The 41,151-nt window shown below is 71.8% G+C and carries 38 protein-coding genes and 1 riboswitch (1 of these 39 only partly in view); of the genes, 19 read left to right on the forward strand and 19 right to left on the reverse strand.

What is annotated here, in order from left to right; translation table 11 throughout:
* Positions 1-758 carry the 5' portion of a phosphomannomutase/phosphoglucomutase gene (locus tag IE290_RS35530; RefSeq protein WP_191249117.1) on the reverse strand. It extends 598 nt beyond the left edge of the window, so the window shows 758 of its 1,356 coding nt (coding positions 1-758); the start codon lies at positions 756-758; its stop codon lies beyond the left edge, outside the window.
* 79 nt (positions 759-837) lie between these two features.
* A complete protein-coding gene (locus IE290_RS35535) occupies positions 838-1,194 on the reverse strand; it encodes a DUF3499 domain-containing protein (protein WP_084022740.1) in 357 nt (118 codons plus the stop codon).
* 96 nt (positions 1,195-1,290) lie between these two features.
* Between IE290_RS35535 and IE290_RS35540 the strand changes: the two genes are divergently transcribed.
* The gene (locus tag IE290_RS35540) at positions 1,291-1,749 is read left to right on the forward strand and encodes a metallopeptidase family protein (RefSeq protein WP_191249118.1); all 459 of its coding nucleotides are present in this window, start codon (positions 1,291-1,293) and stop codon (positions 1,747-1,749) included.
* 452 nt (positions 1,750-2,201) lie between these two features.
* Here IE290_RS35540 and IE290_RS35545 read toward each other — a convergent pair whose 3' ends face one another.
* Both IE290_RS35545 and IE290_RS35550 read right to left on the reverse strand, forming a co-directional pair.
* Entirely contained in the window at positions 2,202-4,136 is a 1,935-nt protein-coding gene (locus IE290_RS35545; protein ID WP_191249119.1) for a hypothetical protein, read from the reverse strand.
* Between the two features lie 136 nt (positions 4,137-4,272).
* Positions 4,273-4,527, reverse strand: coding sequence for a WhiB family transcriptional regulator (locus IE290_RS35550; RefSeq protein WP_208400690.1), 255 nt, complete (start codon positions 4,525-4,527; stop codon positions 4,273-4,275).
* A gap of 282 nt (positions 4,528-4,809) precedes the next feature.
* Here IE290_RS35550 and IE290_RS35555 point away from each other — a divergent pair, with 282 nt between their 5' ends.
* Positions 4,810-5,589 (forward strand): site-2 protease family protein, encoded by a 780-nt coding sequence (locus tag IE290_RS35555; protein WP_191249120.1) that lies wholly within the window; start codon positions 4,810-4,812, stop codon positions 5,587-5,589.
* A 3-nt stretch (positions 5,590-5,592) separates the two neighbouring features.
* Here the strand turns inward: IE290_RS35555 and IE290_RS35560 are convergent, their stop codons facing one another.
* The 3 genes from IE290_RS35560 to mshB are packed head-to-tail and all read right to left on the reverse strand — an operon-like array spanning position 5,593 to position 7,501.
* Positions 5,593-6,303, reverse strand: coding sequence for a hypothetical protein (locus tag IE290_RS35560; protein ID WP_191249121.1), 711 nt, complete (start codon positions 6,301-6,303; stop codon positions 5,593-5,595).
* Positions 6,296-6,670, reverse strand: a complete 375-nt coding sequence (locus IE290_RS35565; protein WP_191249122.1) for a hypothetical protein — start codon at positions 6,668-6,670, stop codon at positions 6,296-6,298. Before IE290_RS35565 ends, IE290_RS35560 begins: the two co-directional genes overlap by 8 nt.
* Positions 6,671-7,501, reverse strand: coding sequence for an N-acetyl-1-D-myo-inositol-2-amino-2-deoxy-alpha-D-glucopyranoside deacetylase (gene mshB / locus IE290_RS35570; RefSeq protein WP_191249123.1), 831 nt, complete (start codon positions 7,499-7,501; stop codon positions 6,671-6,673).
* A gap of 384 nt (positions 7,502-7,885) precedes the next feature.
* On the opposite strand from mshB, the gene IE290_RS35575 reads away from it, so the two are divergent.
* From IE290_RS35575 to IE290_RS35595, 5 genes are all read left to right on the forward strand, one after another.
* The gene (locus tag IE290_RS35575) at positions 7,886-9,637 is read left to right on the forward strand and encodes an ABC transporter family substrate-binding protein (RefSeq protein WP_191249124.1); all 1,752 of its coding nucleotides are present in this window, start codon (positions 7,886-7,888) and stop codon (positions 9,635-9,637) included.
* A 168-nt stretch (positions 9,638-9,805) separates the two neighbouring features.
* Entirely contained in the window at positions 9,806-10,786 is a 981-nt protein-coding gene (locus tag IE290_RS35580; RefSeq protein ID WP_191249125.1) for an ABC transporter permease, read from the forward strand.
* Entirely contained in the window at positions 10,779-11,717 is a 939-nt protein-coding gene (locus IE290_RS35585; protein WP_191249126.1) for an ABC transporter permease, read from the forward strand. The genes IE290_RS35580 and IE290_RS35585 overlap by 8 nt, the downstream gene beginning before the upstream one ends.
* Entirely contained in the window at positions 11,714-12,799 is a 1,086-nt protein-coding gene (locus IE290_RS35590) for an ABC transporter ATP-binding protein (RefSeq protein ID WP_191249127.1), read from the forward strand. The genes IE290_RS35585 and IE290_RS35590 overlap by 4 nt, the downstream gene beginning before the upstream one ends.
* A complete protein-coding gene (locus IE290_RS35595) occupies positions 12,796-13,848 on the forward strand; it encodes an ABC transporter ATP-binding protein (RefSeq protein WP_191249128.1) in 1,053 nt (350 codons plus the stop codon). The genes IE290_RS35590 and IE290_RS35595 overlap by 4 nt, the downstream gene beginning before the upstream one ends.
* 138 nt (positions 13,849-13,986) lie before the next feature.
* Here the strand turns inward: IE290_RS35595 and IE290_RS35600 are convergent, their stop codons facing one another.
* Together IE290_RS35600 and typA are read right to left on the reverse strand one after the other, a co-directional pair.
* Positions 13,987-15,714, reverse strand: coding sequence for an ABC transporter family substrate-binding protein (locus tag IE290_RS35600; RefSeq protein ID WP_373300631.1), 1,728 nt, complete (start codon positions 15,712-15,714; stop codon positions 13,987-13,989).
* Positions 15,715-15,907: 193 nt separating this feature from the next.
* Complete coding sequence (gene typA / locus IE290_RS35605) at positions 15,908-17,821, reverse strand: translational GTPase TypA (RefSeq protein ID WP_373300632.1); 1,914 nt, start codon at positions 17,819-17,821, stop codon at positions 15,908-15,910.
* 143 nt (positions 17,822-17,964) lie between these two features.
* Between typA and IE290_RS35610 the strand changes: the two genes are divergently transcribed.
* Positions 17,965-18,120, forward strand: coding sequence for a hypothetical protein (locus IE290_RS35610; RefSeq protein ID WP_191249130.1), 156 nt, complete (start codon positions 17,965-17,967; stop codon positions 18,118-18,120).
* A gap of 312 nt (positions 18,121-18,432) precedes the next feature.
* Here IE290_RS35610 and IE290_RS35615 read toward each other — a convergent pair whose 3' ends face one another.
* Positions 18,433-18,732, reverse strand: a complete 300-nt coding sequence (locus tag IE290_RS35615) for a YciI family protein (protein WP_191249131.1) — start codon at positions 18,730-18,732, stop codon at positions 18,433-18,435.
* Between the two features lie 299 nt (positions 18,733-19,031).
* Between IE290_RS35615 and trpS the strand changes: the two genes are divergently transcribed.
* On the forward strand, positions 19,032-19,997 hold the full coding sequence (gene trpS, locus IE290_RS35620) for a tryptophan--tRNA ligase (RefSeq protein ID WP_191249132.1): 966 nt from the start codon (positions 19,032-19,034) through the stop codon (positions 19,995-19,997).
* A gap of 116 nt (positions 19,998-20,113) precedes the next feature.
* On the opposite strand, the gene IE290_RS35625 is transcribed toward trpS, so the two are convergent.
* Genes IE290_RS35625 through IE290_RS35635 form a run of 3 tightly spaced genes read right to left on the reverse strand, consistent with a single transcriptional unit; the run spans position 20,114 to position 22,529 of the window.
* Complete coding sequence (locus tag IE290_RS35625; protein WP_191249133.1) at positions 20,114-20,500, reverse strand: (deoxy)nucleoside triphosphate pyrophosphohydrolase; 387 nt, start codon at positions 20,498-20,500, stop codon at positions 20,114-20,116.
* Positions 20,497-21,828 (reverse strand): sensor histidine kinase, encoded by a 1,332-nt coding sequence (locus IE290_RS35630; RefSeq protein ID WP_229874908.1) that lies wholly within the window; start codon positions 21,826-21,828, stop codon positions 20,497-20,499. The genes IE290_RS35625 and IE290_RS35630 overlap by 4 nt, the downstream gene beginning before the upstream one ends.
* Positions 21,825-22,529 carry a response regulator transcription factor gene (locus IE290_RS35635; protein ID WP_191249134.1) on the reverse strand — a complete coding sequence of 235 codons (705 nt, stop codon included), beginning with the start codon at positions 22,527-22,529 and terminating at the stop codon, positions 21,825-21,827. The genes IE290_RS35630 and IE290_RS35635 overlap by 4 nt, the downstream gene beginning before the upstream one ends.
* 144 nt (positions 22,530-22,673) lie before the next feature.
* Here IE290_RS35635 and IE290_RS35640 point away from each other — a divergent pair, with 144 nt between their 5' ends.
* The 3 genes from IE290_RS35640 to IE290_RS35650 are packed head-to-tail and all read left to right on the forward strand — an operon-like array spanning position 22,674 to position 25,599.
* Entirely contained in the window at positions 22,674-23,732 is a 1,059-nt protein-coding gene (locus IE290_RS35640; RefSeq protein ID WP_191249135.1) for a LolA family protein, read from the forward strand.
* Positions 23,729-24,733 carry an ABC transporter ATP-binding protein gene (locus tag IE290_RS35645; RefSeq protein ID WP_191249136.1) on the forward strand — a complete coding sequence of 335 codons (1,005 nt, stop codon included), beginning with the start codon at positions 23,729-23,731 and terminating at the stop codon, positions 24,731-24,733. Before IE290_RS35640 ends, IE290_RS35645 begins: the two co-directional genes overlap by 4 nt.
* Positions 24,730-25,599 (forward strand): ABC transporter permease subunit, encoded by an 870-nt coding sequence (locus IE290_RS35650; protein WP_191249137.1) that lies wholly within the window; start codon positions 24,730-24,732, stop codon positions 25,597-25,599. Before IE290_RS35645 ends, IE290_RS35650 begins: the two co-directional genes overlap by 4 nt.
* On the opposite strand, the gene IE290_RS35655 is transcribed toward IE290_RS35650, so the two are convergent.
* The 3 genes from IE290_RS35655 to IE290_RS35665 are packed head-to-tail and all read right to left on the reverse strand — an operon-like array spanning position 25,596 to position 29,243.
* Positions 25,596-26,603 carry an ABC transporter ATP-binding protein gene (locus IE290_RS35655; RefSeq protein ID WP_191249138.1) on the reverse strand — a complete coding sequence of 336 codons (1,008 nt, stop codon included), beginning with the start codon at positions 26,601-26,603 and terminating at the stop codon, positions 25,596-25,598. The two genes, IE290_RS35650 and IE290_RS35655, sit on opposite strands and share 4 nt — an antisense overlap.
* A gap of 1 nt (position 26,604) precedes the next feature.
* Positions 26,605-28,206, reverse strand: a complete 1,602-nt coding sequence (locus IE290_RS35660) for an ABC transporter permease (protein WP_191249139.1) — start codon at positions 28,204-28,206, stop codon at positions 26,605-26,607.
* On the reverse strand, positions 28,203-29,243 hold the full coding sequence (locus tag IE290_RS35665) for a thiamine ABC transporter substrate-binding protein (protein WP_191249140.1): 1,041 nt from the start codon (positions 29,241-29,243) through the stop codon (positions 28,203-28,205). The genes IE290_RS35660 and IE290_RS35665 overlap by 4 nt, the downstream gene beginning before the upstream one ends.
* Positions 29,244-29,265: 22 nt before the next feature.
* A riboswitch (TPP riboswitch) is annotated at positions 29,266-29,375 on the reverse strand.
* A 33-nt stretch (positions 29,376-29,408) separates the two neighbouring features.
* Here IE290_RS35665 and IE290_RS35670 point away from each other — a divergent pair.
* From IE290_RS35670 to IE290_RS35680, 3 genes are all read left to right on the forward strand, one after another.
* A complete protein-coding gene (locus tag IE290_RS35670) occupies positions 29,409-29,699 on the forward strand; it encodes a 4a-hydroxytetrahydrobiopterin dehydratase (protein ID WP_191249141.1) in 291 nt (96 codons plus the stop codon).
* A gap of 62 nt (positions 29,700-29,761) precedes the next feature.
* Entirely contained in the window at positions 29,762-29,986 is a 225-nt protein-coding gene (locus tag IE290_RS35675) for a hypothetical protein (RefSeq protein WP_191249142.1), read from the forward strand.
* Positions 29,987-30,402: 416 nt separating this feature from the next.
* A complete protein-coding gene (locus IE290_RS35680; protein ID WP_308431414.1) occupies positions 30,403-31,029 on the forward strand; it encodes a VldE C-terminal domain-containing protein in 627 nt (208 codons plus the stop codon).
* A 241-nt stretch (positions 31,030-31,270) separates the two neighbouring features.
* Here the strand turns inward: IE290_RS35680 and ychF are convergent, their stop codons facing one another.
* Complete coding sequence (ychF, locus tag IE290_RS35685; protein WP_191249143.1) at positions 31,271-32,353, reverse strand: redox-regulated ATPase YchF; 1,083 nt, start codon at positions 32,351-32,353, stop codon at positions 31,271-31,273.
* 248 nt (positions 32,354-32,601) lie between these two features.
* Here ychF and IE290_RS35690 point away from each other — a divergent pair, with 248 nt between their 5' ends.
* Both IE290_RS35690 and IE290_RS35695 read left to right on the forward strand, forming a co-directional pair.
* Positions 32,602-34,104: an AlkA N-terminal domain-containing protein gene (locus IE290_RS35690; protein ID WP_191249144.1), complete on the forward strand. Its 1,503-nt coding sequence runs from the start codon at positions 32,602-32,604 to the stop codon at positions 34,102-34,104.
* Between the two features lie 20 nt (positions 34,105-34,124).
* On the forward strand, positions 34,125-34,634 hold the full coding sequence (locus IE290_RS35695) for a methylated-DNA--[protein]-cysteine S-methyltransferase (protein WP_191249145.1): 510 nt from the start codon (positions 34,125-34,127) through the stop codon (positions 34,632-34,634).
* A gap of 4 nt (positions 34,635-34,638) precedes the next feature.
* Here IE290_RS35695 and IE290_RS35700 read toward each other — a convergent pair whose 3' ends face one another.
* Positions 34,639-37,602, reverse strand: a complete 2,964-nt coding sequence (locus tag IE290_RS35700) for an AAA family ATPase (protein ID WP_191249146.1) — start codon at positions 37,600-37,602, stop codon at positions 34,639-34,641.
* Entirely contained in the window at positions 37,599-38,750 is a 1,152-nt protein-coding gene (locus IE290_RS35705) for an exonuclease SbcCD subunit D (RefSeq protein WP_191249147.1), read from the reverse strand. The genes IE290_RS35700 and IE290_RS35705 overlap by 4 nt, the downstream gene beginning before the upstream one ends.
* A gap of 164 nt (positions 38,751-38,914) precedes the next feature.
* Here IE290_RS35705 and rmuC point away from each other — a divergent pair, with 164 nt between their 5' ends.
* Positions 38,915-39,832: a DNA recombination protein RmuC gene (gene rmuC, locus IE290_RS35710; protein WP_191249148.1), complete on the forward strand. Its 918-nt coding sequence runs from the start codon at positions 38,915-38,917 to the stop codon at positions 39,830-39,832.
* 156 nt (positions 39,833-39,988) lie between these two features.
* The gene (locus IE290_RS35715; RefSeq protein ID WP_191249149.1) at positions 39,989-41,053 is read left to right on the forward strand and encodes a DUF6542 domain-containing protein; all 1,065 of its coding nucleotides are present in this window, start codon (positions 39,989-39,991) and stop codon (positions 41,051-41,053) included.
* Positions 41,054-41,151: the final 98 nt, after the last annotated feature.

The following is a 41,151-nucleotide window of genomic DNA, read 5'->3' on the forward strand; positions in this document are numbered from 1 at the left end:
CCGTTTTCGTCGACCACGAAGCAGCGGTCGGCGTCGCCGTCGAAGGCCAGGCCCGCGTCGGCGCCGACCTCGCGGACCTTGGCCTGCAGGTCGACCAGGTTCTTCGGGTCCAGCGGGTTGGCCTCGTGGTTGGGGAAGCTGCCGTCCAGCTCGAAGTACATCGGCACGATCTCGATCGGCAGGCCCTCGAAGACGGTCGGGACGGTGTGGCCGCCCATTCCGTTGCCGGCGTCGACGGCGATCTTCAGCGGCCGGCTGCCGGACAGGTCGACCAGCTCGCGCAGGTAGCCGGCGTAGTCGCGGAGGACGTCCCGCTCGGTGACGCTGCCCGGCTGGCCGGCGAACTCCGGAACGCCCTGCTCGACGGTGTCGCGGATCTCGGCGAGCCCGGACTCCTGCCCCACCGGGGCGGCGCCCGCGCGGCAGAGCTTGATGCCGTTGTACTTGGCCGGGTTGTGGCTCGCGGTGAACATCGCCCCGGGCAGGTTGAGCGAACCGGAGGCGAAGTAGAGCTGGTCGGTGCTGCACAGGCCGATCGACACGACGTCCAGGCCCTGCGAGGTGACACCCTCGGCGAACGCGGCGGCCAGTCCCGGCGACGACTCGCGCATGTCGTGGCCGATCACCACCGACGGCGACTCCGGCTTGATCAGCAGCGCGAAGGCGGCGCCGAAGTCCCGGACGAGGCCGGCGTCCAGCTGCTCGCCGACGACACCCCGGATGTCGTAGGCCTTGACGATGGCCGACAGGTCTGACACGCGCTCTCCCCGAGAGTTGTCCATGGGCTGCGGATACCCGAGAGCCTACCGGGGGAACGCTCGGTGGATGTGGCGTGACCTACGAGATCGGGTCGGGCAGCACGCGCAGGTGGCCGCGGCGCCCGGACGGGCCCTCCGGTTCCGGCGGCGGGGCGGGCCGGTCGGACCGGCCGGCTTCGCGGACGGCCTCGGCGAGCGCCGTGAGCTCGTCGTCGGACCGGTCGGGGGCGGCGAACTCGCCCTCGTGCCGGACGACCTCCCAGCCCCGGGGTGCGGTGAGCCGCAGCGCGTGCGCCTCGCACAGGTCGTAGGAATGCGGCTCGGACGCCGTCGCGAGGGGACCGACCACCGCGGTCGAATCGCTGTAGGCGTAGGTAAGCGTGGCGACGGCCGGGTTCAGGCACCCCGTTCGCGAACACTTTCGTACGCTCGACACGATCGCAGACGATAGCGCTTCCCCCGGGCAAGTGCGCGCAGGCGCACCGGTGGGGGCCACCGACCGAGGCCAACGCGTAACCTTCCGGATGTGTCTATGGCTCGAAGTTCCCGGCATCGGCGGCGTGTCCGCCGGGACCGGCATGGCCGCGGGCTGCGTGGGCCGCTGTACCCGGCGACCCTGCCCGCCGCGGCCAGCCGCGCGGAGAAGTTCGACCAGCTCGTGCTCGACGCGCTCGAGCCGATCGAGGCCCGGTGGCGGGACCAGCTGACGAAGCTCGACGTGGCGGTCGACGACGTGCCCGAGATCCGCGCCGCGGGCGGCCCGGCGGACGACGGGGTGCTCCACGACGGGGCGGTGCCGCTGTCCAGGCTGGTGCCGGCGGGCGTGGACCGGGCCGGCCTGCCGACGCGCGCGCGGATCGTGCTGTACCGGCGGCCGCTCGAGGCGCGGGCCAAGGACCCCGGCGAACTGGCCGAACTCGTGCACGACGTGCTGGTGGAGCAGGTGGCGGGCTACCTGGGCGTCGAACCGGACATCATCGAGGGCGAGTAGCGCTCGGGACCGGCCCCACCGCGGGCGGTGGCCTGCTGCGCGGCCTGGCGCCGGGGCTGAGGGCCGTGGCGCCGGGGGGACTGCTTCCGCAAGCGCGGCGCCGACGGATGCGGCGGCTCCGGGGCCGAAGTCGCCAGCGCGGGCAGCAGCCCGCCCCGCCGGGCAGGCCCGGCACCAGCCGCCCAGCTCCAACGGACACGCGCCAACAGGTGCGACCCGCCGCCAAGTCACCAGCGCAGGCACCAGCCGCCCCGCCGGGCAGGCCCGGCACCAGCCGCCCAGCTCCAACGGACACGCACCAACACGTGTGCGGCCCGCCGCCAAGTCACCAGCGCAGGCACCAGCCGCCCCGCGGGGCGGCCCGCCGCCGGCAGCGCCGAACCGTGGCTCAGGGCGCACCGGCTCCCCAGTCGCCGCGCCAGCAGCAACCCCGCCCACGGGGGCGCCGGCGCCTAGGAGCGCACCGCCTCCGCCGGCTCCGTCGGGTGCGGCTCGCGCAGGCGGGTGGGCACCGCCGTCAGCAGCGTGAACAGCGCCGCCGCGATCTGGACCAGCAACAGCACGTCCCGCAGGGTGGAGGGGTGCTCCAGCCGCACCTCGGCCTGCGTGGTCGGCACCGCGACCGCCACCTGGTGCCCCCACGCCGGCACGATCGGCACCGGCTTGCCGTCCACCTGCGCGCGCCACCCGTCCTCGTGCTCGGCGGCCAGCACCAGCAGCCGCCCGGGCACGCCCTCGGACACCCGCACCCGCACGTCCGGCAGCTGCGCGTCCACCGGCGTCACCCCGAGCGTGCTCGCCGGCGCCTGCGACGTCACCGCCTGGCGCGCCACCCCGGGCGGGATAAGCACGACCTGCCCGCCGGGCTCCAGCAGCCGCAGCACCGGCCGCCCGTCGGACGTCGGCGCGACCGACGACGCCAGATCACCGGCCATCGTGACGATCGGCCGCGGATCCGCGCCAGCCGGGAGCACCACGAACAACGCCCCGGACGCCGCCGCGCCGGACAGCGCCGCCCGCGTCCGCTGCGTCTCCGGGTCGGTCAGCGCGTCCTGCCACCCGGCCAGCCGCGCGGGCGTCGCCGCGCTCACCGCCAGCTGCTCGTCCCCGAACCGCGGCATCCGGCCGCCCGTCTGCAGCGCGGGCGCGTGCCCGGTGTCCAGCACCAGCACCGACCGGCCGGTGCGGGACAGCTCGTCGGCCTGGTCCCGCGCCAGCGCCGGCCCGCCACCGGAGTGCAACGGCCCACCGCTGCCCGCCACCACGACCCCGACGGCCAGGGCCACCACCAGTGCCGCCCCACCGGCGAGAAAGGGCTTTCCGACCGCGCCACGGCACACCGACAGCACGATCCACAGCAACCCCGCCCCGACGACCAGCAGCGGCACCCCGGCGAATCCCGGCGACACCGGCCCGCCCTGCAGCGGCTCCACCGCCACCAGCCGCACGACCAGCAACCCGGCCACCCCGAGTACCACCACGGCGAGCCCGGCCCCGGCCGCACGATTCGGCCGCACCGCGAACGCGATCACGGCGGCCAGCAACACCGCGAGCCCGACCGGCCACGACCCGGCCCCACCCGGATCCAGCCCGGCCAGGTCGACCGCGGTCACCGGATCGCCAGGGCCGCTCAGCCCGTGCAGCACCAGCGCCGGGTGGTTGACCAGCACGGTCGGCCACGGCATCAGCAACGCCAGCGGCACCAGCACGACGATGACCACCGACGCGGCACGCTTGACCAGCGGGGCGGGCGAGGGCAGCACGACGAACCCGGCGACCAGCCCGGCCAGCGCGAGCAGGTGCGCCAGCGGCGAGAACGCGCCCAGCAGCGCCAGGCCCAGCGCGCACAACGACGAGGAGTGCAGCCACCGCTGCCCCGGATCGGCGAGCACGCCGGCGATCCCGGCGGCCACCGGCGGCAGGAGGATGTGGACGGCCACGACGTCGAGCCGGCCCTGCGCCACCCCGGCGGTCGCGGCGGGCAGCAACCCGTAGGCGGCGGCGACCACCGCACGCACCCACGGCTGCACCGGAAGCCGTCGCGTGGCGAAGAAGGCCGACACCCCGGCGAGCGGAGCGTCGGCGATCAACAGCAACGACACGAACCCGTGCGGGGTGAACACCGCACCGAAGATCCCGAGCACGGCCAGCGCGGCCGGCGCCGCACTCGCGGTGCCGCCGTCCACGGCGTGCCAGCCGGCCAGGTAAGCCGACCAGACCTCGCTCAGCGAACCGGCTTCGAGGAGCCGTCCGCCGGCGAGGTCGAACCCCAGTCGTCCCGCGTTCACCGACAGCCCCAGCACGGCGAGCACCACGAAAACGCCCGCCACCGGGGCGATCCTGGCCACCGTCGAGGTCTTGTCCGGGACGTTCACGTTGTCGGGCAAGGCTTCTCCACTGGGCGGCGGCGATCGGTGAGGATCTTCTGCCGCGCCAGCCTAGCCGAGCCGGCCGTGACTCCACGCACCCGCACGAGCACGCGAAAGACCTGCCACCTCGTTGTGAAGCAGGTGTTAAATTTCCTTACACAGCCCGCTTTTTGAGCTTCCGACGCTCCCGTTCGGACAGACCGCCCCAGATGCCGAAGCGCTCGTCGTGGGCCAGCGCGTACTCCAGGCATTCGCCCTTCACTTCGCAGCCCTGACAGATCCGCTTCGCCTCACGGGTCGAGCCGCCCTTCTCCGGGAAGAACGCCTCGGGATCGGTCTGCGCGCACAGTGCGCGGTCCTGCCACTCGGGGGGCTCGTCGTTGTCGAAGAGGTCGACGAGCTCGCCCAGCTCCACCTCCGGGCCTTCTCGCCACTCCACGACGTTCCCCCAATCCCTTCCGTCGGATTCCAACCGCACGTCCGCCTCCTCTGCTTCCACGCACTCCCCAGGCTGGCGGTCTTGCATCGCCGTACCCGTCGCCCCCTTGCAGCAACGAATAACAGCACTGTGATTACACCCGTGTAATGAGGCTAGGTCAAGCGGAGTAGCGAGGTTGGGGGATGCTTCCGCCCCGCCGCGCAAGCGGACACGCCGAACATCAACTCGCCAGGATGCGACAGACTGGACCCCGTGCAACGATCCGCGGTCCGACCCAGTCCTGTCTTCTTCGGCATTCTCGCACTCACCGTAGTGGGTGGCCTACTGGCCGCGTTCGGTGACGCGAGCACACTGCTGACCTCCGACCAAGACCCGATGGTGGTAGCCGGTGTCTTCATCCTCGTGATCGCCGGCTGGGTGCTCTCACTCACGCTGCACGAGTTCGGGCACGCCTTCGTCGCCTTCAAGGGCGGCGACTACGAGGTGGCCTCCAAGGGCTACCTGTCGATGGACGTCCGGCACTACACCGATCCGGTGTTGTCGATCGTGCTGCCGCTCGTCTTCCTGCTCATCGGCGGCATCCCGCTGCCCGGTGGCGCGGTGTGGATCAACCGCTGGGCGCTGCGCACCCGCACCGTCGCGTCCTGGGTGTCGCTGGCCGGGCCGCTGTCCAACCTGCTGATCGGCATCGTGCTGACCGTGGTCGTGATGCTGGTGCCGATGCCGGTCGGCCTGCTGGCCGGGCTGTCGTTCCTGGCGCTGCTGCAGATCGCCACGTTCGTGTTGAACATCCTGCCGGTGCCCGGCCTGGACGGTTACGGCGCGATCGAGCCGTACCTGTCACCGGAGGCGCGTGAGTTCGGGGCCAAGGCTCGGCCGTGGGCGCCGCTCGTGCTGTTCGCCCTGCTGTTCGCGGTGCCCGCGGTCGGCAGCGCCTTCTGGGACCTGGTCTCGTTCATCTACGGCGCGGTGGGCGGCAACGACATCGCGGCCGCGGTCGGCCAGTACACGTTCTTGTTCTGGCGGCACTAGGTGTCACGCCGCGCGGGTGAGCCACTCGTCCGCGCGGCGCACCACCCGCTTGAGCCCGCTGCGCTCGCCGAGGTAGTCGCCGACCAGGCCGACCACCGGCAGCATCCCGACGGCCCGGTGGTAGAACCGGCCGTGCGGCCGCTTCTCCAGCTCGTCGGTGATGGCCATGAGCGAGCGGCCCATCCGCCACAGCGTCTTGCCCGCCGACTTCAGCGTGATGCGCCGGGGCCGGTGCTCCACCTGGGAGAACTCGCCGGCTAGCTTCGCGGTCTCGGCGTCCTCGTCGGCCGTCGAGTAGTCCTCGTGCTTGCCCGCGGCGAGCGAGGCGTCGATGTCGCGCTGGAACAGCACCCACGCGACCAGCCGGACCTTCTCGCCGATGTCGGAGATGCCGTGTTCCCCGGCGATGGCGGTCAGCAGCAGCGCCTGCGCGGCCGTGCCCAGCGCGTCCTGCACCGGCAGCCGGTCGGCGAGCGCGCCGCCCAGTCCGGGGATCGACGTGACCAGCGACGTGAGCCGGCCCAGCCGGTTGACCCACCAGTCGATGCGGCCGTCCCGGTCCATCGCCTCCCACGCGGCCGAACCCGGCACGCGCACCGACGCCAGCCCTTCCAGGCGGCCGGGCGTGCGCAGCGCGTGCAGCACCGGGCCGGACGCGCGCACGATCGGACGCAGCACGGCGACGACCTGGCGGTCGGAAATCGCTTCACCCACGGCTCGTTGCACTCCCCTTCGGCGGCACGGCGAGCACGCCACCGAGGCTCATCGCGGCCGGCAGCGCACCGCCGGCGATGAGCAGCAACGCTCGCCAGTCCTGCAGCAGCACGAGGTCCCCGCCGGGCCCGAACAACCCGACGATCACCACCACCAGTACCCACGCCACGAGCGGGACAAACGCGGCCCGCGGCGCGACCAGCCGCCCGGCCAGCCGAACGAGCAGCGGGGTGGTCAGCGCCGCGACGAGCACGGTGACCGGGAACGGGATCGTCCCGCCGACGTAGAGCGGCAGGAAGAACAGCTCGAGCACGGCCAGCAACGCCGCGTCGAGCACCAGCAGCACCAGCAGCAGCAGCCTGGACACCTACAGCCCTCCGAACAGGTCCCGCTCCGCGCCCTCGGCCGGGCCGCGCACGAGTACATAGTGCTCGACCTCGTCGATGGGCTGCGCGATGCCGTTGGACAACGCGAACGCCGGCGGCCGGACGCTGATCTGCGTCTCGTGCGCGGCCAGCGCCGCGATCTTGGCGTCCAGGTGGTCCCGCACGTCGATCGCGGTGGTGATCTCCTCGTCCGGCGTGGTGGGCAGCTCGCCGTCGGCGGGCAACCGCCACGGCAGGCCGGGCTCCGCGCGCAGGCGGGCCACCCCGCGGGCGAGGGCGTCGCGGGAGGCGGCGATGTGGAAGACCCGTCGCACGTAGGGGGCGTCCTGGACGGCGATCATGGTTACTGCGTGTGCCCGGATGTGGTCCGGGTGCCCATACCCCCCGAACGCGTTGTAGGTCACGACCACATGCGGGCGCACGTCGTCCAGAACGGCCCGCAACTGGGCGGCCTGCTCATGTGGATCTCCTCCGGAAAACGCGCGCGGGTGGTCGGCCGACGGCGTGCCCGCCATGCCGGAATCACGCCAGCGCCCGATTCCGCCCAGATAACACTGGCGGGTCAACCCCAGCGCCCGGACGGCCGAAGCCAGTTCCCCCGCGCGGTACCCGCCGAGCTGGTCCCCGGCCCACGCCCCGAGCTGGTCCAGACCCTTGGGGATGATCTCCCCCTCCTCGCCGAGTGTGCAGGTCACCAGGGTTGTGTCGACCCCTTCGGCGGCGTAGCGGGCGATGGTCCCGCCGGTGGTGATGCTCTCGTCGTCGGGATGGGCGTGCACGAGCAGGAGACGGCGTGCGGAGGTAGCGGTCACGAGTTCAGGTTAATTAGAAGATTGTGTGGCGTTCCTGTCACAGGCGTATGACTAGTCCTTTCGTGGGGTCCACAAAGTGGGACGCGTCGGTTATTCTCCCCCGAGCTACGCACCGCGCCGTAGCAGGGGATATCCAAGAAGGGGTGCCCGTGCACCGAGTTCCGGGGGGAAGGTCAGACGGCCACGAACGGCGACGCTCGTCACCCGTTGGAGTGAGGGACGGCGCGTCACTGTTCCATCACAATCTCACGCTCAGTGGCCGTCTCGGCTGTTCCTCTGCCTAGGTTGCACGACTACGGTGAGCAAACTCGATCACCTCGACAGTTCGCCGCCACAGGACGAGGCCGCCTCGCTACCCACGACGGCGTCGAGCAAGGAGAATGAATGTTAGGGAAGACCAAGTCACGCGCCGCCGGAATCGGCGCGCTCGCCGCGACCGCCGCGCTGGTCCTCGCCGCGTGTGGCGGCGGCGGCGGTGACAACAGTGGCGTCCAGACCGGGCAAGCGTTCGCCGAGTGCGACGCCAACGCGAACGCGTGCAACTCGGCCGCCGCTGACCAGCTGCAGGACGGCGGTGAGGTCACCTTCGCGATCGAGAAGAACATCCCGAACTGGAACGTGACCTCGGCCGAAGGCAACGTCTTCGAGACCGGCATGGTGACCAAGGGCATCCTGCCCTACACCTTCTACACGACTCCGGACCTCAAGCCGACGCTGAACACGGACTTCGTGACCTCGGCCGACGTCACCAGCACGAATCCGCAGACGGTGGTCTACAAGATCAACCCGAAGGCCGTGTGGTCCGACGGCACGCCGATCACGGCCGACGACTTCGTCTACAACTGGAAGGTCCAGAACGGCAAGGACTGCCCGGACTGCGCGGCGGCCAGCACCTCCGGTTACGACCAGATCGCCTCGGTCGTCGGTTCGGACAACGGCAAGACGGTCACCGCGACCTTCGCCAAGCCGTACACCGACTGGAAGAACATGTGGAGCTCCTCGGGCGCCATGTACCCCGCCCACCTGGCGGCGCAGCACGGTGACCTGAACACCCCGGCCGGCCTGGCCGCGTCGTACAAGTGGTTCGGCGAGACCGTGCCGACCTGGTCCGGCGGCCCCTGGAAGCTGGACAACTTCCAGAACAACGTGTCGGTCACGATGGTGCCGAACCCCGCGTGGTGGGGCGCCAAGCCGCACCTGTCCCGGGTGATCTTCCGGATCATCACCGACGCCTCGCAGGAGCCGACGGCCCTGCAGAACCGCGAGGTCCAGGTCATCTACCCGCAGCCGCAGGTCGACCTGGTCAACCAGGTGCGCAACATCCCGAACGTGTCCTCCTACATCGGCCTCGGCCTGACCTGGGAGCACTTCGACTTCAACCTGAAGAACCCCGCGCTGGCCAACAAGGCCCTGCGGCAGGCCCTCTACACCGCCGTTGACGTCCAGGGCGTCATCGACAAGACGGTCGGCCAGTTCACCAACAAGGTGAAGCCGCTGCAGAACCACAACTTCATGCCGGGCCAGGAGGGCTACAAGGACGTCATCTCGTCCACCGGCCAGGGCACGGGTGACATCAACAAGGCGAAGCAGATCCTCACCGACGCCGGTTACAAGCTGCAGGGCAGCCAGCTGATCGACCCGAGCGGCGCGCCGGTGCCGGCTCTGCGGATGCGCTACACCGTGGGCAACCAGATCCGCCAGAACGAGTGCGAGCTGTTCCAGCAGGCCGCCAGCCAGCTGGGCGTCAAGGTCGACATCATCCCGACCGACGACCTCGGTGACACCACGAGCAACGGTGACTTCGACGTGATCGTGTTCGCTTGGGTCGCCTCGCCGTTCCCGTTCTCGGGTGCCCAGCAGAACTGGACCACCGGTTCGGCCAGCAACTACGGCAAGTACAGCAACCCCGAGGTCGACAACCTGATCGCGCAGGCCAACGCCGAGACCGACCAGGCCAAGGCCGCCGACCTGCTCAACCAGGCGAACCAGATCATGGCCGGTGACGCGTACGTGCTTCCGCTGTACCAGAAGCCGACCTTCATCGCTGCCTACGACAACATCGCCAACATCCGCAACAACTCGACCCTCGACGGGCCGGTCTACAACATGCAGGAATGGGGCATCCGGAAGGGCTGATCGCCCCGCCGGAGTACATTACTGAGAAGTAATTCGGTGGGGGAGGCCGGCATCGCCGGTCTCCCCCACCCCCTAAACCGCACGAAACCACCACAACTAGACAGGTCGCGCCGCCCGGTTCCGCCGTCACGAGCGGCGTGCTGGTCGAACTTCAGCAGGAAGACCTCCATGCTCGCCTTCGCATTGCGCCGGCTGCTCGTGTCGGTGCCGATCCTCATCTTGTCGACGTTCGTCGTCTTCTTGATGGTGTCGCTGTCGGCCAACCCGCTCAGCTACCTCATCACCCGAAATCCGCCCCCACCCCCGCAGACCATCGCCGCCGAGGCGCACCGGCTGCACCTGGACCAGCCGCTGATGGAGCGGTACTGGAACTGGATCACCGGCATCTTCCGCGGCGACTTCGGCCCGTCCGTCAACTCGACGATGGACATCGGGTCGGAGGTCATCTCCCGCTTCGGCGTCACGTTCCGCCTGATCTTCCTCGCGATGGTCATCGCGCTGATCCTGGCGATCGTCGTGGGCGCCGTCAGCGCCGTGAAGCAGTACTCCAAGCTGGACTACACGGCCACCTTCTTCGGCTTCCTCTTCCTGTCGATGCCCGCGTTCTGGCTCGCGGTGCTCCTGAAGCAGGCCGGCATCAACATCAACAACACGGTCGGCGACCAGGTCTTCTACACGATCGGCGCGAGCTCGATCTACGTGAAGGGCGGGTTCTGGGCCCACTTCACGGACGTGCTGGGGCACATGATCCTGCCGACCATCTCGCTGGCGCTGATCTCCTACGCGTCGTGGAGCCGCTTCCAGCGCGGATCGATGCTCGAGGTGCTCAACAGCGACTACGTGCGGCTCGCCCGCGCCAAGGGCCTGTCCCGCGGCGTCGTGATGCGCAAGCACGCACTGCGCAACGCGCTCATCCCGCTGACCACCGTCACCGCGCTGGACCTCGCCTCGATCATCTCCGGCGCCGTCGTGACCGAGAAGGTGTTCCAGTGGCAGGGCGCGGGGACGTTCCTGCTGGACGCCATCGCCCAGAGCGACGTGTACGCCGTCGAGGCGTGGCTGCTGATTTCGGCGACCTTCGTCATCCTGTTCAACCTTGTCGCCGACCTGCTGTACGGCGTGCTCGACCCGAGGATCCGCCATGCCTGAGCCTTCGACCACCGAAACCGCCGCGACGGCCCAGCTGCAGGACAGCCCCAACGGCACCGTCGAGCGGGAGTTCACCGTCCAGGAGCGCAGCCAGTTCCAGCTGGTCCTGCGCCGGTTCATGCAGCACCGGCTGGCCGTGGTGAGCCTGGTCCTGCTGATCGTGATCGTGCTGCTCGCCTACGTCGGCGGCTGGCTCTGGAAGTACGGGCCGGAGGACATCACGCCGGACAACTCCCAGTCGCCGTCGCTGGAGCACCCGTTCGGCACCGACGCGGTGGGCAAGGACATGCTCGCGAACGTCCTCCGCGGCACCCAGATCTCGCTGCAGATCTCGGTGCTGGTCGCGATCTTCTCCACGGTCGTCGGCACGATCTGGGGCGCGGTCGCCGGGTACTACCGCGGCTGGATCGACACCGTGCTGATGCGCATCGCCGACCTGGTGCTCACGCTGCCGCTGCTCGCCGTCGCCGCCGTGCTCGCCCACAACGTGGGCGGCAGCTGGTGGCTGATCGCCGTCGTCATCGCCGGCCTGTACTGGGCCTACGTGTCGCGTGTCGCGCGCGGTGTGGTGCTGTCGTTGCGGGAGAAGGAGTTCATCGAGGCGGCCCGCGCGCTCGGCGCGGGTGACGGGCGGATCATCTTCCGGCACCTGGTGCCCAACGCGCTCGGCTCGGTGATCGTGAACGCGACGATCCTGGTGTCCATCGGCATCCTGCTGGAGACCGCGCTGTCGTTCCTCGGCTTCGGCGTGCGGCCCCCGGACACCTCGCTCGGCCTGCTGGTGAGCAACGCGCAGACGGCGGTCGACACCCGCCCGTGGCTGTTCTACTTCCCGGGCCTGTTCATCATCCTGATCGCGCTGACGATCAACTTCATCGGGGACGGGCTCCGCGACGCGTTCGACCCCCAGCAGACGAAGGTGCGCGCATGACCTCGTTCGACTCCCAGACGACGGCCGACCCCGTCCTCTCGGTGGAGGACCTGACCGTCCAGTTCCCCAGCGACGACGGCCTCGTGCAGGCCGTGCGCGGCGTGACCTACCAGCTCGGCCGCGGTGAGGTGCTGGGCGTGGTCGGGGAATCCGGCTCCGGCAAGTCGGTGACCTCGCTGGCGATCATGGGCCTGCTGCCCCGCTCGGCGCGCGTCAAGGGCACGATCAACTTCAAGGGCCAGAACCTGCTCGAGCTGTCCGAGAAGGAGATGACCCGGGTCCGCGGCAGCGGAATCGCGATGGTCTTCCAGGACCCGATGACGTCCCTGAACCCGGTCTACCCGGTGGGCGACCAGATCGCCGAGGCCATCACCGCGCACCACGACGTGCGCAAGGACGTGGCCCGCAAGCAGGCCGTGGAGCTGCTGGACCTGGTGCGCATCCCGAACCCGCAGCAGCGGGCGACGGAGTACCCGCACCAGCTCTCCGGCGGGATGCGGCAGCGCGTGGTGATCGCGATCGCCATCGCCAACCGGCCCGAGGTGATCATCGCCGACGAGCCGACGACCGCGCTGGACGTGACCGTGCAGGCGCAGGTGCTGGACGCGCTGCAGGCCGCGAAGCAGGAGACCGGCGCCGCGATGGTGCTGATCACCCACGACCTGGGCGTCATCGCCGGCCAGGCCGACCGGGTGCAGGTCATGTACGCGGGCAAGGTGGTCGAGGCCGGCACGGTCGACGACATCTTCTACACCCCGCGCATGCCCTACACGCTGGGCCTGCTCGGCAGCCTGCCGCGGCTGGACATCAAGACCGACCGGCTCACCCCGATCGCCGGCGCCCCGCCCTCGGTGGTCAACATGCCGCCGGGCTGCCCGTTCAGCCCGCGCTGCCCGATGGCGCAGGACATCTGCGACGCCGAGGAGCCGGCGCTCGAGCCGACCACCGACGGTCTGCACAAGGCGGCCTGCCACTTCAGCGACCAGCTGGCCGGCCGCGAAGCCACTGATCTGTTCAACCCGACCTCGGTCGACGACGTCGACGCGGTGGCCGCGGTGACCCCCGGGGAGAAGACCGAATGAGCGAGAGCGCAGCCGGCGTGCTGCCCGAGCAGGACCAGCGGACCCCCGTGCTGTCGGCCCGCAACGTCGTCAAGCACTTCCCGGTGCGCAGCGGCGGGCTGATCCGGCGCCAGATCGGCGAGGTACAGGCCGTGTCCGGGGTGTCGTTCGACATCTACGAGCGGGAGACGCTCGCCCTGGTCGGCGAGTCGGGGTGCGGCAAGTCGACCACCGCGCGGGTGGTGCTCAACCTCCAGCCGGCCACGAGCGGCGAGGTGTTCTTCGAGGGCACCGAGCTGCACAAGCTGCACCGCAAGCAGATGCAGACGCTGCGCCGCGAGATGCAGATCGTGTTCCAGGACCCGTACGCCTCGGTCGACCCGCGCATGCCGGTCAACGAGATCATCGCGGAGCCGCTGCGGATCCACAACCTGTACGAGAAGGGTGGCCGGCAGCGGGTGCGCGAGCTGCTCGCCACGGTCGGCCTGCGGCCCGAACACGGCAACCGGTACCCGCACGAGTTCTCCGGCGGTCAGCGGCAGCGCATCGGCATCGCCAGGGCGCTCGCGCTGCAGCCGAAGCTGCTGGTGCTGGACGAGCCGGTGTCCGCGCTGGACGTGTCGATCCAGGCCGGTGTGCTGAACCTGCTGCAGGACCTGCAGTCGGAGTTCGGCCTGTCGTACCTGTTCGTCTCGCACGACCTGTCGGTGGTCCGGCACATCTCCAACCGCATCGCGGTGATGTACCTGGGCAAGATCGTGGAGACGGCACCGTCGGAGGAGCTGTTCGAGAATCCGGCGCACCCGTACACGCAGGCGCTGATCTCGGCGATCCCGGTGCCCGACCCGCGCAAGGAGCGCTCGCGGGAACGCATCGTGATCACCGGAGACGTGCCCAGCCCGGCCAACCCGCCCAGTGGCTGCCGGTTCCGCACCCGGTGCCCGAAGTTCGCGAACGAGCTGAGCGATGCGGAGCGGACGAAGTGCATTGATGAGGAGCCGTTGCTCGTCGATCGGGGGCAGGGGCATCCGGCGGCTTGTCACTACGCGCAGGCGCGGCAGTTGATTTGAGGGCCGGCGGTTGATGTCGGCCGTGCTGGCGTGAGGAAGGGCCCCCGGCTCGTCCGGGGGCCCTTTCATGTCCGTGCGTCCCGGACCGGCGAACACGCCGCCGCGAGCGGGGCGGCTGCACCACGCCCGCCAGGGTGGTCAGCGGGGGCTGCGGGTCCAGTTCACGGCTTCACCGAACGGGCCCAGCAGCGGCGGCCCCACCGTCATCCCGGAGATCCCCTGCCCTGTCGCCAGGGTGTCGGCCAGCTGGAACAGCGGCATCACCGTGTGCTGGGCCCACAGCTTCGGCTCCAGCTCGGCCAGCGCGTCGGCCAGGGGCTTCTCCCCGGTCAGCGCCTCTTCGATCGTCGTCTGGAGGTTCTCGTCGCAGACGGCGGCCGGGTTGGCCGGGATCACCGCCACGTTCGCCGACGGCGTGGACTGCCCGGGCCGGCACCCGAAGGTCGACGCGAGCACCGTCGCCGCGTCACCGCTTGCCGGGAGTGGCACCACCGCTATGTCGACACCGACGGCGCCCGAGTTGCCCGTCGGGGCGGTCGAGCCCTGGCTGACCGGCAACGCCAGCAGGTTGGCGAACAGGTCCCGCGGCTGGGCGTTCAGCGTGTTCACCTGGATGCCGGCCGCGATCAGCTGGTTGCTCAGCTCCTTGGCCATGCTCGCGTACGGCTCCTGCTGCCCGGGTGACGCGACGACCAGCGTGAGCGCCCGGCCGTCCTTGCGCCAGACCCCGGCTTCCTTGACGTAACCCGCCGCGGTCAGCAGCGACTCCGCCTTCACCGGGTCCGGCACGCCGTAACCGGCGGGGATCGTCGGCGCGTACCCGGCCTGCGACGGCCACCGCACCTGCGCCTCGGCCCGCAACCCGGCCGACGGGCCGCCCGCGGCGCCTTCGTCGATCAGCTTGTTCCGGTCGATGAACGCCGACACCGCCTCGCGGACCTGGTCGTTGACGAGCGGGCCGTTCGCCGGGCGCAGCAGCACCTCGGCCACCCGCGGAGCGGCCACCGTGGTCAGCTGGACCGCCGGCCCGAGCGCCTGGAACTGGTTCAGCCCGGCGCTGTCGGTGCGGGACATCACGAACTGGTCGTTGCCGCTGCGCAGCGCCCCGGCCAGGCCGGTGGCGTCCGAGCGGCGCAGCACGATCTGGTCCACCGCGGCCGGCTTGTCCCAGTACCGCTCGTTGCGCTCCAGGATGATCTCGCCGCGCGCGTTGTCCCGCGTCTTGATCGAGAACGGGCCACCGTAGGCCGGGAAGCTGTCCTGCAGCGCGCCCTGCCAGCCGCCCGGGGCGTCCTTGAGCAGGTGCTGCGGCAGCAGGTTCGAAAACAGCGTCCGCCAGCCCGGGTACGGCTCGGCGAACGTCACCTGGACGCCCTTGCCGCCCTCGCTGGGCTGGATGCCGCTGATCAGCCGGTACCCGGCGGGCTGCACCACCCCGGGCTGGTCGCGCATCGCCTCGGCGAGGTAGACGAAGTCCTCCACCGCGATCGGCGCGCCGTCGGACCACGAGGCGTCCTGCCGGATCAGGTAGGTGACCGTGAACGGGTCGGTCGAGGTGACCTCGGCCGAGCGCATCAGCGTGGTGTCCAGCTGGTACTCGCCCTGGGCGTCGGGCCGGAACACCGACGGCAGCAGCATCTGCGACAACGCCGTGGTGATCGTGGACTGGTCGGCCAGGTTGTGCGGGTTGTAACCGCCCGCGATGTCGTCGACACCGATCACGATCTGCGACGCCGTCGGCACCGCGGGGGTCGACGACTGGGCCACCGGTGAGGTCACGACCGGCGGCGGCGGAGTGCTGGTGCAGGCGGCCAGTGCGGTCAGCAGCACCGTGACCAGTGCCGCCGCTTTACCGCTTCCCCGCACGCTGCCTCCCCTGATGAGCCCATGATGGTGTCACAAGGCCTGTAGCCGCGGTACCGAGATTGCCAGACCGGCCGGGCCTACCTGTCACCGGATCAGGTACCGCCGAAAGGTTGACGTTGCTGAGCGTGTCGCGGTTCCCCCCGGAAACGACACGGGGGACTCCACCGCGATGGACGTCCCCCGCTCAGCGACCTCAGCCGCGCGACTTGGCGCGCGAACGCTCCTTGGCCCGCTGGGTGATCTCCAGCGTCACCTTCCGCACGCGCACCGCGTTCGGCGCGACCTCGACGCACTCGTCGGCGGCGCAGAACTCCAGCGCCTCCTCCAGGCCGAGCTTGCGCGGGCGCGCCAGGCGCTCCAGCTCGTCTCCGGTGGAGGAGCGCATGTTGGTGAGCTTCTTCTCCTTGGTGATGTTGATGTCGAGGTCCTCGGCGCGCGGGTTCTCGCCCACGACCATGCCCTCGTACACCTCGGCGCCCGGCTCGACGAAGAACGTGCCGCGGTCGGCGAGCTGGATCATCGCGTAGGAGGTGACCGGCCCGGACCGGTCGGCGACCAGCGAACCGCTGTGCCGGGTGCGGATCTCGCCCGCCCACGGGTGGTAGCCCTCGAACACGTGGTTCGCGATGCCGGTGCCGCGGGTCTCGGTCAGGAAGTCGGTGCGGAACCCGATCAGGCCGCGCGCCGGGAGGACGAACTCGAGCTTGATCCGGCCGGTGCCGTGCCCGCCCATGTCCTCCATGCGGCCCTTGCGCGCCGCGAGCAGCTGGGTGACCGCGCCGAGGTGCTCCTCGGGGATGTCCAGCGTGAGCCGCTCGAACGGCTCGTGCAGCTTGCCGTCGATGGTCTTGGTGACCACCTGCGGCTTGCCGACGGTCAGCTCGAAGCCCTCGCGGCGCATCTGCTCGACCAGGATCGCCAGCGCCAGCTCGCCACGGCCCTGGACCTCCCAGGTGTCCGGGCGCTCGGTGGGCAGGACGCGGATCGACACGTTGCCGATCAGCTCCTGGTCCAGCCGGGCCTTCACCAGGCGCGCGGTGACCTTGTCGCCGCCGTTGCGGCCGGCCAGCGGCGAGGTGTTCACGCCGATGGTCATCGAGATGGCCGGCTCGTCGACGGTGATCCGGGGCAGCGCCACCGGGTTCTCCACGTCGGCCAGCGTGTCGCCGATCGTGATGTCCGGGATGCCGGCGATGGCGACCAGGTCACCGGCCGAGGCCTCCTGCGCGGGCACCCGCTCCAGGGCCTCGGTGACCAGCAGCTCGGAGATCCGGACGTTCTGCACCGAGCCGTCCTCGCGCAGCCACGCGACGGTCTGGCCCTTGCGCAGCTTGCCGGAGTGGATGCGGATGAGCGCGATGCGGCCGAGGAAGTTGGACGCGTCGAGGTTGGTGACCAGGGCCTGCAGCGGGCTGTCCGGGTCGGCCTGGGGCGGCGGCACGTGACGCAGCAGGGTGTCGAACAGCGGGTCGAGGTTGTCGCTGTCAGGCAGCTCACCGTCGGCGGGCTGCTCCAGGCTCGCCCGGCCGGCGCGCGCGGAGGCGTAGATGACGGGCAGGTCGAGGACCGCGTCGAGGTCGGCGTCCTCGATGTCGCCCGCGAGGTCGAGCAGCAGGTCGTGGGTCTCCTCGACGACCTCGGCGATGCGGGCGTCCGGGCGGTCGACCTTGTTGACCACCAGCACGACCGGCAGGCCAGCCTGCAGGGTCTTGCGCAGCACGAACCGGGTCTGCGGCAGCGGACCCTCGCTGGCGTCGACCAGCAGCAGGACGCCGTCGACCATGGCCAGGCCGCGCTCGACCTCGCCGCCGAAGTCGGCGTGGCCGGGGGTGTCGATCACGTTGATGGTGACCGGCCCCTCGGCGGTCTGGCGGCGGATGGCGGTGTTCTTGGCGAGGATCGTGATGCCCTTCTCACGTTCCAGCTCGCCCGAGTCCATGACGCGGTCGACGAGCTCGGCACGTTCGCCGAAGGCACCGGACTGCCGCAGCATGGCGTCGACCAGGGTGGTCTTGCCGTGGTCGACGTGCGCGACGATGGCGACGTTGCGGAGGTCGGTGCGGACCTTCTCGGCGGTTGCTGTGGGCACGCGAGGGCTCCTGAACATTTCGAAGGGATGAATCGCGGGCCCGCTTTGGCATACGCGATCCCATTCAGGATACCCGGTACCACATTGTGACCAGGGCCACGGTGGATGATCACTTAGGTTCACCTAACCTAAGGTCGTCCCCGGAGCTGTGGAGTGGTGGTTTGGGCAAGAAGGAGGCGGACCCCCGCAAGGTGGTCCGCAAGCTCATGAAGGCCGGCAAGGTCAAGAAGAAGTGCTGCCGCTCGAAGCCGCGCTGCAAGAAGTGCCCGGTGCTCGCCCTCCAGCGCGCGAAGGCGGACCTGAAGAAGGCCGCCTAGGGGTAGTGCCCATGGTCGTGGAGAAATTCGGGCGGCCGCGCGAGGACGGCAGCGACCAGCACAAGGCCGCCCGCCGCGCGCCCCGAGTGGGTTATGAGTACGTGCACTGCGCCATCGACGATCACTCCCGGCTCGCCTACGCCGAGATCCACCCCGACGAAAAACCGCCGTCACCTGCGCCGGCTTCCTCCGCCGCGACAACCATCACCGAGCCCACACCGCACTCAACGACCAACCACCATCACCCGCGTCGACAACCTCACTGGGCACGACACCTAGAGGTTTGGCCGCCGAGGCCTTGACACACTCGCCCTAGACGGCGAGCGCCTCGTTCAGCAGGCGGAGTTCCGGCGCCGTGCGGGTGGCGCCGAATTCGATGATCCGGAACTGCGCCAGACGCCGTTCGACGATCGGGTCGGACGCGAGTACCGCTTCCAGTTTCACCTGGGGCATCGGGCGGGTCACGATCACGCAACCGGAATGCGGCGTGCGCCGCCCGGCGGCCAGGAACTCGCCCGACTTGAAGTGCCGGTCCAGCCATTTCGCGTGGTCGGCCAGGTAGTAGTCGACTTCCTCCACCGGGGCCGTGTAGTCGATCAGCACGATGTACATACCTTCACGGTAGCCCTGGAACGGCCCCCGGGAAATGATTCTCAGCCGATTGCCAGTAATCTGTGCAACAGCGGTTCGACATTCCAAAGAATTGCTTTCCGGAAGGCAATGTGGATATTACTTTCGGCCGCTGCTACGCTGCTGGCGTGCGCACGATCGGGAACTTCTGGTGGCCGCCGGCAGGCGGTCCCTCCGACGTGCGCTGACACCCAGCACCCACGACAAGGCCGCCCGCGCAGGCGGCCTTCGTCGTTCCCGGGGCCGTGGCGGGGGTGGCCACCGACCCGAGGACACCACCGATGCGAATTTCCGGGATCACCCCGTCCGGCCACACCCACCTCGGCAACCACCTGGGCGCGATCCAGCGCTGGGTGGCCGACGGCGGCCCGGACGACCTGTACTTCGTGTCCGACCTGCACGCCATGACGACCACCCACAACCCGGGCAAGCTGCGCGGGCGGACCAGCGAGATGCTGGCCGTGCTGGTGGCGGCGGGGATCCCCGCCGAGCGCGTGTTCGTGCAGTCGGACCTGTCCCGCGAGCTGGGCGCGCTGACCTGGATCCTGGAGTGCACCTGCAGCTACGGCGAGGCCGCGCGGATGATCCAGTTCAAGGAGAAGGGCAGCGGCCAGCCGGGCGTGCGGCTGAGCCTGCTGACCTACCCGGTGCTGATGGCCGCCGACATCCTGCTGCAGGGTGCCGCGGAGGTCCCGGTGGGCGAGGACCAGAACCAGCACGTCGAACTGGCCCGCGCCCTGGCCCGGCGGTTCAACAGCACCTACGGCGAGGTGTTCACGGTGCCCCGATCGGTGCTGCCGCCGACGGGCGCGCGGGTGCGGGACCTGTCCGACCCGGCGCGGAAGATGTCGAAGTCCGCGCGCGACGCGGCCGGGGTGGTGTTCGTGCTGGACGAGCCGGACCTGATCCGCCGCAAGGTGCGCCGCGCGGTGACGGACGGGTTCAGCGGGGTCGCGTACGCGCCGGAGGAGCGTCCGGGGGTCGCCAACCTGCTGGAGATCCTGGCCGGTTGCAGGGGCGCGCGGCCCGCGGACGTGGCGGTCGAGTTCTCGTCGTACGGCGAGCTGAAGGAGGCCGTGGCGGAGGCGGTGATCGAGACGCTGCGCCCGATCCGGGAGCGGACGCAGGAGCTGCTGGCGGACCCGGCGGAACTGGCGCGGATCCGCAAGGAGGGCGCCAGCCGAGCCGCCGAACGCGGCGAGCACCGCCTGACCTCGGCGATGCGGCTGATCGGCGCGGGGATGTGACCCGGAGTTGCTGATCCGGCGAATCTCCGTGCCCGCGGCGGCGATCACGCCATTGGCGCGGGCGGTGGTGTCCCGGTAGGCGCGTGGACTGATCGACGGCGCCACCGGGCGCTGACTCAGCGCAGCAGCAGCCGCAGGTCGGGGAGCAGTTCCAGGTCCGCGGGCAGCCACTGGACGCTGTCCAGGCCGGCCTCGTCGAGCCAGCGCAGCGCCTTGTGGTCCAGCGCCTCCGGGCGGGCGCGCTCGTCGGTCAGTGAGGCGGCGAACACGCGCAGCACCAGCCCCGCCCGCAACGGCACGTCCGGGCCGACCCGCGCACCGATCGCGACGTCCACGCCGAGTTCCTCGCGGCACTCCCGGCGCAGGGCGTCCACTTCGGACTCACCCGGCTCGACCCGTCCGCCGGGCAGCTCCCACAGGCCCGCCACCTCGCGCGGGTACGCGCGCTGCTGGGCGAGCAGGGACCGGCCCCGCACGATGGCCGCTCCCACGATCACCTTCACGAGGTGGAGACGTTACCGGCCGACCGCCACACGATCTGGAAGCGGGCACCGCCCTCGGGCGACTCGCCCACCGACACCCGCCCGCCGCGCCGCCGCACGGTTTCGGCGACCATCGCCAGCCCCAGCCCGGTGCCGCCGGAGGTGCGGGCCCGGTCGTCGCCGACGCGGTAGAACCGGTCGAACACGCGGTCCCGGTGCTCGGGCGGGATGCCCGGCCCGTCGTCGTCCACCACCAGCCGCACGGTGGAGTGCCCGGGCAGCACCGACACCACGATCTGCGACGAGGCGTACCGGCAGGCGTTGCGCAGCAGGTTGTTCAGCACCAGCTCGACCTCGGAGTGCGCCGCGTGCGCCCACGCCTGCCCGACCACGCCCGTGACGCGCACCGCAGGCGAGCCGGGCGGCAACCGGTCCGCCGCCGCGCGCGCCTCGGTGAGCAGTTCGACGGCCTCGGCCGGCGGCAGCTCCCCGGCGTCCGACCGGGCCAGGGTCAGCAGCCCGTCCAGCAGTGCGGACAACCGCTCGGCCTCGGCGAGGACGTCGGCCAGCGTCTCCTGCGCCAGCTCCGGATCGGGGTTGGCGACGGCGACCTCGGCCTGCACGCGGATCGACGCGACCGGCGAGCGCAGCTCGTGCGCGGCGTCCCCGGTGAACCGCCGCAGCCGCTGAGCGGCCTCCTCCTGCCGCGCCAGCAGCGCGTTGAAGTCCGCCGCCAGCGCCCGCAGCTCGTCGTCGGCCTCGGGCAACGGCACCCGCTGCCCCGGCGGCAGCGCGCGGACCGTCCGGCGCAGCCGGCTCACGCGCCGCAGCGCGAAACGCACCACCAGCCAGGTCGCGATCGCGGCGAGCACCGCGCCGATCCCGGCGGCCCACAGCAGCCAGGTCGCAGCCTTGTGCACGGCCGCCCGCTGGCCCACCAGCCCGGTGCCGGCGGCGACCAGCCGCAGCTGCCCGTCCGGCGCGGTCACCACCGAGCCCAGCCACCGCATCCGCTCCACGGTCACCGGCTGCCCGGCCTTGAGCGCCCGCACGTCACCCGGCCCGAGCGGGGTCGCCGGGCCGCCGTCGACCGGCGCACCCGCGGTGTCGAGCACGCGCAGGACCACGCCGTCCGGTGGGACGGGCAGCTGTCCGACGGACACGGTCGCGGCCGCCGGAGCGAGCGCCTCGGACAGTTCGGTGTCGACGGAGGAGTCCCGCAGGGGCCCGAGCCCGCGCCCGGCGACGACGGCGAGGCCGAGCAGGAACGCCAGCGTGACCGCGGCGGCCGGCGCCGTGATCCGGAACTGCATGGACCGGCGTTCCCACCACCGGCGCAGCGAGCTCACCCGGGCAGGACCTCGTCCAGCGCCGCGTCCGAGGCCAGGTAGCCGTGGCCGCGCACGGTGCGCACCAGCGCGCCCGCCCCGACCGCGTCGAGCTTGCGGCGCACGTACCCGACGTAGACCTCGACGACGTTGCGGGTCGCGGCCTGCTCGTCACCCCACACCGCGCGCAGCAGCTCGTCCTTGGTGACGACCGTCCCGGCGCGCCCGACCAGCACCTCGAGCAGGCTGAACTCGCGCGGGCTCAGCGCGACCGGGTCGTCGTGCCAGCGCACCTCGCGGGTGGCGCGGTCGACGACGAGGCCCCCGATGCGCAGCGGGCCGCGCGTCCCCTCGGTGGCCGCGCGGCGCAGGACGGCGCGGATCTGCGCGACCAGCACGACGAACGAGAACGGCTTGACCAGGTAGCCGTCGGCCCCGAGGTCGAGCCCGTCGGCCTGGTCGACCTCGCCGTCCTTGGCCGAGACCATCAGGACCGGCGTGGTGATGCCCTGTGCGCGCAACGCCTGCAGCACCCGGTACCCGGACAGGCCGGGCAGCATGATGTCCAGCAGCAGCACGTCGAACGACCCGGTCTGCGCCAGGCGCAGGCCGCTCGGGCCGTCGGGGGCGGTGACCACGTCCATGCCCTCCGCCCGCAGCCCGCGGTGCAGCGCCTTGCGCACGCCGGGCTCGTCGTCCACCACGAGAATCCGAGGGTTCACGGTTGACAAGCATGCCCGGTTTTTCCAGCTCGGGCGCGCGCTCTCAGCGGTCTCTCAGCATCTCAGGTCCATCTCAGGGCCGACGGAGGAGTGTCAGCGGCGGGGAAAGAGCACACTGGTGCTCGTCGACACAGGGAGAGCGAAATGCAGCCGAAGACGAAGGCCATCACCGCGGCGGTCACGGGGTCCGCGCTCGGCGCCGCCGGGCTCGCGTGGATCGCGATGCCGGCCACCGCGGGTGAGGCCCCGGAGCTGCCGGCGATCAGCGCGGAGGAGCTGGTGCAGTCGGTGGTCACCACCAGGACCCCGGCGCTGGCCGGGACCGTCGAGGTGGACAACAACCTGGGCCTGCCGGTCTCGACCCTGCCGGGTGGCACGAGCCTGGACATCGACGCGGCCCGCGTCTACAACGACGGGGCCGGCAACAGCAAGCTCGCCATCGAGCAGGGCGCGAGCGAGCACACCGTGGTGCGCAATGGCGCGACCGTGTGGACGTACGACTCGGCGGACAACGCGGCGACGAAGATCACCGTGCCGCCCGAGGCGCTGCAGAAGCCCGGGGAGTACGAGCTGAGCGACCCGGCGACGGCGGCGGCGCAGCTGCTCGCGAAGGTCCGGGAGAGCAGCACTGTCACCGTCGAGGGGACGGCCCGGGTGGCCGGCCGGGCGGTCTACGAGCTGGTGCTGACGCCGAAGCCGACCGAGCGCACGCTGCTGCGCGAGGTGCGCGTCGCGGTCGACGCCGAGAAGCGGGTGCCGCTGCGGCTGGCCGTGATGACCTACGGCACCTCGGACCCGGCGTTCCAGGTCGCGTTCAGCGACATCGCGTTCGCGCCGCAGCCGGCGAGCGAGTTCCAGTTCACCCCGCCGCAGGGCGCGAAGGTGACCGAGGAGCAGGCGCCCGCCGGGCACCCGGAGCAGCGGGACCTGGAGAACGCGGTCCAGGTCGTGGGCGACGGCTGGGACAGCGTCGTCACCGGCACCTTCCCGGCCGAGACGCTCGCTCCGCAGCGGGGTGAGCGCGGGGAGAGCGTCGACCCGAAGGCGCTGCTGGCGCAGTTCGGCAAGCCGGTCAGCGGCGCGTTCGGCACCGGCTACGTGATCACCACGAAGGTCGGTACCGCCCTGATCACCGACGACGGCCGCTTCGCCGCCGGCGCCGTGCCGGAGCAGGTGCTGGTCGAGGCTCTGGGAGCGAAATGACGGAGACACTGCCGGTGGGCGCTTCGGTCGAAGCGCCCACCGCGGGTCCGGCACTCGCCGCGCGGACCAGGGGGTTGCGCAAGGTGTACCGGACCGCGGTCGCGGTGGACCAGGTCGATCTGGACGTGCCGGAGGGCGCGGTGCTGGGCATGCTCGGGCCGAACGGCTCGGGCAAGACCACCACGATCCGGATGCTGCTCGGCCTGGTCCGCCCGACCGAGGGCGAGGTGGAGCTGCTCGGCAGGCGGATGCCCGAGGGCGCGGCACGCGCTCTGCCGGACGTCGGCGCGCTGGTCGAGGGGCCGGGCTTCCACCCGTTCCTGTCCGGGCGGGAAAACCTGCGCCGCGTGGCCGCCGCCGAGCCGCGGCTGTCCTCTGCGGCGATCCCCCGCGCGGTCGAGGACGCGCTGGAGCGGGTCGGGCTGGGGCACGCGGCGCACCGGCGCTACCGGGGGTACTCGCTGGGCATGAAGCAGCGGCTGGGGCTCGCCTCGGCGCTGCTCGTGCCGCGGCGGATGGTCGTGCTGGACGAGCCGACCAACGGGCTGGACCCGGCCGGCACGCGGGAGATCCGCCGCATCATCGGCGAGCTGCACGCCGAGGGCGTCACCGTGCTGGTGTCCTCGCACCTGCTCGCCGAGGTCGAGGCGACCTGCACGCACGTGGCCGTCCTCCACGACGGCACGGTGGTGGCGCAGGGCGAGCTGGACGAGCTGCTGGAGTCCGGCACGCCGTCGCTGGTGGTGTCCACTCCGGACGGTGACCAGGCGCTCACCGCGCTGCGGGACAACCGCATCCCGGGCCGCCTCACGCCGGAGGGTGTGCGGGCGGACCTGTCCGCGGCGACAGCGCCGCAGGTGATCGAGACGCTGGTGCGGGCCGGAGTGGCCGTGCACGAGGCGAAGCGGGCCCGCACCGGGCTGGAGGACCTGTTCGCGCGGCTGACGCAACGGGACTCCGGCACCGACGGCCTGCCGGATGTGGACGAGGGAGCGGCATGACGGCGACACTGGACGCGGCGCCGGTGGAACGGTGGAGTGTGCCGTTCCACCGGCTCTTCCGCGCCGAGCTGCGGTGGATCTTCCGCCGCCCGCGCACGCTGATCGTGCTGGGCCTGCTCGCGCTGATCCCGGTGATCATCGGGATCGGGCTGACGATCGCGGCGAACAACGACGCCCAGGCCGGCGGCGGGGGCGGCGGTGGGGACTCGCTGCTGACCGCCGCGGCCGGGAACGCGCTGGTCCTGCCGCTGGCCACGCTCGGGGTGACGCTGAACCTGATGCTGCCGCTGATCACGGCGATGTCGGCCGGGGACGCGCTCGCCGGTGAATCGTCGGTGGGCACGCTGCGCGGGCTGCTGCTCGCGCCGGTGAGCCGGGGCAGGCTGCTGCTGATGAAGGCGCTCGGGGTGGCGACGTTCACGCTGGCCGCGGCGCTGCTGATGGCCGTGGTCGCGATGGCGACCGGGCTGGTGATCAACGGGACCGGTTCGCTGTTCACGCTCTCCGGCAACACGTTGTCCGTTGTGGACGCACTGGGCCGGGTCGCGCTGGCGGCGGCGTGGGTGACGCTGCAGCTGTGGGCGGTCGGGGCGATCGCGCTGGCGATCTCGGCGTGCACCGAGCACCCGATGCTCGTGGTGGTGTCGATACTGGCCGGCGTCGTCGTGTCGTCGGTGCTGCTCCTGCTGTCGGCGGTGGACTGGCTGCACCCGTTCCTGCTGCCCCAGTCCTGGACGGCGATCGCGGACATCCTGCGCGACCCGATCCCGGCCGACCAGCTGGGCGAGGGCGCCATCCGCGCCGCGTGCTACGTCGTGATCGGCCTGTCCCTGGCCTACGCGCGGCTGTCCACGAAGGACGGTTAGCCGACCAGGGCCACCCCGTCCGGGTCGAGGGCTAGGTGGATCTCGTCGCCCGGGTTGACGTCGGCGGACACCGCCGCGACCGCGTCCACCGTGCCGGCGCTCGTGCGGACGGAGAGGCGGACGTTGTCGCGGCGGTGCACCTTGCTCAGCACCTCACCAGCGATGCCGGTCTTCGCGAGCCGTAGTCCGGTGGGGCGCAGGCCCAGCCGGACCGGCCCGTCGGGCGCCTCGGGCACGGCGACCTCGCCGAACGGGCAGCGCACGAGGCCGTCCGCCGCCTGGCCGTCGACGACCGTGGTGACGCCCAAGAAGCGCGCCACGTTCTCGTCGGCCGGCCGGCGCCACACCTCGCGCACGGCCCCGGCCTGGCGGATCTCCCCCGCCTGCAGCACGGCGACGCGGTCGGCGAGCGTGAACGCCTCCTCCTGGTCGTGCGTGACGAGCAGGGCGGTGATCTTCGCGCTGCGCAGCATTTCGGCCAGGTCCACGGCCAGCTGTTCCCGCAACCCGGCGTCCAACCCGGACAGTGGCTCGTCGAGCAGCAGCAGGCGGGGTTCCGGCGCGAGCGCGCGGGCCAGCGCGACCCGTTGCGCCTCGCCGCCGGACAGCTCGGTCACGCGCCGCTTCTGGTAACCGGTCAGGCCGACGAGGTCGAGCAGACGCCTCACCCGCTGCGCACGCTCGCTCGCCGGCATCCCGTGCATCCGCGGCCCGAACGCGATGTTGCCTGCCACATCCCGGTGCGGGAACAGCTGGCCGTCCTGGAACACCAGGCCGAACCCGCGCTTGTGCACCGGCACCCGGGCCAGGTCGGCGCCGTCCCAGCGCACGCTGCCCGCGGTGATCGGCTCCAGGCCGGTGATCGCGCGCAGCAGCGTCGACTTCCCGGAGCCGGACGGGCCCAGCAGCGCGAGCACCTCGCCGTCGGCGATCTCCAGGTCCACGCCCGACACGGCGGTGAACGTGCCGTACCGCACGGTCAGGCCGGACACGGTCAACGCCATCTCAGAACTCCCCAACCCGGCCGGACGCGAGCCGGTCGATCACGATCACCGCGCCCGCGGTGACCAGCATGAGCAGGGCGCACGCCGCGTACGCCATCTGGTTGTTGAGCTGGCCGGGCCGCGCGATCAGCGCCGCGATCGCGACCGGCAGCGTCGGCGTCTGCGGGCGCGCCAGGAAGCTCGTCGCGCCGAACTCGCCGAGCGCGACCACGTACCCGAACCCGGCCGCGGCCACCACCGCGCGGAAGGTCAGCGGCACGTCGATCTCGCGCCACACGCGGGCCGGGCTCGCGCCGAGGGTGGCCGCGGCCTGGCGCAGGCGGTCGTCGATCGAGCGGACCACCGGCAGCACCGTGCGGATCACCAGCGGGATCACCACCAGCGCCTGCGCGAGCGGCACCAGCAGCGGGGACCTTCGGAGGTCGCCGGGCAGCGCGTCGAGCGTGATGAGGTAGCCGAACCCGACGGTCACCGCGGACACGCCGAGCGGCAGCATCAGGGCGGCGTCCATCGATTCGCCGACCCCGCGCGCGAGCCGTCCCGGGGCGCGGCGCAGCGCAACCAGAAGCACCGACGCCGACACCCCGATGATCATCGCCAGCACCGTCGCGTCGGTGGCGGTGCGCAGCGAGTTCATCGCGGCCTGCCAGCCAGAGACCTGCAGCGTGCCGTCATTGCCGGTGCTGGAGAGCGCGCGGTAGCCGGCCAGGCTCCAGCCGTCCGCGGTGGACACCGAGCGCACCAGCAACGCGATGATCGGGGTCAGCAGCAGGCCGAGCACGACGACCGCGGCGGCGACCACGGCCCACTCCCCGCCGACGGGGCGCCGGGCCGTCTCGCGTCGCGATCGCAGCCGCAGCGCGCTCTCCCGGCGCTTGCGGGCCGCCGCGCCGAGCAGCAGCGCGGCCAGGACGGCGGCGATCTGCACCAGCGACAACGCGGCCGCACCGGTCAGGTCGAGCAGGTTCTCGGTGCGCAGGTAGATCTCGGTCTCCAGCGTCCGGTACCGCGCGCCGCCGAGGATCAGCACCACGCCGAAGCTGGTGGCGCAGAACAGGAACACCACCGCGGCCGCGGACGTGATGGCCGGCATCAGCGCGGGCAGCGTCACCGAGCGGAACGCGCGCCAGCGGGAAGCGCCCAGGGCGCGGGCGGCGTCCTCGGCCCGCGTGTCGAGCACCGCCCACAGCCCGGCGACCGTGCGGCCGACGACGGCGACGTTGAAGAAGGCGTTGGCCAGCACGATCGAGATCCAGCCGCCGTCCGTCCACAGTGCCCGGAACGCCAGGCCCACCACCACGGTGGGCAGCACGAACGGGACGAGCACCAGCGTCCGGACCACCGCGACCCCGGGCAGCCGCACGCGCGCCAGCAGGAACGCGACCGGCAGCCCGGCGACCACCGCGATCAGGGTCGACCCGGCGGCCTGCGCGACGGTGAACCAGGCCAGCCGCCACGTCTCGCCCTCGGCCAGCGCCGCGAGCACCTCGCCGTCGACGAAGCCCAGCCGCAGGATCGCCCCGACCGGCCAGGCGAAGAAGACCACCAGGAACCCGAGCGGCAGCACGGCCAGTGCCGCCAGCCCGAGTCCGGTGCGGCTCACTGGCCGAGCAAGGAGCGCCACTGCTCGATCCACCGCTCACGCCCGGCCTGCACGGCCTCGGCGGGCAGGCTCGCCGGGTTCTGCGGCAGCGGGGCGGCCGTCGTCCAGGACGCGGGCAACGCGACGCCCTCGCGCGCCGGGTAGACGTACATGTTCTCCGCCACCGTGGCCTGGAACTGCTGGGACAGCAGGAAGTCGATCACCTTCTGGGCGTTGGCCGCGTTGGGCGAGCCGGCCAGCACACCGGCGTACTCGACCTGGCGGAAGCAGGTGTCCAGCAGCGCCTTCGTGCGCGGCTTGCCGTCGTCGCCGATCTCGGCGGCCGGCGAGGACGCGTAGGAGACCACGATCGGCCGCGGGCCCTTGCCGGACGAGCCGGAGAAGTCCTGGCCGTAGGCCTCCTCCCAGCCGGCGACGGCGCGCACGCCGTTGTTCTTCAGCTGGGTCCAGTAGTTCTGCCAGTTCTGCTCGCCGTAGCGGGCGATGGTGCCGAGCAGGAACGCCAGGCCGGGCGAGCTGGTGGCCGGGTTCTCCACCACCAGCAGGTCCTTGTACTCGGGCTTGACCAGGTCGTCGTAGGTCGCCGGCTCCGGGATTCCGCGCTCGGCGAACCACGTGGTGTCGATGTTCACGCAGACGTCGCCCAGGTCCACGGCGGACAGGCGGTGCTCGGAGTCCACGGCGTAGCGCTGCGGGCCGCGGTCGGCCTCGGGGCTGGTGTAGGGCGCGAAGACGCCCTCGGCGAGCGCGCGCGAGGCGAAGGTCGAGTCGACGCCGAAGGCGGCGTCGCCGATCGGGTTGGCCTTCGTGAGCACCAGGGTGTTGGTGAGCGCGCCCGCGTCACCCTTCTTCACGACGTTGATCGTGATGCCGGTCTGCTGCTTGAAGGCGTCCAGGACCTGCTGCGGCGCGGCGAAGGAGTCGTGGGTGACCAGCGTGACCGTGGCCGGGCCGTCTTCCGCGTCGTTGCCGGCCAGCGTGCAGCCCGCGGTCAGGGCGGCGACCAGGCCGACCAGGACGCCCGTGCGGAATTTCATGACCACTCCTCGCTCGATCCGGCGAGAAAGGTCGGGGCCCTCCCTGCGCCGGCATGATCCGGATCAGGTGCGAACGGTCGCGGGCGAACCCGCCTCTCAGCCCGGTGGACCCGGACTCCCGTGGCAACCGTGCAGCGTACCCGCCCCCGTACCACCATGGAGCACATGGCGGAACTACTGAGCGAAACCGAGATCTCCGAGGCCCTGAACAAGCTGCCGTACTGGCAGCGCGCGGGCGACGCGCTGGAGCGCACGGCCGAACTCGCCGACTTCCCGCAGGCCATCGCCGTGGTCAACCGGGTCGCGGAGATCGCCGAGAGCGTGGACCACCACCCGGACATGGACATCCGGTGGCGCACCGTGACGTTCCGGTGCAGCACCCACTCCGCGGGCGGGATCACGGCGAAGGACGTGTCGCTCGCCGAGCAGATCGACGGCACGATCGCCGCGCTGTGATCTAGGTCCGAGCGGCAACATCAGGGCCGGTCTCGTGCGTTCCCCGGGTGGAGGGAACGCACATGAGGAAGGTTGTCGCGCGACTGGCCGCCGTGGGGGCCGCCGTCGCTTTGTTGCTGGGAGTGCTGGCCGGAACCGCGTCGGCGGTCTCGTCCGCCGGGGTCGCCGTCGAACCGCCGAGCGAGACGCGTGCGGTGGTCGTCGGGACGCTGGCGTTCGGGTTGATGATCGCCGCGGCGGGCGCGGTGTTCTGGTATACCGCGCGTCATCGGGGACCGCAGGAGTGAATTCGGTCACGCCGGGTTCCGGGCTGTAACGACGGAGGCTTCGCGGGCGCTGTCACGCGCGGAAAGTCCCTGCTCACCGCGAGGTTCGCCATGAACACCACGCCCGCACTGTCGCCGGTCCAGCGCGCCTGGATCACCGGCCTGGCCACCGCCATCACCCTGATCGCCGTTCTCGTGCTCGCCACGCTGGGCTGATCCCAGCTGGTCCACGGCCCGCCGGTGCACCGGCGGGCCGTTTTCATGCGCTGTTGATCTGTGTGGATGACCACTCGTTGGTGACTTTTCCGTGTCCTATTCGTAATCTCACGGACGGCCATCCCCCGAACGGCTGAAAACAGTCCCCTCCCCGAAAATGGTGATCTTCCGAAATGGTGGGTCGACATAGATCCAAAGCGAAATCGCTGACAGTTTCCCTGGTGATCGGCCTGGCCGCGGCGTTCGTGCTGGGCTTCGCGGTGTGGCTGACCGGCAACTTCAGCCGGCAGGACACGGCGAGCATGGCGGCGCAGATGAAGCCGCTGCCGACGACCTCGGCCCCGACGAGCACGTCGAGCAGCACGACCACCCCGCCGCCGCCCCCGCCACCGGTCACGACGACGCCCCCGCCCCCGCCGTCGACGACGACTTCGAAGTCGACGCCGAAGTCCACGAAGACGACCCCGAAGACGACGACCAAGGCGGCGAACGCCTGCTCGTCGGTGCTCGAGGGGACGCTGCCCCACGTGGCCAAGGTGGGCAACCACATCGCGGCGAAGTTCGGCGTGGACGAGATCGGAGGCCGCGCGAGCCGGTCCGGAACCAGCGACCACCCGAGCGGCCTGGCGCTGGACTTCATGGTGGACACGGCGACGGGCAACGCCATCGCCGACTACGTGCTGGCCCACCAGTCCGAGTTCAACGTCAAGTACGTGATCTGGCGGCAGCGCTACAACGACGGCAGCGGCTGGTCGACGATGGAAGACCGCGGCGGCGCCACGGCCAACCACTACGACCACGTGCACGTCTCCTTCGAGCCGAGCGGCTCGGTGAACGTGACCTGCTGATCGCGGTGTTCCCCGGAAGCGCCCAGGCATCCCCCGGCCTGGGCGTTTCCTTTTCGGGCACCTCTTCGCCTCGAGATTCGAAGCGGCGGGCGAGATCGTCGCAGTCCGGCGGGAGATCCAGCGCCACTGTCACGCCCACATCCGCACCCACCTCCGGTCTGCGTGCGGAAGATCGGATCCGGCTGGCGTCCGCCCGGTTGTTCGCCGCGCTTAGCCGGCTTCGGGGGCGAACAGGGCCGCGTCAGACGTTGAAGCGGAACTCCACCACGTCGCCGTCGGCCATGATGTAGTCCTTGCCTTCCATCCGGACCTTGCCCGCGGAGCGCGCGGCGGCCATCGAGCCGGCCTCCATCAGGTCCTCGTAGGACACGACCTCGGCCTTGATGAACCCGCGCTCGAAGTCGGTGTGGATGACGCCCGCCGCCTGGGGCGCGGTCGCGCCCTGCGGGATCGTCCACGCCCGCGACTCCTTCGGGCCCGCCGTCAGGTAGGTCTGCAGGCCCAGCGTGTGGAACCCGGCGCGGGCCAGCGCGTGCAGGCCGGGCTCGGTCTGGCCGACCGACTCCAGCAGCTCGCGCACCGACTCCTCGTCGTCGAGTTCGAGCAGCTCGGCCTCGACCTTCGCGTCGAGGAACACGGCGTCCGCGGGCGCGACCAGCTTCGTCAGCTCCTCGCGCTTCGCCTGGTCGGTGAGCACGCCCTCGTCAGCGTTGAAGACGTACAGGAACGGCTTCAGGGTGAGCAGGCTCAGCTCACGCAGCAGCGTGGTGTCGACCTCCTGCTGCGCGGAGAACAACGTCCGCCCGCTGTCGAGGATGTCCTTCGCCTTCTGCGCGGCCTCCAGCGCGGGCCGGTTCTCCTTCTTCGTCCGGGCTTCCTTCTCCAGCCGCGGCAGCGCCTTCTCCAGCGTCTGCAGGTCGGCGAGGATCAGCTCGGTGTTGATCGTCTCGATGTCCGACGACGGGTCGACGCGGCCGTCGACGTGCACCACGTCCGGGTCGTCGAACACGCGGATGACCTGGCAGATCGCGTTGGCCTCGCGGATGTTCGCGAGGAACTTGTTGCCCAGGCCGGCCCCCTCGGAGGCACCCTTGACGATGCCCGCGATGTCCACAAAGGACACCGTGGCCGGCACGGTACGGGCGGAGCCGAACATCTCGGCGAGCTTGTCCAGCCGCTCGTCGGGCAGCGGCACGACGCCGACGTTCGGCTCGATCGTGGCGAACGGGTAGTTCGCGGCGAGCACGTCGTTGCGGGTCAGCGCGTTGAACAGGGTCGACTTGCCGACGTTGGGCAGGCCGACGATACCGAGGGTCAGACTCACGGCTCCGAAGTCTACGGGTCGGCCTCGCCACCGGACCCGGCAGCCGTTCACGCACCCGGCCCGGCAGCGCCATCGCCACCCGCCCGGCAGCCGTTCACGCACCCGGCCCGGCAGCGCCATCGCCACCCGCCCGGCAGCCGTTCACGCACCCGGCCCCGGCACCCATCCACGACCCGGCCGGCCACCCGTTCACGGCCATGTCGGATTTCCGCCAGTCGAGTGCCTGACCTGCTGGCAGGATCGAACCCATGACAGCCATCGCCGCACCGGCCGAGCAGGCGCTCTGGCGCGACCCAGAGCGCTGCTACCGCGCCGTCGCCTCCCGCGACGCCCGCTTCGACGGCCAGTTCATCACGGCCGTGCGCACGACCGGCATCTATTGCCGCCCGTCCTGCCCGGCGCTCACCCCGCGGCAGGAGAACGTGCGGTTCTACCCGACCGCGGCCGCCGCCCAGGCCGCCGGGTTCCGCGCCTGCCGCCGCTGCCTGCCCGACGCCGTGCCCGGCTCGCCCGAGTGGAACGTGCGCGCCGACCTGGCCGCCCGGGCCATGCGGCTGATCGCGGACGGCGTCGTCGAGCGCGAAGGCGTGCCCGGCCTGGCCCGCCGCCTCGGCTACTCGGAACGGCAGCTCGGCCGGGTCCTGACCACCGAACTCGGCGCCGGACCGCTGGCCCTGGCCCGCGCGCACCGGGCGCACTCGGCGCGGCTGCTCATCGAGCTGTCCGAGCTGCCGCTGGCCGACGTCGCGTTCGCGGCCGGTTTCGCCAGCGTCCGGCAGTTCAACGACACCATCCGCGAGGTCTTCGCCCGCACGCCGTCCCAGCTGCGCACGGCCGCCGCCGCGGCACGCCGACGCGCCGGCGCGGCTGAACCCGAAGCGGGCACCGCCGGAACACGGCTGTCCCTGCGGCTGCCCTTCCGCCCGCCGTTCGACGCCGCCGGGATCCTCGGCTTCTTCGCCGCCCGCGCGGTGCCCGGGGTCGAGTCGGCCGACGAGCACAGCTACACCCGCACGCTGCGGCTCCCGCACGGCGCCGCGTCGGTGACCCTGACGCCGCAGGACGGGCACGTGCGCTGCGACCTGCAGCTGGCCGACGTCCGCGACCTCGGCGCCGCGGTCACCCGCGCCCGGCGCCTGCTGGACCTGGACGCCGACCCTGATGCCGTCGCTCGCGTGCTCGGCGCCGACCCGGCGCTGGCCCCAGCGGTCGCCGCGACCCCGGGCATCCGCGTCCCCGGCGCCGCCGACGGTGCCGAGCTGGTGCTCCGCGCCATGCTGGGGCAGCAGGTCTCGGTCGCCGCCGCGCGCACCGCCGCGGCCCGGCTCACCGCCGCGCTCGGTGATCCGGTCCCGTGGCAGGACGACCTCCTGCTGTTCCCCACCGCCGCAGCCGTCGCCGAGCGGGGCCACGAGGTGCTCCGCGGGCCACAGCGCCGCGTCGACGCCATCCTCGGCGCCGCCGCCGCACTCGCCTCCGGCGACGTCGACGTGCACGTCGGACGCGACCCCGGCGAGCTGCGGGACGAACTGCTCGCACTCACCGGCATCGGACCGTGGACCGCCGACTACGTGCTGATGCGCGTCCTCGGCGCACCCGACGTGCTCCTCACCGGCGACCTCGTGCTCCGCAAGGGCGCCGCCGCCCTCGGCATCGCCGACGACATTCCCGCCCTCACCGAACGCGCGCAGGCCTGGCGACCTTGGCGGTCCTACGCCGGCATGTACCTGTGGCGCTCGAGCCAGGCCTGAACCCCGTAAGGAGAACCGACATGAGCATCGCCCACTGGTCCACGACCGACACCCCGGCCGGCCCGTTCACCGCCATCGTCGCGAGCGACGGCGCCGTCCTGGCCTCCGGCTGGACTGCCGAGCTGGACGAACTGACTCCCCAGATCTCCCCCTCACTGCGCCCGTCCGACCTCCGTGAGAAGCGCGACCTCGGCGCGGTCAGCACCGCGGTCCGCCGCTACCACGAGGGCGAGCTGGACGCGATCGACGACATTCCCGTGCGTCAGCGCTCCGGCGAGTTCCTGCAGCACGCGTGGGACGTGCTGCGCACGGTGCCCGCCGGCAAACCGGTCACCTACAGTGAGTACGCCGCTCTCGCCGGCCGTCCCGCCGCCATCCGCGCCGCGGCCTCGGCGTGTGCCCGCAACGCGGCGGCGTTGTTCGTGCCCTGCCACCGGGTGCTCCGCATCGGCGGCGCGCTGGGCGGCTTCCGCTGGGGCGTCGACATCAAGCGCTGGCTGCTCGACCACGAAACCCCGTACCGCTCCTGAGAGTTCACGCCATCTGCAGCTCCAGACTCGACCCGGTGCGGGACTTGCGCACCCGCAACCGGGTCGGGATCCGCTGCCGCAGCTCCTCCACATGGGACACCAGGCCGACCACCCGGCCTCCGGCCCGCAGGTCGTCGAGGATGTTCATCACCACGTCGAGGGTTTCGGCATCGAGCGTGCCGAAACCCTCGTCGACGAACAGCGTGTCCAGTAGCGAGCCACCGGTCTCCGCGGCGACCACATCGGCCAGCCCGAGGGCCAGCGCGAGTGACGCGAGGAACGACTCCCCACCGGACAGGGTCTTCGCCGGCCGGACCGTGCCGGAGAAGTCGTCCAGCACGTCCAGTCCCAGGCCGCCCCTCGTGCCGTGCGATCCGGCCGCATCGGAGTGCACGAACGAGTAGCGGCCCTGGCTCATCGTCTGCAACCGCGCTGTCGCGGCGATGGCCACCTCTTCCAGCCGGGCCGCCAGCACGTACGACCTCAGCGACATCTTCCGCGCGTTCTGCCCGCGCCCGTTGACCACGTCGGTCAGCGCGTCGAGCTCCGCGAACTCCTCCTCCAGCGGCCGCAACCGCTCCGTCGCGGTCGCCAGCCGCTCCGCCAACGTGCCCAGAGCGTCCGCTTGCGCGGTCGCCGACCGGAGAACGGCAACCGCCGCCTCGGCCCGTTCCCGCGCCGACTGGGCCTTCGCCCTCGCCGAGTCGACGTCCACCTCATCGTCCGGCCCGACCCCGAACAGCTCGGGTTCGTTCAGCGTCGCCCGTGCTGCCGCTTCGGCCGCACCGGCATCGGCCAGCCGCTTCTCCAGCTCCCGGACCGTCGCCTCGTCCCTGGCGGCGGCCCGCATCTCGTCCACGGTCTCGAAACCGGCGCGCCAAAGGGCGTCGCGCACTTCCGCGCGCTGACGTTCGAGCTGCTCGGCGGCACTCGCGGCCGCGGACCGCGCCTCGGCCAGAGCATCCAGGGCGCGCACGATTCCCGTCAGGTGCGCGCGGCGGGCGGCGACGTCCGCGTGTTCGCCCCGCGCCTCTTCCAGCCGCCGTGCGCGCTCGGCGACCCGTTCGGACAACGCCTTCCGCTGGGTCTCGGCGGCCGTCGCCGCCTGCAGCTCGGCCGAGCGCTTCTCCTCCAGTTCCCGCTGCTCGGTCTCGGTCGCCTGCACCTGTTTCGCGAGCGGCATCCGCTGCTTCGCCAACGCGTCCAGACCCGCGATCTCCTTGCGCAGCACCGAGAGTTCCTCGTTCAGCTGCGCGCCGTCCCGCCCCCGCAGACGTTCACGCAGCGCCGCGAGCTTGGTTTCGGCGTCGTACTTGGCCGCCTCCGCGGCCTTGCGGCGACGCTCGGCCCGGCTCTCCGCCTCCTCGGCCGCCTGCTCCTGCTCGGGCGAGACCGCTTCGGGTGCGGCCATGGCCGGCGCCGGGTGGTCGGACGAACCGCAGACCGGGCACGGCGATCCGGACGTCAGGCGGGCGGCCAGCTCGGCCGCCATCCCGTCCAGCCGCCACCGGCGCAGCTCGAGGAACCGTTCACGCGCCTCCTGGTGCTGGTCGATGGCCTGCCGCGCCAGCTCTTCAGCCTCCGTCAGGGCGCGCTCGGCCGCGGGCAGGCGCTCCGCGTCCCGCACCGCGGCGACCAGCTCGGACTCGCGCTTGCGGACCTCGCCGAGCTTCGCCTCGGCGTCGATCGCGGCGTCCAGCCGCTCCCGCAGGTCCCGTGCCCGCTCCGGAATGCCGGCCAGCTTCTCGCCGAGCACCTCGACCCGGGCGCGCGCTTCGGCCGCGGCCTCGGCGAACCGCTCGATGTCCCGCTGATCACGGACCTGCTGCTCGGCCTCGTCCACCAGCCCGGCGAGCGCGCCGGCCTCCTCACGCAGCTTCCCGGACAGCTTGCGCAGCTCCGCCGTGCCCATCCGCGCGTCCGCGAAACCCGTCGCCTCGAGCGCCTGCGCCCGGCGCTCCTCGGTCACACGGGCTTCGTCCAGCTGCGACGCGCACCGGTCCGCCTGAGCCGCGACACCGGTCACGGTCGCCGCCCGCCTGGCCGCCTCGAGTTCGCGGGCCCAGCGGTTCCGTTCCTCCTCCTGCTCGGCCAGTGCCGCGAGCCGCTGGTGCGCGTCCCGCACCCGGCGCACGCGTTCGGCCGCCGCGAGCCGCTCGGCCAGCAGCTCGTCAGCGGATTCACGCGCCGCTCGGGCCCGCTTCTCGTCCTCCCGGGCCTGCTCCACGGTGGACCGGATGCGCTCGCCGGTGCGCGCGACCCAGTCGGCGATGTCCTCCTCGGGCACGTCCTCCCCGGCCACCTGAGCGAACCGCGCCGTCCACTCGCGCAGTTCGAGGCGCTGCTCGTCGAGTTCGCGCCGACGGTCCGCGCGTCGTTCCCGGAACCACGCCTCGACGTCGGCGAACCGCTTGGTGCCGAAGAGCCTCTCCAGCAGCTTCTCGCGCTCGTCGGTGTCAGCGCGCAGGAACCGGGCGAACTCGCCCTGCGGCAGCAACACGACCTGGAAGAACTGCTCCGCGCTCATCCCCAGCAGACGCTGGACCGTGCGGCCGACCTCGTCGATCCGGGTCAGACCCTCGGGGGGCTGGCCCGCGGGCGGCGGACCGACCCACCTGAGCACCGCCTTCGCCTGCTGCGTGGTCGTCCCCTCACCACGCCGCTTCGGACGCTGGTATTCCGGGCTGCGCGACAACCGCAGCCGCTGGCCCTGGACGGTCAGTTCGAGCACGACCTCGGTCGGGTCCTCCGGATCCGCCAGATCGCAGCGCAGCCGCTTGACCTGCCCGCGCGCCCCGGGCACGGTGCCGAAGAGCGCGAACGCCACCGCGTCCAGCAGCGTCGTCTTGCCCGCGCCGGTGTCGCCGTGCAGGAGGAAGAGACCGTCGGCGCCAAGCGCGTCGAAGTCGACGACCTCCCTGGTCCGGTACGGCCCGAAGGCCGCCACCTCCAGCCTGTGCAGCCTCATGCCGCGTCCTCCCTGTCCGCCTTCTCCAGGGCCGTCCGCAGCAGCGCGGCCTCACGCTCGTTCGGCGGAGCACCACGGCAGTCGTCGAGGAAACCACGGGCGATCTCCTCGTCCGACCTTCCCCGCACCGCCGCGGCGTAGCGCAACGCCGAGGACGTCTTTCCGTTCTCCGGCTGCCATTCCAGGTGCACCGCGTGCGGGAAACGCTCACGTAGCGACCGCATCGCGTCGATCGGCCGGATGTCGTCGGTGAGCGTGACCGACAGATAACACTCGGCCAGCTCGTCGTGGGCCGGATCCGCCAGCAGGTCCGCGAGGCGGCCGGTGAGCTTCGCGAGCCGGCGCGGAACCGGCAGCTCGTGGCGCCGCACCTCGGCCAGGCCGGACGCGTCGAGGTCGACCAGCCACACCGATTTCCGTTGGTGCGCCTCGGAGAACGAATAGGCGACCGGGCTGCCCGAGTACCGCAGGTGCTCGGCGAGAGTCTGCGGCCCGTGCAAGTGTCCCAACGCGACGTAGTCGGCGCCGTCGAACACCGCACCGGGAACCTGTTCCACGCCACCGACCGCGATGGACCGCTCCGATTCGGTCGGGGCGCCACCGGTGACGAACGCGTGCGCGAGCACGACCGAGCGGGTTCCCGGCGCACGCTCCGCCAGGTCGGCCCGGATGCGCCGCATCGCCTCGGTGAGCACGCCGGTGTGGCCCCGCGCCCCCGTCACGCCGAGCGCGTGCCGCGCCGGTTCCGGCTCCAGGTAAGGGATTCCGTAGATCGCGACCGGCCCGTGGTCGTCGTCGAGCAGGACCGGGTCGGCGATCCGGTCGATCGTCGTGCGCAGGTGCAGACCGCCGGCGGCGGCGAACTCGCCGAAGGCGCCCAGCCGCGGCGCGGAGTCGTGGTTGCCGGACGTGAGGACGATGTGCGCCCCGGCGTGCCGCAGGCGGCTCAGGGCGCGGTTGGCGACCTGCACCGCCTCGGCGGACGGCACGGCGCGGTCGTAGATGTCGCCCGACACGAGGACGACGTCCACCCCCTCGGCAGCCACCAGGTCCGCGAGGTGCGCGAGCACGGCGTCCTGCTCGGCGAGCAGGTCCAAGCCGTGGAAGGTGCGTCCGACGTGCCAGTCGGAGGTGTGCAGGAGTCTCACGCCGCCCAAGTTACGAGGGGGGTCCGACAGAATCCCGCAGACACCCCGCGATGCTTCACCCGAACGTGTGTTCGGAGTGGATCGGAGCGGGCGGGTCCCGTTTTTGTCGGTGCCCTCCGTCATGATGCGGTCACGTTTTCGACGATCAAGAAAGGAGGGCGGCAGTGGCCTCCACCGTGATCAGCACGGCAGCCGTCGCGATCGCTTTGGTCCTGGTCGTGGCGGTCGTCCTGCTGTGGCGGCTCTATAGCGACAGCATGCGCCGCGCGGACGCGGCGGCGCGCCAGGTAGAGGCCGAGCGGTCACGCGTGGATCAGCAGCAGGCGGCGTTGCGGCGGTACGAAGTGGCCTTCGCCTCGATCAGCGGCCGTGGGGAGCTGGGCGAGCAGGTCCTCGCGGAGACCGCGCGGGCGCTTGGATTGCGCGAAGGGCTGCACTACACACTGCAGACAGATCTGGGCGGGGGTGGGTCGGCCAAACCGGACATGGTGCTGCGGGTGGGCGGCGACCGGAGCGTGCCGGTCGACGCGAAGGCGAGCCTGGCGTGCTGGGCGGAAGCGGTCGAGACCGACGATCCGGACGAGCGGATGGACGCGTTGCGGGTGCACGTCCGCAATCTCCGGTCCCGAGCGGCGGAACTGGCGGGCAAGGGGTACCAGCGCTGGGCCGACGCGATCTACGGCACGGTGATGTTCGTGCCGTCCGACGCCGCCGTGGTGGCGGCGCTGGACACCGATCCCGAACTGTTGCGCTGGATGCTCGACCGGCGGGTGTTCCTGTGCGGACCGACCGGTTTCGCGGTGGTGGCGTCGGCCGCGCTGTTCGCCGCGAGCGACCGGGCGGTGGTGGAGGACATCGAGCGCGTGCGGGCCGGCGCGGCGGCGGCGCACCGGGCGGCGGGCAACGCCGTCGAGGCGCTCAACCTCAGCAGTACCCACCTGCAGCGGTTCCTGTCGGCGCGGCGGCGAGAGCTGGATGCGCTCGAGGGATTCCGGGCGGCCGTGGCGCCGCTGTCGGACGCGGCGGCGAGCCCGACCGAGGTCGCCACCATCCGGAGGGGGGACGAGATGGCCGCGAGCTAGGGAAAACTTCACGTTACCGGCGCGTTGCCAACACGGCCGGGCCGGCCGAAACCGCTGATCAAGACGGGTGCCCGGTGGGCCGATCCAGTGGTCTGAACCGCATCCTCCGCGGGATGGGGAGCCGGTTGGGCCGGCTACAGGTTACGGTGTTGCCTCGTGACCGCCATTCCCGATCGCCGGAGCGATTCCGACGCCGACGACATCCCGGTGCCGTGGGATCAGCGTCCCATCGTCGGGGAACGCCGCGGCTTGCCGTGGTGGGGTGCCGTGCTCCTCGCGTTCGGGCTGGCGGTGATCGGTGCGGTCATCGACATGCAGACGCAGAACACGCTCGGCTGGCTGTTCAAGGGCGCGTACTTCGTCGGCGCGGTGGGCGCGGTGGCCGGGGTGCAGCGGCGCAGCCTGTTCGGGCCGATGGTGCAGCCTCCGCTGATCCTGGGAGTCACCGTGCCCGGCGTGGTGCTGCTGGTCTCCGGGCTGCCGGACAACAGCGACATGCTGACGCGCGCGCTGGCCGTCGGCACGCCGCTGATCAACGGGTTCCCGACCATGGCGATCACGACTGGCTGCACGCTGGTGCTGGGCATCGTGCGGATCTACCGCGAACGCAACCCGGACGCGGCGCCGAAGGCGGGCGACAAGCGGCCCACGGATCCGAAGCGTCCGGACGGCGCGGGACGTGGCGGTGCGGCGCGGGGTGACGCGCCGCGGGGTCGTCGCCCGGCCGAGGGGCGTTCCGGCTCTGGTGCGGGGTCTGGCTCCGGCGGGAGGTCGAGCTCCGGTCCTGACTCCGGTGCGGGCCGCCCGGCTGGCGAGGGCCGTGCCGCGGGTGCGGTCGCTGCCGCGCGCGGTGTGGCCGGCCGGCGTCCCGGCCGCCGCCCGCCCGAGGACGATCCGCGCCGCGCCGCGGACGAGGCGCCTCGGCGAGGGCGTCGGGGCGCGGACGGCGGCGCACGCCGCCCGGCGGAGGACGACCCGCGCCGTGACGCCGGTGCCCGGGGCGCGAAGACCCCGCCTCCGGGACGCCGGCCGCGGCAGCGCGGCGTGCCGCCAGAGGACGCGGACCGCCGCGCCGGGGAGCCGCGCACGGGCGGCCCGGCGGCCGACCGACCTCGCCGGGTCCCCCCACGAGCCGGCGACCCACGCCTGGACCCGCGCCGAGCGCCCGAAGGCCGCCGCGGAGGCACGCCACGCCGCCGCCCCTGGGACGACGAAGCCTGAGCGCCGGACCTCACGGGGCCTGTCTGCGACGCTGGGGCCCAGCGTTCACGAGCCTGGGGCGACGCCTGACCGCCGGACACCACACACCCCGTGAGCGC

Origin of the sequence: Amycolatopsis deserti, from assembly GCF_014653945.1 — a bacterium.
In the GTDB taxonomy this organism is placed as follows: domain Bacteria; phylum Actinomycetota; class Actinomycetes; order Mycobacteriales; family Pseudonocardiaceae; genus Amycolatopsis_E; species Amycolatopsis_E deserti.

What these genes read in the sequence shown, in the direction of transcription:
- IE290_RS35540 (WP_191249118.1), top strand. Translation starts at nt 1,291, where the DNA reads ATGGCTCGAAGTTCCCGGCATCGGCGGCGTGTCCGCCGGGACCGGCAT.
- IE290_RS35575 (WP_191249124.1), top strand. Translation starts at nt 7,886, where the DNA reads ATGTTAGGGAAGACCAAGTCACGCGCCGCCGGAATCGGCGCGCTCGCC.
- IE290_RS35580 (WP_191249125.1), top strand. Translation starts at nt 9,806, where the DNA reads ATGCTCGCCTTCGCATTGCGCCGGCTGCTCGTGTCGGTGCCGATCCTC.
- IE290_RS35585 (WP_191249126.1), top strand. Translation starts at nt 10,779, where the DNA reads ATGCCTGAGCCTTCGACCACCGAAACCGCCGCGACGGCCCAGCTGCAG.
- IE290_RS35590 (WP_191249127.1), top strand. Translation starts at nt 11,714, where the DNA reads ATGACCTCGTTCGACTCCCAGACGACGGCCGACCCCGTCCTCTCGGTG.
- IE290_RS35595 (WP_191249128.1), top strand. Translation starts at nt 12,796, where the DNA reads ATGAGCGAGAGCGCAGCCGGCGTGCTGCCCGAGCAGGACCAGCGGACC.
- typA (WP_373300632.1), bottom strand. Translation starts at nt 17,821, where the DNA reads ATGTTCAGGAGCCCTCGCGTGCCCACAGCAACCGCCGAGAAGGTCCGC.
- IE290_RS35615 (WP_191249131.1), bottom strand. Translation starts at nt 18,732, where the DNA reads ATGTACATCGTGCTGATCGACTACACGGCCCCGGTGGAGGAAGTCGAC.
- trpS (WP_191249132.1), top strand. Translation starts at nt 19,032, where the DNA reads ATGCGAATTTCCGGGATCACCCCGTCCGGCCACACCCACCTCGGCAAC.
- IE290_RS35640 (WP_191249135.1), top strand. Translation starts at nt 22,674, where the DNA reads ATGCAGCCGAAGACGAAGGCCATCACCGCGGCGGTCACGGGGTCCGCG.
- IE290_RS35645 (WP_191249136.1), top strand. Translation starts at nt 23,729, where the DNA reads ATGACGGAGACACTGCCGGTGGGCGCTTCGGTCGAAGCGCCCACCGCG.
- IE290_RS35650 (WP_191249137.1), top strand. Translation starts at nt 24,730, where the DNA reads ATGACGGCGACACTGGACGCGGCGCCGGTGGAACGGTGGAGTGTGCCG.
- IE290_RS35655 (WP_191249138.1), bottom strand. Translation starts at nt 26,603, where the DNA reads ATGGCGTTGACCGTGTCCGGCCTGACCGTGCGGTACGGCACGTTCACC.
- IE290_RS35665 (WP_191249140.1), bottom strand. Translation starts at nt 29,243, where the DNA reads ATGAAATTCCGCACGGGCGTCCTGGTCGGCCTGGTCGCCGCCCTGACC.
- IE290_RS35670 (WP_191249141.1), top strand. Translation starts at nt 29,409, where the DNA reads ATGGCGGAACTACTGAGCGAAACCGAGATCTCCGAGGCCCTGAACAAG.
- IE290_RS35675 (WP_191249142.1), top strand. Translation starts at nt 29,762, where the DNA reads ATGAGGAAGGTTGTCGCGCGACTGGCCGCCGTGGGGGCCGCCGTCGCT.
- IE290_RS35690 (WP_191249144.1), top strand. Translation starts at nt 32,602, where the DNA reads ATGACAGCCATCGCCGCACCGGCCGAGCAGGCGCTCTGGCGCGACCCA.
- IE290_RS35695 (WP_191249145.1), top strand. Translation starts at nt 34,125, where the DNA reads ATGAGCATCGCCCACTGGTCCACGACCGACACCCCGGCCGGCCCGTTC.
- IE290_RS35700 (WP_191249146.1), bottom strand. Translation starts at nt 37,602, where the DNA reads ATGAGGCTGCACAGGCTGGAGGTGGCGGCCTTCGGGCCGTACCGGACC.